This is a genomic window from Paeniglutamicibacter psychrophenolicus (assembly GCF_030812255.1).
In the GTDB taxonomy this organism is placed as follows: domain Bacteria; phylum Actinomycetota; class Actinomycetes; order Actinomycetales; family Micrococcaceae; genus Paeniglutamicibacter; species Paeniglutamicibacter psychrophenolicus_A.
On the sequence record NZ_JAUSSH010000007.1, the window covers coordinates 113,153 to 166,588 of the forward strand.

General features: G+C 67.2%; 60 protein-coding genes, 6 tRNA genes and 1 riboswitch (2 of these 67 only partly in view). Of the genes, 33 read left to right on the forward strand and 33 right to left on the reverse strand.

What is annotated here, in order from left to right; all coding sequences use genetic code 11:
* Both J2T21_RS11545 and J2T21_RS11550 read right to left on the reverse strand, forming a co-directional pair.
* Positions 1–33: the start of a maleylpyruvate isomerase family mycothiol-dependent enzyme gene (locus tag J2T21_RS11545; RefSeq protein ID WP_307581516.1), read on the reverse strand. Its footprint begins 591 nt before the window's first position; 33 of the gene's 624 nt are visible here — the first part of the coding sequence; it begins with the start codon at positions 31–33; its stop codon lies beyond the left edge, outside the window.
* A 129-nt stretch (positions 34–162) separates the two neighbouring features.
* Entirely contained in the window at positions 163–804 is a 642-nt protein-coding gene (locus tag J2T21_RS11550; protein WP_307581517.1) for a maleylpyruvate isomerase family mycothiol-dependent enzyme, read from the reverse strand.
* A 179-nt stretch (positions 805–983) separates the two neighbouring features.
* Between J2T21_RS11550 and J2T21_RS11555 the strand changes: the two genes are divergently transcribed.
* On the forward strand, positions 984–1,748 hold the full coding sequence (locus J2T21_RS11555; protein WP_307581518.1) for a DinB family protein: 765 nt from the start codon (positions 984–986) through the stop codon (positions 1,746–1,748).
* An 83-nt stretch (positions 1,749–1,831) separates the two neighbouring features.
* Here J2T21_RS11555 and argG read toward each other — a convergent pair whose 3' ends face one another.
* Positions 1,832–3,259 (reverse strand): argininosuccinate synthase, encoded by a 1,428-nt coding sequence (argG, locus tag J2T21_RS11560; RefSeq protein WP_307581519.1) that lies wholly within the window; start codon positions 3,257–3,259, stop codon positions 1,832–1,834.
* A gap of 182 nt (positions 3,260–3,441) precedes the next feature.
* Here argG and J2T21_RS11565 point away from each other — a divergent pair, with 182 nt between their 5' ends.
* The 3 genes from J2T21_RS11565 (at position 3,442) to J2T21_RS11575 (ending at position 6,160) form a co-directional block, all read left to right on the forward strand.
* Entirely contained in the window at positions 3,442–4,425 is a 984-nt protein-coding gene (locus J2T21_RS11565; RefSeq protein WP_307581520.1) for an aldo/keto reductase, read from the forward strand.
* Positions 4,426–4,428: 3 nt separating this feature from the next.
* Entirely contained in the window at positions 4,429–5,499 is a 1,071-nt protein-coding gene (locus J2T21_RS11570; protein ID WP_307581521.1) for a nucleoside hydrolase, read from the forward strand.
* A 250-nt stretch (positions 5,500–5,749) separates the two neighbouring features.
* Positions 5,750–6,160: a VOC family protein gene (locus tag J2T21_RS11575; protein ID WP_307581609.1), complete on the forward strand. Its 411-nt coding sequence runs from the start codon at positions 5,750–5,752 to the stop codon at positions 6,158–6,160.
* Positions 6,161–6,200: 40 nt separating this feature from the next.
* Here J2T21_RS11575 and J2T21_RS11580 read toward each other — a convergent pair whose 3' ends face one another.
* Positions 6,201–6,689 (reverse strand): hypothetical protein, encoded by a 489-nt coding sequence (locus J2T21_RS11580; protein WP_307581522.1) that lies wholly within the window; start codon positions 6,687–6,689, stop codon positions 6,201–6,203.
* A 213-nt stretch (positions 6,690–6,902) separates the two neighbouring features.
* On the opposite strand from J2T21_RS11580, the gene J2T21_RS11585 reads away from it, so the two are divergent.
* From J2T21_RS11585 to J2T21_RS11600, 4 genes are read left to right on the forward strand one after another with little or no spacing between them, the layout of a single operon-like run.
* Positions 6,903–7,709: an ECF transporter S component gene (locus tag J2T21_RS11585; RefSeq protein WP_307581523.1), complete on the forward strand. Its 807-nt coding sequence runs from the start codon at positions 6,903–6,905 to the stop codon at positions 7,707–7,709.
* An 8-nt stretch (positions 7,710–7,717) separates the two neighbouring features.
* Entirely contained in the window at positions 7,718–8,476 is a 759-nt protein-coding gene (locus J2T21_RS11590) for an energy-coupling factor transporter transmembrane component T (RefSeq protein ID WP_307581524.1), read from the forward strand.
* Positions 8,473–9,900 (forward strand): ATP-binding cassette domain-containing protein, encoded by a 1,428-nt coding sequence (locus J2T21_RS11595; protein WP_307581525.1) that lies wholly within the window; start codon positions 8,473–8,475, stop codon positions 9,898–9,900. The genes J2T21_RS11590 and J2T21_RS11595 overlap by 4 nt, the downstream gene beginning before the upstream one ends.
* 44 nt (positions 9,901–9,944) lie before the next feature.
* The gene (locus J2T21_RS11600) at positions 9,945–10,607 is read left to right on the forward strand and encodes a hypothetical protein (RefSeq protein ID WP_307581526.1); all 663 of its coding nucleotides are present in this window, start codon (positions 9,945–9,947) and stop codon (positions 10,605–10,607) included.
* 6 nt (positions 10,608–10,613) lie between these two features.
* Here J2T21_RS11600 and J2T21_RS11605 read toward each other — a convergent pair whose 3' ends face one another.
* The 11 genes from J2T21_RS11605 to msrB form a co-directional block, all read right to left on the reverse strand.
* Positions 10,614–11,249, reverse strand: a complete 636-nt coding sequence (locus tag J2T21_RS11605) for a cysteine hydrolase family protein (protein WP_307581527.1) — start codon at positions 11,247–11,249, stop codon at positions 10,614–10,616.
* A 110-nt stretch (positions 11,250–11,359) separates the two neighbouring features.
* Entirely contained in the window at positions 11,360–11,839 is a 480-nt protein-coding gene (locus tag J2T21_RS11610; RefSeq protein WP_307581528.1) for a Rieske (2Fe-2S) protein, read from the reverse strand.
* An 84-nt stretch (positions 11,840–11,923) separates the two neighbouring features.
* Positions 11,924–12,355, reverse strand: coding sequence for a QcrA and Rieske domain-containing protein (locus J2T21_RS11615; RefSeq protein WP_307581529.1), 432 nt, complete (start codon positions 12,353–12,355; stop codon positions 11,924–11,926).
* A gap of 148 nt (positions 12,356–12,503) precedes the next feature.
* Positions 12,504–14,633 carry a 3-hydroxyacyl-CoA dehydrogenase NAD-binding domain-containing protein gene (locus J2T21_RS11620; protein WP_307581530.1) on the reverse strand — a complete coding sequence of 710 codons (2,130 nt, stop codon included), beginning with the start codon at positions 14,631–14,633 and terminating at the stop codon, positions 12,504–12,506.
* A 3-nt stretch (positions 14,634–14,636) separates the two neighbouring features.
* The gene (locus J2T21_RS11625) at positions 14,637–15,875 is read right to left on the reverse strand and encodes a thiolase family protein (RefSeq protein WP_307581531.1); all 1,239 of its coding nucleotides are present in this window, start codon (positions 15,873–15,875) and stop codon (positions 14,637–14,639) included.
* A 145-nt stretch (positions 15,876–16,020) separates the two neighbouring features.
* Positions 16,021–17,337 carry a ribonuclease D gene (locus J2T21_RS11630; RefSeq protein ID WP_307581532.1) on the reverse strand — a complete coding sequence of 439 codons (1,317 nt, stop codon included), beginning with the start codon at positions 17,335–17,337 and terminating at the stop codon, positions 16,021–16,023.
* 65 nt (positions 17,338–17,402) lie between these two features.
* Complete coding sequence (locus J2T21_RS11635; protein WP_307581533.1) at positions 17,403–18,020, reverse strand: DUF3000 domain-containing protein; 618 nt, start codon at positions 18,018–18,020, stop codon at positions 17,403–17,405.
* A gap of 96 nt (positions 18,021–18,116) precedes the next feature.
* Positions 18,117–19,172 carry a threonine aldolase family protein gene (locus J2T21_RS11640; RefSeq protein WP_307581534.1) on the reverse strand — a complete coding sequence of 352 codons (1,056 nt, stop codon included), beginning with the start codon at positions 19,170–19,172 and terminating at the stop codon, positions 18,117–18,119.
* Positions 19,173–19,246: 74 nt separating this feature from the next.
* Complete coding sequence (locus tag J2T21_RS11645) at positions 19,247–19,975, reverse strand: SDR family NAD(P)-dependent oxidoreductase (protein ID WP_307581535.1); 729 nt, start codon at positions 19,973–19,975, stop codon at positions 19,247–19,249.
* A 40-nt stretch (positions 19,976–20,015) separates the two neighbouring features.
* Positions 20,016–21,389, reverse strand: coding sequence for a DUF6421 family protein (locus tag J2T21_RS11650; protein WP_307581536.1), 1,374 nt, complete (start codon positions 21,387–21,389; stop codon positions 20,016–20,018).
* A gap of 225 nt (positions 21,390–21,614) precedes the next feature.
* Complete coding sequence (msrB, locus tag J2T21_RS11655; protein WP_307581610.1) at positions 21,615–22,046, reverse strand: peptide-methionine (R)-S-oxide reductase MsrB; 432 nt, start codon at positions 22,044–22,046, stop codon at positions 21,615–21,617.
* 133 nt (positions 22,047–22,179) lie between these two features.
* Here msrB and J2T21_RS11660 point away from each other — a divergent pair, with 133 nt between their 5' ends.
* Complete coding sequence (locus J2T21_RS11660) at positions 22,180–23,433, forward strand: alpha/beta hydrolase (RefSeq protein ID WP_307581537.1); 1,254 nt, start codon at positions 22,180–22,182, stop codon at positions 23,431–23,433.
* A gap of 27 nt (positions 23,434–23,460) precedes the next feature.
* Here the strand turns inward: J2T21_RS11660 and ybaK are convergent, their stop codons facing one another.
* The 3 genes from ybaK to J2T21_RS11675 form a co-directional block, all read right to left on the reverse strand.
* The gene (gene ybaK, locus J2T21_RS11665; protein WP_307581538.1) at positions 23,461–23,970 is read right to left on the reverse strand and encodes a Cys-tRNA(Pro) deacylase; all 510 of its coding nucleotides are present in this window, start codon (positions 23,968–23,970) and stop codon (positions 23,461–23,463) included.
* A 77-nt stretch (positions 23,971–24,047) separates the two neighbouring features.
* A complete protein-coding gene (locus J2T21_RS11670) occupies positions 24,048–24,488 on the reverse strand; it encodes a SufE family protein (protein WP_307581611.1) in 441 nt (146 codons plus the stop codon).
* A 13-nt stretch (positions 24,489–24,501) separates the two neighbouring features.
* On the reverse strand, positions 24,502–25,410 hold the full coding sequence (locus J2T21_RS11675) for a sulfurtransferase (RefSeq protein WP_307581539.1): 909 nt from the start codon (positions 25,408–25,410) through the stop codon (positions 24,502–24,504).
* A 256-nt stretch (positions 25,411–25,666) separates the two neighbouring features.
* On the opposite strand from J2T21_RS11675, the gene zapE reads away from it, so the two are divergent.
* The gene (gene zapE, locus J2T21_RS11680; RefSeq protein WP_307581540.1) at positions 25,667–26,704 is read left to right on the forward strand and encodes a cell division protein ZapE; all 1,038 of its coding nucleotides are present in this window, start codon (positions 25,667–25,669) and stop codon (positions 26,702–26,704) included.
* Positions 26,705–26,814: 110 nt separating this feature from the next.
* Here zapE and J2T21_RS11685 read toward each other — a convergent pair whose 3' ends face one another.
* The 9 genes from J2T21_RS11685 to J2T21_RS11725 form a co-directional block, all read right to left on the reverse strand.
* Complete coding sequence (locus J2T21_RS11685; RefSeq protein WP_307581541.1) at positions 26,815–28,011, reverse strand: benzoate/H(+) symporter BenE family transporter; 1,197 nt, start codon at positions 28,009–28,011, stop codon at positions 26,815–26,817.
* A 105-nt stretch (positions 28,012–28,116) separates the two neighbouring features.
* A complete protein-coding gene (locus J2T21_RS11690; RefSeq protein ID WP_083410985.1) occupies positions 28,117–28,344 on the reverse strand; it encodes an antitoxin in 228 nt (75 codons plus the stop codon).
* A gap of 49 nt (positions 28,345–28,393) precedes the next feature.
* A complete protein-coding gene (locus tag J2T21_RS11695) occupies positions 28,394–28,870 on the reverse strand; it encodes a nuclear transport factor 2 family protein (protein ID WP_307581542.1) in 477 nt (158 codons plus the stop codon).
* Positions 28,871–29,008: 138 nt separating this feature from the next.
* Positions 29,009–29,084 (reverse strand) — tRNA-Gly (locus tag J2T21_RS11700).
* A 33-nt stretch (positions 29,085–29,117) separates the two neighbouring features.
* A tRNA-Val gene (locus J2T21_RS11705) sits at positions 29,118–29,189 on the reverse strand.
* 159 nt (positions 29,190–29,348) lie between these two features.
* Positions 29,349–29,421: transfer RNA gene (locus J2T21_RS11710), tRNA-Gly, on the reverse strand.
* Between the two features lie 34 nt (positions 29,422–29,455).
* Positions 29,456–29,527, reverse strand: a tRNA-Val gene (locus J2T21_RS11715).
* A 24-nt stretch (positions 29,528–29,551) separates the two neighbouring features.
* Positions 29,552–29,622 (reverse strand) — tRNA-Cys (locus J2T21_RS11720).
* A gap of 61 nt (positions 29,623–29,683) precedes the next feature.
* Positions 29,684–29,756: transfer RNA gene (locus tag J2T21_RS11725), tRNA-Gly, on the reverse strand.
* Between the two features lie 211 nt (positions 29,757–29,967).
* On the opposite strand from J2T21_RS11725, the gene J2T21_RS11730 reads away from it, so the two are divergent.
* The 11 genes from J2T21_RS11730 (at position 29,968) to J2T21_RS11780 (ending at position 40,120) form a co-directional block, all read left to right on the forward strand.
* Entirely contained in the window at positions 29,968–30,819 is an 852-nt protein-coding gene (locus J2T21_RS11730; RefSeq protein ID WP_307581543.1) for a cytochrome, read from the forward strand.
* Positions 30,820–30,938: 119 nt separating this feature from the next.
* Positions 30,939–31,514 carry a peptide deformylase gene (gene def, locus J2T21_RS11735; protein ID WP_307581544.1) on the forward strand — a complete coding sequence of 192 codons (576 nt, stop codon included), beginning with the start codon at positions 30,939–30,941 and terminating at the stop codon, positions 31,512–31,514.
* The gene (gene fmt, locus J2T21_RS11740) at positions 31,511–32,449 is read left to right on the forward strand and encodes a methionyl-tRNA formyltransferase (RefSeq protein WP_307581545.1); all 939 of its coding nucleotides are present in this window, start codon (positions 31,511–31,513) and stop codon (positions 32,447–32,449) included. Before def ends, fmt begins: the two co-directional genes overlap by 4 nt.
* Positions 32,446–33,999, forward strand: a complete 1,554-nt coding sequence (locus J2T21_RS11745) for an RsmB/NOP family class I SAM-dependent RNA methyltransferase (protein WP_307581546.1) — start codon at positions 32,446–32,448, stop codon at positions 33,997–33,999. Before fmt ends, J2T21_RS11745 begins: the two co-directional genes overlap by 4 nt.
* A gap of 48 nt (positions 34,000–34,047) precedes the next feature.
* Complete coding sequence (gene rpe / locus J2T21_RS11750; protein ID WP_307581547.1) at positions 34,048–34,719, forward strand: ribulose-phosphate 3-epimerase; 672 nt, start codon at positions 34,048–34,050, stop codon at positions 34,717–34,719.
* Between the two features lie 21 nt (positions 34,720–34,740).
* Positions 34,741–34,885, forward strand: a riboswitch (FMN riboswitch).
* A gap of 156 nt (positions 34,886–35,041) precedes the next feature.
* Positions 35,042–35,743 (forward strand): nicotinamide riboside transporter PnuC, encoded by a 702-nt coding sequence (gene pnuC, locus J2T21_RS11755; protein ID WP_307581548.1) that lies wholly within the window; start codon positions 35,042–35,044, stop codon positions 35,741–35,743.
* Positions 35,743–36,795: a bifunctional diaminohydroxyphosphoribosylaminopyrimidine deaminase/5-amino-6-(5-phosphoribosylamino)uracil reductase RibD gene (gene ribD, locus J2T21_RS11760; protein ID WP_307581549.1), complete on the forward strand. Its 1,053-nt coding sequence runs from the start codon at positions 35,743–35,745 to the stop codon at positions 36,793–36,795. The genes pnuC and ribD overlap by 1 nt, the downstream gene beginning before the upstream one ends.
* An 11-nt stretch (positions 36,796–36,806) precedes the next feature.
* Positions 36,807–37,439 (forward strand): riboflavin synthase, encoded by a 633-nt coding sequence (locus J2T21_RS11765; protein WP_307581550.1) that lies wholly within the window; start codon positions 36,807–36,809, stop codon positions 37,437–37,439.
* On the forward strand, positions 37,436–38,719 hold the full coding sequence (gene ribB / locus J2T21_RS11770; RefSeq protein WP_307581551.1) for a 3,4-dihydroxy-2-butanone-4-phosphate synthase: 1,284 nt from the start codon (positions 37,436–37,438) through the stop codon (positions 38,717–38,719). The genes J2T21_RS11765 and ribB overlap by 4 nt, the downstream gene beginning before the upstream one ends.
* Positions 38,716–39,198: a 6,7-dimethyl-8-ribityllumazine synthase gene (gene ribH / locus J2T21_RS11775; protein WP_307581552.1), complete on the forward strand. Its 483-nt coding sequence runs from the start codon at positions 38,716–38,718 to the stop codon at positions 39,196–39,198. The genes ribB and ribH overlap by 4 nt, the downstream gene beginning before the upstream one ends.
* Before the next feature lie 442 nt (positions 39,199–39,640).
* Complete coding sequence (locus J2T21_RS11780) at positions 39,641–40,120, forward strand: SRPBCC domain-containing protein (protein WP_307581553.1); 480 nt, start codon at positions 39,641–39,643, stop codon at positions 40,118–40,120.
* A gap of 89 nt (positions 40,121–40,209) precedes the next feature.
* On the opposite strand, the gene J2T21_RS11785 is transcribed toward J2T21_RS11780, so the two are convergent.
* Positions 40,210–41,346 carry an NAD(P)/FAD-dependent oxidoreductase gene (locus J2T21_RS11785; protein ID WP_307581554.1) on the reverse strand — a complete coding sequence of 379 codons (1,137 nt, stop codon included), beginning with the start codon at positions 41,344–41,346 and terminating at the stop codon, positions 40,210–40,212.
* Between the two features lie 177 nt (positions 41,347–41,523).
* Positions 41,524–42,195, reverse strand: coding sequence for a VOC family protein (locus J2T21_RS11790; protein WP_307581555.1), 672 nt, complete (start codon positions 42,193–42,195; stop codon positions 41,524–41,526).
* 359 nt (positions 42,196–42,554) lie between these two features.
* On the opposite strand from J2T21_RS11790, the gene soxR reads away from it, so the two are divergent.
* Both soxR and J2T21_RS11800 read left to right on the forward strand, forming a co-directional pair.
* On the forward strand, positions 42,555–43,040 hold the full coding sequence (soxR, locus tag J2T21_RS11795) for a redox-sensitive transcriptional activator SoxR (protein ID WP_307581556.1): 486 nt from the start codon (positions 42,555–42,557) through the stop codon (positions 43,038–43,040).
* Positions 43,041–43,167: 127 nt separating this feature from the next.
* Positions 43,168–43,794, forward strand: coding sequence for an ATP-binding protein (locus J2T21_RS11800; RefSeq protein ID WP_307581557.1), 627 nt, complete (start codon positions 43,168–43,170; stop codon positions 43,792–43,794).
* Between the two features lie 187 nt (positions 43,795–43,981).
* On the opposite strand, the gene J2T21_RS11805 is transcribed toward J2T21_RS11800, so the two are convergent.
* Positions 43,982–44,593 carry a DNA methyltransferase gene (locus J2T21_RS11805; protein WP_307581558.1) on the reverse strand — a complete coding sequence of 204 codons (612 nt, stop codon included), beginning with the start codon at positions 44,591–44,593 and terminating at the stop codon, positions 43,982–43,984.
* A gap of 194 nt (positions 44,594–44,787) precedes the next feature.
* Between J2T21_RS11805 and J2T21_RS11810 the strand changes: the two genes are divergently transcribed.
* Together J2T21_RS11810 and J2T21_RS11815 are read left to right on the forward strand one after the other, a co-directional pair.
* Entirely contained in the window at positions 44,788–45,036 is a 249-nt protein-coding gene (locus tag J2T21_RS11810; protein ID WP_307581559.1) for a type II toxin-antitoxin system Phd/YefM family antitoxin, read from the forward strand.
* Positions 45,033–45,290 carry a type II toxin-antitoxin system RelE family toxin gene (locus J2T21_RS11815; RefSeq protein WP_307581560.1) on the forward strand — a complete coding sequence of 86 codons (258 nt, stop codon included), beginning with the start codon at positions 45,033–45,035 and terminating at the stop codon, positions 45,288–45,290. Before J2T21_RS11810 ends, J2T21_RS11815 begins: the two co-directional genes overlap by 4 nt.
* 141 nt (positions 45,291–45,431) lie before the next feature.
* Here the strand turns inward: J2T21_RS11815 and J2T21_RS11820 are convergent, their stop codons facing one another.
* Positions 45,432–45,839: a VOC family protein gene (locus J2T21_RS11820; protein ID WP_307581561.1), complete on the reverse strand. Its 408-nt coding sequence runs from the start codon at positions 45,837–45,839 to the stop codon at positions 45,432–45,434.
* 138 nt (positions 45,840–45,977) lie between these two features.
* On the opposite strand from J2T21_RS11820, the gene J2T21_RS11825 reads away from it, so the two are divergent.
* Complete coding sequence (locus J2T21_RS11825) at positions 45,978–46,229, forward strand: hypothetical protein (protein WP_307581562.1); 252 nt, start codon at positions 45,978–45,980, stop codon at positions 46,227–46,229.
* Positions 46,230–46,263: 34 nt separating this feature from the next.
* Here J2T21_RS11825 and J2T21_RS11830 read toward each other — a convergent pair whose 3' ends face one another.
* Positions 46,264–46,683 (reverse strand): HIT family protein, encoded by a 420-nt coding sequence (locus tag J2T21_RS11830; protein WP_307581563.1) that lies wholly within the window; start codon positions 46,681–46,683, stop codon positions 46,264–46,266.
* Between the two features lie 154 nt (positions 46,684–46,837).
* Here J2T21_RS11830 and J2T21_RS11835 point away from each other — a divergent pair, with 154 nt between their 5' ends.
* The 4 genes from J2T21_RS11835 to J2T21_RS11850 all read left to right on the forward strand — a co-directional run bounded on the left by J2T21_RS11835 (position 46,838) and on the right by J2T21_RS11850 (position 49,650).
* Positions 46,838–47,101: a phosphoribosyl-ATP diphosphatase gene (locus tag J2T21_RS11835; RefSeq protein ID WP_071213339.1), complete on the forward strand. Its 264-nt coding sequence runs from the start codon at positions 46,838–46,840 to the stop codon at positions 47,099–47,101.
* A gap of 109 nt (positions 47,102–47,210) precedes the next feature.
* Entirely contained in the window at positions 47,211–48,059 is an 849-nt protein-coding gene (hisG, locus tag J2T21_RS11840) for an ATP phosphoribosyltransferase (protein WP_307581564.1), read from the forward strand.
* Between the two features lie 69 nt (positions 48,060–48,128).
* Positions 48,129–48,899, forward strand: a complete 771-nt coding sequence (gene hisF / locus J2T21_RS11845; RefSeq protein WP_307581565.1) for an imidazole glycerol phosphate synthase subunit HisF — start codon at positions 48,129–48,131, stop codon at positions 48,897–48,899.
* The gene (locus J2T21_RS11850) at positions 48,874–49,650 is read left to right on the forward strand and encodes a GNAT family N-acetyltransferase (protein ID WP_307581566.1); all 777 of its coding nucleotides are present in this window, start codon (positions 48,874–48,876) and stop codon (positions 49,648–49,650) included. Before hisF ends, J2T21_RS11850 begins: the two co-directional genes overlap by 26 nt.
* A 42-nt stretch (positions 49,651–49,692) precedes the next feature.
* Here J2T21_RS11850 and J2T21_RS11855 read toward each other — a convergent pair whose 3' ends face one another.
* Positions 49,693–50,328, reverse strand: a complete 636-nt coding sequence (locus tag J2T21_RS11855; protein ID WP_307581567.1) for a TetR/AcrR family transcriptional regulator — start codon at positions 50,326–50,328, stop codon at positions 49,693–49,695.
* Between the two features lie 204 nt (positions 50,329–50,532).
* Between J2T21_RS11855 and J2T21_RS11860 the strand changes: the two genes are divergently transcribed.
* The 3 genes from J2T21_RS11860 to J2T21_RS11870 form a co-directional block, all read left to right on the forward strand.
* On the forward strand, positions 50,533–51,567 hold the full coding sequence (locus J2T21_RS11860) for an agmatine deiminase family protein (protein ID WP_307581568.1): 1,035 nt from the start codon (positions 50,533–50,535) through the stop codon (positions 51,565–51,567).
* Entirely contained in the window at positions 51,564–53,111 is a 1,548-nt protein-coding gene (locus tag J2T21_RS11865; RefSeq protein WP_307581569.1) for an APC family permease, read from the forward strand. The genes J2T21_RS11860 and J2T21_RS11865 overlap by 4 nt, the downstream gene beginning before the upstream one ends.
* 94 nt (positions 53,112–53,205) lie before the next feature.
* Positions 53,206–53,436 carry the 5' portion of an amidase gene (locus J2T21_RS11870; RefSeq protein WP_307581570.1) on the forward strand. It continues 1,773 nt past the right edge of the window, so only the first 231 of its 2,004 coding nucleotides appear in the window; its start codon is at positions 53,206–53,208; its stop codon lies off the right edge, out of view.

Here is a 53,436-nt window from a genome sequence, read left to right on the forward strand (position 1 = left end):
GGAGGCGCGCTCCGGATCGTTCTCAAGGTCCACGGCCACACCAACCTTTCCTGTTCACTCTTGCCCACGCGATTCCTCCACACGCGTCTCGGGCGTCGTCCATCGGGCCACCAAGTCAAAGACTCCTCCGTGTCCAAGGCTGCCCGTGGCGCTGCCCGGGAGTCAGGAACACCGCTCCCGCAGGGTTTCGACGCCTTCCCCGGTGAGCTGCCCACAGTAGGCGCCGCGTCCGGCCATGGCCATCACCAGCGCCAGGGTTGTGCCCGTGACGAGCGGGCCGGCACCGCTGGCGAACGGGCCGTCGGTGGCCTCAAGCCGCAAACCGGCTATGTTCGTCTTGCTCGGAACGGTGAAATCTCCCTTCGCGAGGAAGCGGGCGACCGCGGTGGCGGCCGCAACGTCGACGTCGTGATCGATCCCCAGTGGATGGCGGATGTCTTGGCCGTGGATGACCACCTCGCCCACCCATGCCTCGATCGGCCCAAACGTCGAGGTGGTGCTGGAAAGGATTGAGCGAAAACGTGCCAGCGTTTCGGCGGGAGTTGCGCCGCGGTGCTCGGCCAGCCGCCGGTCGTTGTGCAGGTCGAAATCGAACCTAGCACCCAGCACGCTGGCGACCCAGCGGACCGGGCCAACGCTTGCCGCCGCGGTAAGGTGCGCCACGACCTCTTCCACGCTCCAGCGCCCGCACAGCGAGCCGGTTGCCCACTGGGCATCCTCGAGGCCGGCAAGATCCCGGGACAGGGCCGCGCGCTCGGCGTGCGCCCACGACCAGAGCCGGTGGCGTGAGGTGTTTGGGGGCATGGTTTCTCCGGACGTAGGCAACGGGGCGTGGTCGAGAAGTCTAGCAAGCCGATGCCGCTGCCGGCATCCGGGAACCGCCACGCCGGTGGTACCGTGGGCTCGCGGCCACACGAGTGGCCGCCGCGCACCATCCCGCCCGGCGGCCCTCGCCGTGGCGAGCTGCCTGGGGGAGGACCAGCATGGCAATCTTCGACTCGAGCGACGACCTGCAGGGATCGCGATTCAGCGACGCAGACCTGCGCGGGTCCCGGTTCAACGGCTGCGACCTCTCGGATGCGAAGATGCGCGGGGGCAACATGCAGGGAGCCGACATCGATGACCCGTGGCTGCTGCGGGACGGGGGAGTCCTGCTGGTCAACGGCGTGGACGTGGTGCCCTTCGTGCGTGGGGAAATGCTGCGCCGCTTCCCGGGCAGGGCAACGATGCGGGCCGCGGACCCCGAGGGCCTGCGCGGTGCCTGGGCGGCCGTCGAACAGGCCTGGGCGTCCACCATGGAGCGGGTCGCGGCGCTGCCGGCGGGGGCCGTCGACGAGTCGGTGGACGGGGAATGGTCTTTTTCCCAGACGCTGCGCCACCTGGTCATGGCCACCGACATCTGGCTGCGCCTCACCATCTTGGGCATCGAGGCCCCGTTCCATTCCCTGGGCCAGCCCAACGACGGCTTTGCGGAATACGGCTACGACGCCTCCGTGTTCACCCCCGGCGTTCCCTCGTTTCCCGAGGTACTCGAGGCCAGGGCCGGGCGCGTGGCGATGGTGCGCGGGTTCCTGGCCACGCTCACCGACGCGGATCTCGAAGAGAAGCACGCCAACCCCGGGAACCCGGATCGCGAGGAGAGTACGCGCTCCTGCCTGCACGTGATCCTGTCCGAGGAGTGGGAACACCTGCGCTTTGCCGTGCGCGACCTCGACGCGATCGGGAAACGGGACTGGGGCCGGGTGTGAAAAAGGGCGGGGCCCCTCACCGAGAAACCGGTGAAATGCCCCGCCCGTCCCGGCGGCCCGAGCGGGCCACCGGCATAGTGCTTCTAGTCGGTGCCCGAGTCGAAGGCCGCACGCTCCAGGGCGCGATCGGAAGCCAACTCATCGGCGTCAACTGCCTCGGCATCGACGATCGCCGAAGCTCCGCCTGCCTCAAGCTTGCCGACGAGCTCGACGGTCTTGTTGCCCAGCAGGCCCTGGTTGGCGTACTGCTCCAGGCGCGATCGGGAATCGGCGATGTCCAGGTTGCGCATGGTCAGCTGGCCGATGCGGTCCAGCGGGCCGAAGGCCGAGTCGCCCACGCGCTCCATGGACAGCTTGTCCGGGTGGTAGCTGAGGTTCGGGCCCACGGTGTCAAGCACCGTGTAGTCGTCGCCGCGGCGCAGGCGCACGGTGACCGTGCCGGTGACGGCCGAGCCGACCCAGCGCTGCAGGGACTCGCGCAGCATCAGGGCCTGCGGGTCCAGCCAGCGGCCTTCGTACATCAGGCGGCCCAGGCGGCGGCCCTCGGCGTGGTAGTTGGCCACGGTGTCTTCGTTGTGGATCGCGTTGAGCAGGCGCTCGTAGGCGATGTGCAGCAGCGCCATGGCCGGGGCCTCGTAGATGCCGCGGGACTTCGCCTCGATGATGCGGTTCTCGATCTGGTCGCTCATGCCCAGGCCGTGGCGGCCACCGATCTTGTTGGCCTCGTCGACCAGTGCGACCGCATCGGCGTATTCCACGCCGTTGATGGCGACCGGGCGGCCGGCCTCGAAGGTCACAGAGACGTCTTCGGCCTTGATGGCAACCGATTCGTCCCAGTAGCGCACGCCCATGATCGGCTCGACCGATTCCAGGGAGGTGTTCAGCAGCTCGAGGGTCTTGGCCTCGTGGGTCGCGCCCCAGATGTTGGCATCGGTGGAGTAGGCCTTCTCGGCCGAGTCGCGGTACGGGAAGTTGCGTTCGATGAGCCATTCGCTCATTTCCGAGCGGCCGCCGAGCTCGTGGACGAATGCCGGGTCAAGCCACGGCTTGTAGATGCGCAGCTTCGGGTTGGAGAGCAGTCCGTAGCGGTAGAACCGCTCGATGTCATTGCCCTTGTAGGTCGAGCCGTCGCCCCACACGTCCACGCCGTCTTCGCGCATGGCACGCACCAGCAGGGTGCCGGTCACGGCGCGGCCCAGCGGGGTGGTGTTGAAGTAGGCCTTGCCGCCGGAGCGGATGTGGAAGGCGCCGCAGGCCAGGGCCACCAGACCCTCTTCGACCAGGGCCGGCTTGCAGTCGACGAGGCGTGCGGCCTCGGCGCCGTATTCCAGGGCGCGGCCCGGGACTGCATCAATATTCGGTTCATCGTACTGGCCAAGGTCGCCGGTGTACGTGTAGGGGATGGCACCCTTTTCACGCATCCAGGCAACGGCGACGGAAGTATCAAGGCCACCGGAGAACGCGATACCTACGCGTTCGCCAACGGGCAGGGAGGTGAGGACTTTAGACATGTCCTCCATCCTATAGCGTGCAAGGGAGTTTCCGGGGAACAATGACAAGGCTGCCGGGAGACATGCAACGGGCCGAAAAGCAGGTCATACTTGGATTTTCCGGGACCGTGGTCGCGGGTCCGCGCCGGGGATGCCTTCGCGGGCGGCACTGAATGCATAATTATTTGAAGGGATGAATCCTTATGAGCACTGTGGAGTATCGCCGTTTGGGCAATTCCGGGCTGGTGGTTTCGGCCGTCGGGCTCGGCTGCAACAACCTGGGCCGTGCCGGGACCGCCACCGAGGACCAGGCCGGAACCAACGCCGTCATCAACGCCGCCCTTGAGTCCGGAATCACATTCTTCGACGTCGCCGACACCTACGGCAGGGAGCCCGGCCTCTCGGAGACCCTGCTCGGGGCGGCGCTGGGCAAGCGCCGCGATGAGGTCGTGATCGGCACCAAGTTCGGCATGGACATGGGCGGGGCCAACGGCAACGACTTCGGTGCCCGCGGCTCGCGCCGCTACATCGTCCGCGCCGTGGAAGCCTCCCTGCGCCGGCTGGGCACCGGGTACATCGACCTGTACCAGTTCCACAGCCCGGACCCGCTGACCCCCATCGAGGAAACGCTGGCCGCCCTGGACGACCTGGTGGCCGCCGGCAAGGTGCGCTACATCGGGCACTCGAACCGCGCCGGCTGGCAGATCGCCGAGGCCGAATTCACCGCCCGCATCTCCGGCGGCACGCGCTTCATCTCCTCGCAGAACCACTACAACCTGCTGGATCGGCGCGCCGAGCTCGAGGTGGCCCCGGCCGCCGAGGCGTACTCGCTGGGCCTGCTGCCGTACTTCCCGCTGGCCAACGGGCTGCTCACCGGCAAGTATTCCGATGGCCGGGCCCCGGAAGGCTCCCGGCTGACCCACGCCCGGCAGCACCTGATGCACACCGTGGACTTCGGGCAGCTGCGCACCTTCTCCGACTTCGCCCGCGAGCGCGGCTTCACCGAACTTGAGATCGCCTTCTCCTGGCTGGCCGCCCAGCGATCGGTCGCCAGTGTCATCGCCGGGGCCACGCTGCCCGAGCAGGTCGCGCAGAACGCCGCGGCGGTCTCCTGGAAGCCGTCGGCAGAGGACCTGGCCGAACTCGACACGATCTTCCCGCGCGTGCCGAAGATCGCACTCTTCTAGGCGATGGACTTTCCGCGGATCAGGATCCTGCTCGACAACGACACCGGGATCGACGACGCCCTGGCCCTGGCCTACCTGGCGGCCTGCGAACACGTCGAAATCGTGGCGGTCACCGCCACGCCCGGCAACGTTGGCGTCGACCAGGTCGCGGCGAACAACCGGGCGCTGCTGGCGCTGTGCGGGGCGCCGGAAGTGCCGGTGCTCATCGGGGCACGCAAACCGCTGGCCGTCCCGCTGCTGACCACTCCGGAAACCCACGGCCCGCAGGGCGTCGGGTACGCCACGCTGCCCGATCCGGCACCGGCGGACCCGAACGCGGGGGAGCAGGACGCGGTTGATCACTGGATCGAGGCGGCCCGCGCCAACCCCGGGGAGCTGACCGCGCTGCTGAGTGCCCCGCTGACCAACTTCGCGCTCGCACTGCGCCGCGAACCGCGGCTGCCCTGGCTGCTGGGCAGGGTCGTGATCATGGGCGGGGCCTTCTACCACCAGGGCAACACCACACCGACCGCCGAGTGGAACACGCACGTGGACCCGCATGCCGCCGCGGAGGTCTACGCCGTATACACGGCCGCCGCCGCGGCCGGGCTGGAGGCGGCCAAGCTGCCGATCGTCTGCTCGCTGGACACCACCGAGCGCTTTGAGATGCGCCCCGAACTGCTCGCCGACCTGGCCGCGGCCGCCGGATGCACCGAACCGGAGATCGTGCGCGGGGACGACCCGGAAGGCACCCGCAGCATGGCCTCGAACCCGCTGGTGCGCTACCTGTCCGATGCGCTGCGCTTCTACTTCGAGTTCCACCGCGACTACGACCAGGGCTACATCGCCCATGTGCACGACTTCTTCGCCGCCGGGATCGCCGCCGGCACCCTGGAATACAAGGCCCGGGAGGCAACCGTGGCCGTGGAAACCCAATCGCCGCTGCTCATCGGCACCACCGTGGCCGATTTCCGCGCGCTCTGGGGCAAGCCGGCCAACGCCCACGTGGTCACCTCGAACGACCCGGAGGCCGGCTTCGCCGAACTCGTGAAGAAGCTCGGCGCCCTGGCCCGGCGGATTGGCCAAGTTGCCTGAGTGGCACGTGCCGGGCAACCGAATTTCCTGGCTTGGACGCCGGAACCCACCCGCCGGCCATGCCTTTGCCAGCGCGGACAGCGGAAGTGGGGTGCCGCAAAAAAGCGCCGATCCCGGGTCGGCTCCTCGGGGAAAGTCCGGACCGCCGGGGGAGCACCTTGCCAGCGGGAACGGCGGTCCGGGGCTCTGGCGTTATGCCTGCGCCCTTGGTAGTTTTCACCACATGGCTATCTAACTTGAGAACGTCGGCATTGCGGTTCGCGACCTTGAAGAGGCGATCGCCTTTTTCACGAACCTTGGTCTTGCTGTCGTCGGCCGAGACACCGTCAGCGGCGAGTGGACCGACACCGCGGTGGGACTCGATGGAAACCACGCCAACATCGCGATGCTCCAGACCCCGGACGGACACGGACAACTGGAGCTCTTCGAATACATCCATCCCGAGGCGATCGAATCGGCCCCCACCCGTCCCAACGACATCGGCATGCACCGTGTGGCCTTCTCGGTGGATGACATTGACGAGGCCCTGGCGCTTGCCGCAAGGCACGGATGCCACCCCCTGCGCGGCGTGGCGACCTACTCCGACATCTACAAGCTCACCTATCTCCGTGGCCCGAGCGGAATCCTGGTGATGCTCGCGCAGGAGCTGAAGAAGGGCTGACTTTCCCCATCCGGCCGGGCCGCAATTGCCGGCGACAGGGCTAGGCGGTTTCCCCGGTGCCGTGCCCCGGACGGGGCGATGGCTTCTTCCGAAGGACTGGCATGGCGAGCGCGGCCAGCATCGTGGCCGTGGCGCCCAGGAACGCGACCCCGCTGGCCATATAGAGGGGTGCCTCCAACGCGAATGCGGCCTCGGCGTTCCAGTTGTAGTAGGTATCGCCCACCGAATTCATGTTGCCGAACGCCGTGAAGAAGAATGCCGGTGCGCCCAGGGCAAGGATTCCTGCCCACATTGACGCTGTTGCCCATATCGGCAAGGTGGCTCGGCGGGATATCGTCGCCACACCCCATGCGAGGGCGAGCACGATACCCAGCGACGCGAAGACGGCCCCTGGAATTGCGCTGTAGGGTTGGTTCGCCGCAGCCATGTCGGTGATCGCCGTCTCGAGCGGCACGCCGCTGGCGGCAACCACGGCCCAGTCGTTCATCAGCATTGCCCCGAGCACCGCATAAGCGATGATCGCAACCATTCCGAGGATGGTGAAGATTGTGCGCATCTCGAAAGACTAGCAGTCTGCTGTTTCTGGCCTGAGCCGCACCACCCAGGAACCTCATTCCGGCCGGGGACGGAGCCGCGGTGCGCTAGAATCTTTCCCGGGCCAAGGTGACATAGGCCCCGCTCACGCTCCGTGGCGCATCCGGTCTTTCCGGGATGTGCCCCCGCAATCGAGGAATTCCATCCCATGTCACCGAACCTGATCCTGCCCGAGACCGCCACCGGGCACCCGATGCGCCGCCGGATGCTGGCAGCCGCCGGCGCCCTGTTGCTCGCCGGAACCTACACCGCACTGGTCCTCACCCAGCCCACCGGCCTGGTCGACGGGCTGGGCCAGACCGTCGCCCTGGCCACCTTCGCCGCCTACCTGGTGGCCGCATTGCTGCTGTTGGCCGCGGTGCTGCCCGAGCTTCCGGTTTCCACCCTCACCCTGATCCCCGTCGCACTGGCGCTGAACATCGTGCTGGGCCAGTTCGTCGGCTCCGTGATGGTCCCGCTCTACCTGGACTCGCTGGGCACCGTGCTGGTCGGATTCCTGGCCGGACGCCGGGCCGGGGCCGCCACCGGCGTGCTCGGCACGCTGATCTGGTCGCTGTTCAACCCCACGGTGCTGCCCTTTGCCGCCGGCGCCGCACTGGTTGGCTTCCTGGCCGGCACCGCCGCCCGCTTCGGCGCGCTGCGCCGCCCCTACCTGGCCCCGGTGGCCGGGCTGGCCGCCGGCGTGCTGGTCGGCGTGCTCTCCGCACCGGTGGCCGCCTTCGTCTTCGGCGGCACCTCCGGGGTCGGGACCGGCGCACTGGTCGCCGCGTTCCGCTCCATGGGCGACTCGCTGCTCTCGGCGGTGACCAAGCAGGCACTGATCTCCGACCCCGGGGACAAGGCCATCGTCTTCCTGGTCGCCGCGCTGCTCATCTACGCGCTGCCCCGGCGGCTCAGTGCAGGCTTCGCGTTCGTGCGCCGCCACAACGTGCTCGGCTCCCGCGGCTCCAGGTAGCCGGTCCCATGCCCCGCACCTCGCCGCTGCACCCCTTCACCGTGCTCGCCCTCGCCGCGGCCGCCACCGCCACCACGGTGGCCATCGGCCGCTGGTGGCTCAGCGTCGCGGTGCTGCTGGCGTGCCTGCTGCTGGCTGCCTGGGCACGGCGCGCGCGCAGGCTGGCCGGGCTGGCCGTGGCCATCCTGGCACCGGCCTTCGGCTCCCAGCTGCTGATCCATTCGATGGCGGACGCCGCCGGCGGCCACGTGCTGGCCGCCGCGGGCCCGCTGCGGATCACCGCCGAGGGACTGGCGACCGCCGGGGCGCTGGGCCTGCGCACCGGGGTCCTGGTGGTGGCGGGGTTGCTGTGCACGTTGCTGATCGACCGGCATGACCTGATTGCCGCGGTCGACCTCTCACCCGCCCCGCCGCAGCTGGGCTACCTTCTCGCGGCCACGCTGTTGCTGCTTCCGGCCCTGGAACAGCGGCAGCGGGCCATCGGCCAGGCGCAATTGCTGCGCGGGGCGACCCTGGGAGGCGGGCCGCGCGGCTGGTTCCGGCGCGTGCGGCTGCGCTCGGTCCCGCTGGTGCTCGGTGCCCTGCAGGACGCCGCGGACCGCTCCGCCCACCTGGCCGCCCGCGGGTTCCCGGCCGCGGGTCCGCACACCCGCCTGCGCACGGTGCCGGACTCGGCCGCCCAGCGCCGGGTGCGCCGGATCGCCCTGGCCTGCATCGTGCTGGGACCGGTCGCGGTGCTGGCGCCCACCTGGGCCGGTGCCGCGTGAGCACGGGGCCGAACCGGGTGCTCGGGCTGGAACTGGCGCGCTTCCGCTATTCCGGGGCCTCCCGCGACACGCTGTCCGGGATCAACCTTTCCCTGGCGCCGGGCTCGCTGACGGTGGTCCTGGGGGACTCGGGATCGGGCAAGTCCACGCTCGGGGCCGTGCTGGCCGGGATGCTGCCGCGCCACGACGGCGACGCACTGGACGCGACGCTGCACCTGGCCGGCCAGCGGATCCGCCACCGGCCCGGCGCTGCGGTGCGCATCGACCCGGTGGGCTGGGCCCGGCAGGTCGGGTTGTTGCCGCAGGATGCGCGCCACTACCTCTCCGGGGTGCGCGCGACCGTGGCAGAGGAACTGGCCCTGGGCCTGGAGAACGCCGGGGTGCCGCGCGCGCAGATGCACCGGCGGATCGCCGCCCTCGCGGACCGACTGGAGCTGCACGCGTTGCTGGATCGCGATCCGGCCCAGCTCTCCGGCGGGCAGGAACGCCTGGTGGCGCTGGCCGCCCTCGCGCTCGATACGCCGACGGTGCTGGTCCTGGACGAACCGCTGGCCGGCCTGGACGCCGCGGCCGCGGCCCGGATCTGCGAGATGCTGGACCGGCTGCGCAGCGGGGGCACCGCACTGGTGCTGCTCGCCCGCGCCGTCGACCGGCTGACGGCCGGTGCCGACACCGTGCTGGCCCTGCGGGCCGGCAGCTGCCACGAGTTGGACACCGCGGTGCCGGCGGACCCGGCACCCCTGGCACCGGCGGTGCGCGGGGCACCGGGGACACCAGACGAGGTGCTGCTGGGCTTCTCCGGGGTCGGGATCGGCTACCCGGGATCCGCACACCCCGTCGTGGAGTGCCTGGAGCTGACGGTGCGGGCCAGTGAATGCGTGGGGCTGGCCGGGCCCAACGGAAGCGGCAAGACCACGGTGCTCAAGGCCGCCGCCGGCCTGCTGCGCCCGAGCGCCGGGCAGGTGCACGGCAAATCCCTGGCCGCCGGCACAGTGGGGCTGCTGCTGCAAAATCCCTCCGACCAGCTCTTCGAGCGGACCGTTGCCCGCGAGGTCGCCTTCGGCCTGCCCAGGCGCGGCCCGGCGGCGGCGCGGATCCCCGCGGTGCTGGACTCGCTGGGACTGGGAGAGCATGCCCAGGCCCACCCCTACGAGCTGCCGGCCTCGGCCCGCCGGCTCGTCGCCCTGGCCACGGTGCTGGTGCGCGAGCCGGAGGTGTTGCTGCTTGACGAGCCGACCGAGGCACTGGACGCCCACGGGTTGGCCCTGCTGCACGCGGCGCTCGCGGTGGTGCTGGACCGCGGAGGGGCGGTGCTGCTGGCGACCCACGACGAGGCGTTCATGGCCGCCACCGCGCACCGGGTGCACCGCATGGGCCCGGCCGTTGCAGCCCGCGTCCGGGACAGGACCGGCGGCCCCGGGTAGAGTGGGGGAACTTTAGGCAGGGGCAGATGGGCGACGGGAGTGGCATGCCGCAGGATTTTGAGCGCTGGGAAGTGCTGGTGCGCGATGAGGCGCGCGTCGGGGTGCTCTACCGGTTGCTGGAATCCAATGTCTTGCTCACCCGCGTCCTGGTCGAGGACGACGGCGAGCCCTACCGTGCCGAATCGCGCCTCCGCCTGGAGCCCGGGAACGGAAGCTGGGAACTGAGTTGGTACCGGGACCGGAACCTGGGCGCGGCCAAGCTGATGCGCCGGGAACCGCAGGGCCTGCCCAGTATTTCCATGCCGAGCTACGGAGATATCCTGATGCTATTCAAGGCCATCGAGGATCCGGGGAACCGGTTGCGCTACTGGCGGCTGAACGAGGCCGCCTGGGACGCGCAGGATGCCAACGGACACCTGGGTGCCGAGCCCAATGCGCGCATCCTGCGGGTCGGTGCGCTCGAGCAGCTGCCCATCCCGTTGGGTGCCACGGTGTCGACCCACCGCTACGAGGCATGGGCCGACGGCGTCCTGGTCGCCACCCACTGGGTCGATGAAGGCAACGAGCTCCTCTGCACCCGGTGGGGCGCGGACCTGCACAGCTACCGGGTGCCGGGGACGGCCAGCGAGGCCGGATGGATGTCACTGTCCGGGCTCGACGACGGAACCGTCGAGTTCATGACCAGGGGCTTTGACGCAGGTGGCTGACGGATCCTAGTAGCCGCGCGAGGTGTCGGCCAGGTCCCGGGAGGATTCCAACGTGGAAATGAATTCGTCGGTGGTCGCCGGGGTAGAGAACATCGGGTAGTTGAACCGCACCGCGGACTCGCCTTCCTCCACGGAGGTTGCCGCGACGGCATCGGTCAGCGTCACGACCTCGAAGCCGCGCTCGTAGGCGGTGCGCATGGTCGATTCCACGCAGCAATTGGTCAGGAATCCGGCCAGCACCACCTTGGTGATTCCCTTGGAACGCAGGATGAAATCCAGGTTCGTGCTGCCGAAGGCATCCAGTCCGCGCTTGCCCTCGATCACGATGTCGGCCGGCTGTGGGGTGAAACGCGCATCGATTTCCGCGCCCCACTGCCCCTTGACGAAGGCGGTGGCATCCACTACGCCCTTGAGGATCCCGTAGGGGTGGGCTGAGATCTCGTTGTAGCCCGGCGCGAAGCCGATGGGCGAGTGGATGACCGTGGCACCGTGCTCGCGCGCCGCGGCCAGCGCCTTGGCGGCATTCTCGAGGGTCGAGTTGGCCTCCATGGAATCCTTGACCGCGTCGTGCAGGACGCCGCCGGGGGAAGTGAAGTCGTTTTGGAATTCGATGAACACCACTGCGGTGGACTCATTGGACATGGCTGGTCGGCTCCTTCGGGACAAGAAAACGGGTAGGCGCCCACAGGGCACCCACCCACCAACCTATGACGCCTTGCCCTCCAAGGGAAGGGAGGCTGCCACCAGCGGGCTTAGACGTAGATGAGGACCTCGTCGCCCTTGATCCCGGCGGCGAAGCGTTCCAGCGCGGCACGGGCCGGTCCGGCAACGGCCTTGCCGTCCTCGGGCTGGAAGTAGGAGCCGTGGCAGGGGCAGTAGAAGGCCTCGCCGTTGGGGTCCTTGGTGGTCACCGCGCAGCCCTGGTGGGTGCAGATCGCGGTGTAGGCCAGCACCGTCTTCTCGTTTGGACGGAAGAGCAGGAACCCTGCCTGCTTGCCCGCTTCCTCGCCCCGGGTGCGCACCGCGGCGACCGACAGCCGCGTTCCCACGGGCAGCTCGGCCACGGTGGCCACGACGGTTCCCTCGCCTTCGGCTGCCGGGGGAGCGGAGGGCTCGTTGTTCGGTGCGGCCGAGGAACCGTCGCCGCAGGCGGCCAGTGCCAGGGTGGCGCCGGCGGCCACGGTGGTGCCGACAAAGGCGCGGCGTGTGCAATCAGGGATGGGCAAACTCATGGGACCCATCATTCCATGCGGGCGCACCACCCAGGCGCAGCCAGGGCTGCGATGTCACTTACAACCGTGCCGGGATGCCGCCCGCTAGAGGAGGATCTTGACCTCGGGTCCATCGACCTCGGTGGCAAAGCGGGCCAGGGACTTCGGGGCCGGACCCTGGATGACCGAACCGTCCAGCTTCGAGTACTCCGAGCCGTGGCAGGGGCACTTGAAGGCCTCGCCGCTGCCGGTGCCGACCTTGCACCCCTGGTGGGTGCACACCGAGGTGTAGGCCAGGACCGTGGCCTCGTCCGGGCGGTAGAGCAGGTAGCCGGCACCGTTGACGGTGACCGAGGCGGTGCCCTTGACCGGAAGCTTCGCCAGCGCGATCGCGTCGACGGGCTTGCCGGTGGCTTGCGGGAGGTCCTGGGCCTTCCCGCCGGACCCGCACGAAACCAATGTCACCGCGGCGCCGGCAACCAGGGAAGCCTCGATGACGCTTCTGCGGGTGGGCATGAGAGTGATGTGCTGTTTCATAACCAAAGTGTCGCGCACAATCGGGCCAAGGTCGATGGATGGGAGCCGGGATTATTTTTTTGGCCCGGACCATCGGGAAACGGTGAAGGCGGGACGCCGGCCGTTGCCGGCATCCCGCCTTCACCCGCCCCGGTGCGCGGGGACCCGGCTAGTGCTGGTGGAACTTCTTGCCGTTGACCCGCTCGGAGGCGCCGACCTGGTCAAGGTACGGGGTGATGCCGCCCAGGTGCATGGGCCAGCCGGCACCCAGGATCATGCACAGGTCGATGTCCTCGGGACCCGCCACGACGCCCGCCGCGAGCATCAACCCGATCTCCTCGGCCAGCGCGTCCTGGGTGCGCAGCAGCAGTTCCCCGGAAGTGCTCGGGGTGTTCCCGAACTCCAACAGCCCCAGCGTGGAGGCCGGGATCTCCATCCCGCCGTCGCCGGTGGGCGCCCACAGGGACTTGATGCCGTTGGAGATGAGCACCTGCTGGTTGCCCGAGACGTGGAAGCGCTCGCCGAAGGCGGCGTGCAGCGACTCCGAGACGTGGTGCGCCACCGGGATCCCGACCATGGCCAGCAGCGTGAACGGGCTCATGGGCAGGCCCATGGGGCGCAGCGCGCCGTCGGCCACCGAGGCCTCGGTGCCGTCGTCGAAGGCATTGGCGATCTCGCCCATCAACCGCAGCAGGATCCGGTTCACCACGAAGGCCGCCTCGTCCGCCACCAGCACGCTGGTCTTGCGCAATGCCTTGCCCAGGGCGAAGGCGGTGGCCAGAGCGGTGTCGCCGGTCTTTTCGGTCCGCGCGATCTCCAGCAGCGGCATCTGGGCGACCGGGTTGAAGAAGTGGAAGCCAACCAGCCGTTCGGGGTTTTTCAGGTCCCTGCCCATCTCGGTCACCGACAGCGAGGAGGTGTTGGTGGCCAGGATGCACTCGGGGGACACCACGGCCTCGACCTCGGCAAATACCTGTTTCTTGACGGCAAGTTCCTCGAAGACCGCCTCGATCACGAAGTCGGCATCCGCGAAGGCCTCCTTGGACACCGAACCGGTGACCAGGGCCTTGGTGCGGTTTGCCGCGTCGGGGGAGATGCGGCCCTTGGCCAGCTGCTTGTCGACCTCGGAATGGATGTGGGCCAGGCCCTTGTCCACGCGTGCCTGGTCGATGTCGGTGATGACCACCGGCACCTTGAGGTTCCTGGCGAAGAGCAGCGCGAGCTGTCCGGCCATGAGCCCGGCCCCGACCACGCCGACCTTGGTGACGGGGCGGGCGAGCTTCGGATCCGGGGCGCCGGCGGGTCGCTTGGAGCGCTTCTGCACCAGGTCCAGGAATGCGTACACGGTGTTGTGGAAGGCGTTGGTCTGCATCATGTCGGTCAGCGCCGCGATTTCCAGGGCCGCCGATTCCTTCTGGGTGATCGACGCTCCGGCCTCGAAGACCTCCAGCACCTTGGCCGGGGCCGGGGCGGCGTTGGAGGTCTTGGCCTCCACGAAGGCCCGGGCCTTGGCCGCGGCGGCCGCCCAGCGGGCCGCCACCTCGGGGCTGGAGTTCGGCTCCACGGCGTTCGGGCGGGCCACCTCGGCGCCGCCGATCACGTTCCCGGCCCAGAGCAGGGATTGCTCCAGGAAGTCCGCGGGCTCGAACAACGCGTCGGCGATGCCGAGCTTGAAGGCCGCGGCCCCGTTCAGCGAGCGGTTGTTGTTCAGCGGGTTTTCGATCATCACCGTCATGGCCGCCTCCGGGCCGGTCAGCCGCGGGAGCCGGTAGACCCCGCCCCAGCCGGGGATCAGGCCGATGAAGGCCTCTGGAAGCCCGATGCCGTTGGCCCCGGTGGAGACGGTGCGGTAGGAGCAGGCCAGGGCGATCTCCAGCCCGCCGCCCAGGGCGACGCCGTTGATGAATGCGAAGGTCGGCACCCCGAGGTCCGCCAGCAGGTCGTAGCAGGCATGGCCCAAGGTGGCCATGGCCGCCCCGTGCTCGGGGGAGGCGAGGTTCTTCACGCCGTTGAGGTCCGCACCGGCGACCAGGAAGTAGGGCTTCCCGGTCACCGCCAGCGCGGCGATCTCCCCGGCGGCGGCCCGTTCCTTCTGCGCGGTGAGCGCCGCGTGCAGTTCCAGCAGGGTGTTGGGGCCCAGCGTGGTGGGCTTGCTGTGGTCGAACCCGTTGTCCAGGGTCAGCAGCGCAAGCGTGGCGCCGCCGGGCAGCACCACGTCCTCAAGAAGGGAGTGGGTGATGATCTCGTCGGGGACCAGGGAGGCGAGGGAAGCGAAGTTTTCAATGGTGCTCGAGCTCATGGCCTAGGCATCCTTTCCGAAGTCTGCGTGGTGCGGGTTTTCCCAGATGACGGTGCCGCCCATGCCCAGCCCGATGCACATGGTGGTCAACCCGTAGCGGACCGAGGGGTCCTGTTCGAACTGTCGGGCCAGCTGGTTCATCAGGCGCACGCCCGAGGAAGCCAGCGGGTGGCCCACGGCGATGGCGCCGCCATAGCGGTTCACCCGCGGGTCGGTGTCCTCGATCCCGTAGTGGTCAAGGAAGGAGAGCACCTGCACGGCGAAGGCCTCGTTGATCTCGAACAAGCCGATGTCCTCGATGCCCAGCCCGGCCTGGGCCAGCGCCTTTTCGGTGGCCGGGACCGGGCCGATGCCCATCACCGAGGGGTCGACCCCGGCGAAGGCGTAGGAGACCAGGCGCATCTTCACGCCGAGCCCCAGTTCCTCGGCGGCCTGCGCGCTGGCCAGCACCGCGGCGGTGGCCCCGTCGTTCAGGCCCGCGGCGTTGCCGGCGGTCACCCGGCCGTGGGCGCGGAAGGGGGTGCGCAGCCCGGCCAGGGACTCGAGGGTCGTGCCCGGGCGCGGTGGTTCGTCGGTGGTGCGCAGCGTGAAGCCCTCGGACGGGCGGCGCGCGGCGACCGGGACCAGGTCCGGCTGGATGTCCCCGGCCGCATAGGCCGCCGCCAGCTTGGCCTGGGATTCCACGGCGTAGGCGTCGGCGCGTTCCTTGGTGATGGCCGGGAACCTGTCGTGCAGGTTCTCGGCGGTGTTGCCCATGTTCAGGGCCGCCGGGTCCACCAGGCGTTCTGCGGCGAAGCGCGGGTTCGGGTCGGCCCCGGCGCCCATGGGGTGGTTGCCCATGTGCTCGACGCCGCCGGCGATGACCACGTCGTAGGCGCCGAAGGCGATGGAGCCGGCGGTGCTGGTCACCGCGGTCATGGCCCCGGCGCACATGCGATCGATGGCAAATCCCGGGACCGATTGCGGCAGGCCGGCCAGCAGCGCTGCGGTGCGCCCGATGGTCAGCCCCTGGTCGCCGGTCTGCGTGGTGGCCGCGATGGCGACCTCGTCGATGCGTTCGGGCGGCAGCGAGGGATTGCGGCGGATGAGCTCGCGGATGCACTTGACCACGAGGTCGTCGGCGCGGGTGCCGTGGTACATGCCCTTTTCACCTGCCTTGCCGAAGGGGGTGCGGACGCCGTCGACGAAGACGACGTCGCGGACGCTGCGCGCATGGCGCGTGTTCACTGGCTGGGGGCTCACCGGTACTCCTTGTGATCGGGATGTGGATGTGATCCACCCCATACGCTACTGGTGAGTAACTTAGAGTGCAAGCCGGGCGCTCCCGGGCAAGAAAAAGCCGGGCAGGTGCTTCCCGGTATTTCGGAAAAACCTGCCCGGCAATTCATCAGCGCTTGGCCAACTCGTCCGGGTCCAGCAGCGCCACGGTCAGCACCGGGCCGACCAGGTCGATCTGCCAGGCCCGGGCACCCAGGGCCCGCAGGGCATCGGCCACGGTGTCCGGGTCGATTGCCGCCGGCGGGTTCCAGCACAACCGGCGCAGCGTGTCCGGGGTCAGCAGGTTCTCCATGGGGATGTTCAGCGACTCGGCCGTGCGCGCCACCCGGGCCCGGGCGGTCTGCAGCCGCGCGGCGGCCACCGGATCCTTGTCGGCCCAGACCTTGGGCGGGGGCGGGGAGTTCGAGGGTACCTGGTTCGGCGGCAGCTCGGAGGTGGTGGAGGCATCCTGCAGGGCGCGCAGCCACTTCGGGGCGTCCTTGGAGGCCGAACGGCCGTGGAAGCCGGGGGTCTTCAGCAGCGCGGGGACGCTCTTGGGCATGGCCTTGGCCGCGGCGACCAGCGCCGAGTCCGGGATCAGCCGGCCCGGGGCGGTGTCGCGGGTGCGGGCCAGGGACTCGCGGGTTTCCCACAGGGCGCGGACCGCGGCCAGGGTCCGGCGGTCGCGGATCTGGTGCAGGCCCGAGGTGCGGCGCCACGGGTCCACGCGCGGCGGGGCAGGCGGTGCGGTGCGCACGGCCTCGAATTCCTGTTCCGCGTACTCGAGCTTGCCGTCGGCCTGAAGGATCTTGATCAGTTCGATGCGCAGCTGGTCGAGCACCTCGACGTCCAGCGCGGCGTAGCGCAGCCACGGCTCGGGCAACGGGCGGGTGGACCAGTCTGCGGCCGAGTGTTCCTTGGCCAGGCGCAGCCCCAGCAGGGATTCGACGGCGGGGCCCAGTCCCACGCGCGGCAGCCCCGCGATGCGGGCGGCCAGCTCGGTGTCGAAGAGGCGGGCCGGTTCCAGGCCCAGTTCGCGCAGGCAGGGCAGGTCCTGGGAGGCGGCATGCAGGATCCAGGTCTCGTCCCCGATGGCTTCCTGGATGGGATCGAGGTTCTCGAAGGGAACCGGGTCGATCAGCCAGCTGCCCGATCCCTCGCGGCGCAGCTGGACCAGGAAAGCGCGCTGTCCGTAGCGGAAGCCCGAGGCCCGCTCGGCATCCACGGACACCGGGCCGGTGCCCGCGGCGATGGCGCGCGCGGCGCGCGCCAGTCCCGGTGCGGTGGTGACCACCTCGGGAACCCCGTCGCGCGGCATGTCCAGCAGGACCGGTTCCCGGGGTTCGGCCTGCGGTGCTTCTTCGATTCCCTCGGGCTGCGGCGGAGCGGTTGATGCGTCGGCTGCGGTGCCCGGGGCTGGTTTGGTGGCGTGGTGGGTACGGGTCATGATGTAACCGATTCTAGTACCGATTGCCCGGCACCCGGATTCCGGCGGTCCGGAATGGCCCGGTTCTAGGAGAGCCGGCGGTGCGGCAGCGCGGTGACCCCGCTGGGCAGCGGCGGCAATCCGGCGAAGGTGCAGACCATGTCGGCCCAGGCCTCCAGGTGGGTGGAGATGTCGTGGTCGCCGGGGGTCCAGGAGGCGCGCAGCTCGATGTCGATGGTCTCGGGCCGGTCAGCCAGGGTCCCGTAGCTCTCGGAGAGCACGCGGGTGGTGGTGCCGCCGGCCTGGCGGTAGTCGGCGCCGGACTCGTTCAGCGAGTCCAGCAGCCAGGTCCAGGCCACGGAGCCGAGCATGGTGTCGTTGCCCATCTCCGATTCCATGCGGGCCCGGATGTAGGTCACGATGCGGAAGGTGCCGTCCCAGAGGGCGGAGCCCGCCGGGTCGTGGAGCAGCACGAAGCGTCCGGTGGCCAGTTCCTCGGCGTGCACCGGGGCCGCGGTTTCCGTCTTGGATCGCGCCACTCGTTCGTGGACGTCCGCGGACAGCGCCAGGGCGTAGGGTGCCAGGCGGGCCGGGGCCGGGATCTCCTGAAGGCGGATTTCGCGCCGGCAGCTGGCGCGGCGAACGGCGGCCAGGGCTTCGAGGAAGGCCGGCGGCACTGCTTGGACTGGTCCGGTTGATGTCACATGGCGAGTCTAAAGTGTGGCCGTGGCTTGGATGCTTGCGGCACGCCGGGGAGCGGGTGCAGGTTGCGCGCCCGCCCCGGCGGCCCGCGGTGGAACCTACCGCGCGGCAAGTTCCTCGCCAAGTGCGGCCACGAAGGAATCCACGTCCGCCTCGGTGGTGTCGAAGGAGCACATCCAGCGCACCTGGCCCGCGGCCCGGTCCCAGTCGTAGAAGCGGAAGCGCTCGCGCAAGCGGTCCGCCACGGCGTTGGGCAGGGCGGCGAACACGCCGTTGGATTCGGTGGGGTAGACCAATTCCACGCCGTCGGTCGCCTGGACCGCGGCCGAGAGCCTGGCCGCCATGGCGTTGGCGTGCGCGGCCGAGGTCCGCCACAAGTCGGTGCCGTAGAGGGCCAGCAACTGTGCGGAGATGAAGCGCATCTTGGAGGCCAGCTGCATGTTCATCTTGCGCAGGTACTTCATCGACTCGGCCGGGCCCTCGGTCAGGGCCACGATGCCCTCGCCGAACATGATGCCGTTCTTGGTGCCGCCCAGGGAAAGGATGTCGATCCCGGTCCCCGTGGTCATCTCGCCCAGCCCCACCCCGAGCGCGGCGGCGGCGTTCGACAGCCGGGCCCCGTCCATGTGCACGCGCATGCCTTTGCCGTGGGCGTGCGCGGTGATGGCGCGCAGTTCCTCGAGCGTGTACAGGGTGCCGAGCTCGGTGGACTGGGTCAGCGACACGGCCAGCGGCTGGGCACGGTGCTCGTCTCCCCAGCCCCAGGCCTCCAAATCGATCAGCTCGGGGGTGAGCTTGCCGTCGGGGGTGGGCACCGAGAGCAGTTTCATGGACCCCACGCGTTCCGGGGCGCCGTTCTCGTCCACGTTGATGTGGGCGCTGTTGGCGCAGATGACCGCACCCCAGCGCGGCAGCAGCGACTGCAGCGCGGTGACGTTGGCGCCGGTGCCGTTGAACACCGGGAAGATCGTGGCGATGTCACCGAAGTGCGAGGCGATGACGCGTCCGAGTTCCTCGGTGTATTGGTCCTCTCCGTAGGAGACCTGGTGCCCGCCGTTGGCCGCGGCCAGTGCCGCAAGGACCTCGGGGTGGACGCCGGAGTAGTTGTCCGAGGCGAAGCCGCGTATCGAGGAATCATGGATCGAGGAAGTCACGGGAGAAGAGTCCTATCGAGGGGAAGGCAGGGGAAAAATTCAGCGGTGCGCGGCGGCTGCCGCGCACCGGTTGTTCAGAGGCTTGGCAGGTTGATCCGCGCGCCGTTGATCGCGGAGGCATCCGCCGTGAACAGTTCCACGGCGGCTTGCCCCAAGGCGGTGACGTCGGTGAAGCCGGCGGTATTGCGCTCGGGGTGCGCCTCGCGGCCGGCGGCGTCGGTGAACGCCTTGATGACCCAGGTGAGGGCCGCGGCCCGCTGCGGGACCGGTGCGGTCTTGCTGCCGGACTGGGCGGTGCGCAGCTCCGCTGCCACCGAGCGCATCCAGGCCTCCGCCCCGGCCTTGGCGGTGGTGTAGTTGGCGTTGGAGCCGGATGGGGAATCCACGGCGGCGGCCGAGACGATGGCAACGCGTCCGCACCGCGAGGCCACCAGGTCGTCGCGGAACACCCGGGTGGTGTTGCGCAGCGTGGTGACGACCTGGGTGTGCAGGAACTCGGCGTCGTCGTCGGACTGCCCGGCCAGGCCCTTGCCGCCGCGCCAGCCGCCGACCAGGTGCAGCAGCCCGTCGATGGGCCCGCGCTCGGTGTCGATCAGCGCGTGCAGCTCGGTCACCGCGGCGTGGTTGGCCAAATCGACCTCGTAGCGCCCGTGCACGAAGGGCAGCCTTTGTGCCAGCCGCTCCGCATTGGATCCGGCGGCCAGCACCGTGGCGCCGGCCTCGCACAGGGCGTGTGCCGCCGCGACGCCGGAGGCGGAGCTCGCCCCGGCAATCAGTATTGTCAGATCCTTGAGGTCAGCCATGGAAAAGATTCTAGCCTCCGTTGGGTGTGCGGTCGGTGCGTTAGATGTCCGAGGTGCCGGTGATGCCCACGGTCGATTCGATGACCGGGCGCAGTTTCTTGGCCAGGGCCTCGTAGAACATCGACAGCGGGAACTCGTCGTCCATGACCTGGTCGGTCATCTCGCGCAGCGGAGCGGTCAGCGGCAGCGCGTCGGGGCCCTTGGCCCAGACCGAGGCCGGGTGCGGGGTCAGCGTGGCGGAGACCAGCTCGTAGGCCGCAAGCCAGTGGGCGATCTTCGGGCGGTCGATCGAGCGCCAGTACAGCTCGTCGATGGCATGGCCCAGGTTCGAGACGACCTCGGGGACCTGGTCCCAGTCGATCGACAGCTTGGTGTCGGTCCAGTGCAGCACGTGGTGCTGGTGCATCCAGGCGAAGAGCAGCTGCCCGCCGAGCCCGTCGTAGTTGCGGGTGCGGGACCCGGTGATGGCGAAGCGGAAGATCCGATCGAAGATCACCGCGTACTGCACCAGCTTGGCGTGGTGCCGGGTGGCCGTGTCGGCGGTCGCGTCCTGGGCGATCTTGACGCATTCGCGGAAGGCCGTCAGGTCGCAGCGCAGCTCCTCGAGCGAGTAGAGGAAGAACGGCATGCGCTGCTTGATCATGAACGGGTCGAAGGGCAAATCCCCGCGCATGTGGGTGCGGTCGTGGATCAGGTCCCACATCACGAAGGTTTCTTCGGTCAGTGCCTGGTCCCCGAGCATGGCAGCGGCGTCGGCGGGCAGTTCGAGGTTGGTGATCTGGGCGGCGGACTTCAGCACCCGGCGGAAGCGCGCGGCCTCGCGGTCCTGGAAGATGGCACCCCAGGTGAAGGACGGGGTTTCGCGGATGGCCACGGACTCGGGGAAGAGCACCGCGGAGTTGGTGTCGTAGCCCGGGGTGAAGTCCAGGAAGCGCAGCGGGACGAAGAGCTTGTTGGAGTAGTCCCCGGCCTCCAGGGCGGAAATGAACTCGGGCCAGATGACCTCCACCAGCACGGCCTCGAGCAACCGGTCGGTGGAGCCGTTCTGCGTGTACATCGGGAAGAGCACCAGATGGCGCAACCCGTCCTGGCGGGCCAGCTGCGGCTGGAACGCCAGCAGCGCATCAAGGAAGTCGGGAATGCCGAACCCGGCTTGTTCCCAGGCGGCCAGGTCGTGGTGCAGCGCCCGGAAGTAGTCTGCGTCGTGCGGGAACTGCGGGGCCAGCACCTGAAGGGAGTCGGTGATGGTTCCCAGCAGCGCGGCGGCGCGGGGCTTGTCGGAGTCCTCGGGCACCGAGCCGTCGTGGACCTGGAGCCCCTGGAATTCGGTGGCTGCCGTCTTCAGTGCCAGCCATGCGGGCGAGGAGACGAGCTCGTGGTTGGACAATGGCTTGGGAAGAGTTGCCTGTGACATATTGGATACCCCTTTCGGTACGGCCGAACGTGCCGCGGATGCTGTTGTTGTTTCCTGGTTCCAGCGTACCGAGAGGTCATTATTGCTGATTGAAAATTGGTCTGAGCGTAAGCAGTGCTGTGGCATGAGGCGCCACTGCAGGCACCAAGGCATGCGTGCGGGGAATGCTCGGGTTCGGCACCTCCCGAATCCACCCCCGGCGCCGGGGTGCAGGGCCCGCTGCGGCTAGCTCGTCTTCAAGCGCAGCGAGACCGAGTTCATGCAGTAGCGCTGGTCGGTGGGGGTGTTGAAGCCCTCGCCCTCGAACACGTGGCCCAGGTGCGAATCGCAGGCCGCGCAACGCACCTCGACCCGGACCATGCCCAGGGTGGAATCGCGGATGTAGCGGACGCGGTCCTCGGCCAGCGGCGCGAAGAACGAGGGCCACCCGCAGCCGGCATCGAACTTGGCATTGGAGGTAAAGAGTTCCTGGCCGCAGGCCCGGCATTCATAGACGCCCTCGGTGGTGGTGTCCCAGTATTCACCGGTGAAGGGACGTTCGGTGCCGGCCTTGCGCAGGACCTGGAACTCGTCCGGGGTCAACTCCGTGCGCCATTGCTCATCGGTCTTGGCGACGCTGGGCGAGACGGGGGTGCTGGATTCTTTGGGGCTCTGGATATCACTCACATCACACACAACACCGGGGGCGGCGCGCTCATTCCCGCGCCTGCCCGGCGACATGGATCGGCTGCGGAAATTCATCGGGCCCAAAACCACAAGGTGGCAGCCGTTGTTTGCAATGATGGTAGGCATGAAGGCAAATCTTTCCCCCACGCCCCCCCACGCGCCCTCGGCAGGGAAGGGCCTGAGCTGGGCACTGCTGGGCGTGGGCGTCGGCGCTGCGGCCGGATCGCTCTTTGCCGGAAGCGTCTCCGCGCTGGCCGCCTACTTTGCCCGCCGCGTGGTGACCCCCGATGCGGAGCCGGACCAAAGCCTGGAGATCCTCGCACTGGTGCCCACCCCCGAAGGGCAGGACGTGATCCTGTCGGCGGACAAGGATTCCACGGCACCGGGCCGCTACTCGCTGTTCTTCACCGCAGACACCGGCCATGCGCGGCTGGGCGAACCCAAGGGCTATCGGCTCGGGGACGGCACCGTGACCCGGGCCGTGGAAAAAATCTACTTCGGGGACTTGTCGGCCGCGGTGCGCGGACGGCTTTCGGGGATCGTTTACGACTCGCCCGAGGACCTCGGGGCCACCTACGAAGACGTCGAGATCCCGATCCTCGGCGGCCTGGCCCCGGCCTGGTATGTCCCGGGAGACACCCAGGCAGACACCTGGGCCATCTGCGTCCATGGCCGCGGGGCAAACCGCAAGGAGGGGTTGCGCGCACTGCCGGTGTTCGCGGCACTGGGGATCAGCGCGCTGTTGGTTTCCTACCGCAACGACGGGGTGGCCCCCGCGGCGGTCGACGGACGCTACGGACTCGGGGCCACGGAATGGCCCGACATCGAAGCTGCCATCGACCACGCCGTGGCCAATGGCGCCAGGGAGATCCTGCTCTTTGGCTGGTCCATGGGCGGGGCCATCGCCCTGCAGGTGGCCGACAGGTCCCGGCAGGCACGGAAGATCGGCGCCCTGGTGCTTGACGGGCCGGTGATCAACTGGATCGATGTGCTCTCGCACCAGGCCAAGCGCAACCGCATCCCCGAGGCAGTGGGCGACTTCGGCCAATGGCTGCTGGGCAACAAGGCCGGACGGTGGATTACGGGGCTGGCGGCCCCGCTGGATTTGAAGATCCTGAACTGGGTCGAACGGCACGACCAGTTGCGGGTCCCCACCCTGATCCTGCACAGCGAGGACGACGACTTCGTGCCGATCGGCCCCTCCGAGCAGCTCGCCGCACTGAACCCGCAAATGGTGGGGCTGCGGCGATTCAGCCGGGCCGGGCACACCCGGGAGTGGAACGTGGATCCGCAGCGCTGGGAAGCGGAGGTCACCGCCTTCGTCCGGGGCGTGTTGGAGGCCCCGCGTCCCGGGGACAACGCGGCGGGCCTGGAATAGGCCCCCATGCCTGCCCCGCGGCGGATCTCAGTGGCCGGCGATGTGCGCGACCTCTGCCTCGGTCAACCGCTGCAGGTCCGCCGGGGACAGCTCCAGGTCCAGGCCGCGGTGCCCGCCCGAGACGTAGACGGTCTCCAGCGCCATGGCACTGGCGTCAATGATCGTGCGCGAGCGGTTGCGTTGCGCCAGCGGGGAGATGCCGCCCACCACGTACCCGGTGCGCCGCTCGGCCACGGCCGGGTCGGCCATCTCCACCTTCTTTAGCCCCAGGGTCGTGGCCATGGCCTTGAGGTCCAGTGATCGGTTCACGGGAATGATGCCAACCGCCAACGCCGCGGACCCCGGTTCCCCGGTGGACACCAGCAGCGTCTTGAACACCCGGGCCGGGGGCACCCCGATGGCCTCGGCGGCTTCCATTCCGTAGTTGGCCGCGGCCGGATCATGGGTGTAGGAGTGCACGGTGTAGGACACCGCCTCGCGGTCCAGCAGCGTGGTCGCGGGAGTCCCGGTGGAATGCGTATTCTTCTTCTTGGACATGGGCTTTCGGGATCCTCCTTTAACGGGGCTTGGGCGCCGGCATGTGCCGGCGCCCAAGCATCGTAATTGCTTGCGGCTTAGGAGCCGGCAGCGGCAACCCGCTCGCTGACCTGTCGCTTGATACGGGCAAGCATGGCAGTCATGCCACGCAAACGCAATGGCGTCAGGGCCCGGGTCAAGCCCAGCAGGTTGGGCATGTCGTCGGGGACGGCCAGCACCGCCGCGGCGGGCAGCCCGTCGAGTCCCTGGTGCAGCACCGAGGCGAACCCGCGGGTGGTGGGCGCCTGCGGGGGAGCGGAGAAGAACAACGACACCTTGTGCTCCCCGGCCGGCTCGACCTCGATGTTCAGGAACAACGGGGTCTGGCACTCCACGACCTGCTCCAGCAGGTCCGGGTGCTCGGCCAGGCGCGCCGGAAGCTCGGGCAGTTCCTCGGAAAAGTCCAGCAGCATCTCCAGACGCTCCTGCTCCGTGACGGACTGGAAGTCCTCGACGATCTCGGCCAGGGCCCGGGGCATCTCACCCATGCGGCTAGGCCCCGATTCCTGCGGGAACGGCGCCGGGCTCGATGCCCTTCACGATGGGAACGCGCACGGCGTTGCCCCACTCGGTCCAGGACCCGTCGTAGTTGCGCACGTTCTCGAAGCCGAGCAGGAACTGCAGGGCAAACCAGGTGTGGCTCGAGCGCTCGCCGATGCGGCAGTAGGTGATGATGTCATCGCCCGCGGCCAGCCCGGCCTCGTTCAGGTAGATCGCCTCGAGCTCGGCACGGGACTTGAAGGTCCCGTCCTCGGCTGCGGCACGGCCCCACGGAACCGAAGCCGCCGAGGGGATGTGGCCGCCGCGCAGCGTGCCTTCCTCCGGGTATGCGGGCATGTGGGTGCGTTCGCCGGTGTACTCCTCGGTGGAGCGCACGTCGATCATCGGCTTGCCGAAGTGGCCCAGCACCTCGGGCATGAAGGCGCGGATGACCGAATCGTCGCGTTCGATGACCGGGTAGCTGGTGGTGGCAACGACCGGCTTCTCGCGGGTCAATTCACGGCCCTCGGCGATCCACTTGTCGCGGCCGCCGTCGAGCAGGCGGACGTCCTCGTGGCCGAAGAGGGTGAAGACCCACAACGCATAGGAGGCCCACCAGTTGGACTTGTCGCCGTAGATGACCACGGTGGAATCGCGGCCGATTCCCTTGGCTGCCATCAGCGCGGCGAAGCGCTCGCCGTCGACGTAGTCGCGGGTGTCCTCGTCGTTCAGCTCGGTGTGCCAGTCGACCTTGACCGCTCCGGGAATGTGGCCCGTGTCGTACAGCAGGATGTCCTCGTTGGATTCGAGGACCACCAGGCCATCGGTGGACAGGTTGGCCGCCAGCCAATCGGTGGACACCAGCCGTTCCGGGTGGGCATAGTCGGCAAATGAAGGATTGGAGTCGATGGGCAGGCTCATTTTTATAGACCTCGCAACAAGAAAAATGGGGGATGGTGCTGTTTCCAGCCTAGCCACCGTGCGCGCCTCGGGCAGTGCGAAGGAGTCATTCAACGCCATATTTCGCTTCAAGCGTCCGCAATTGCGCTATAAGCGACCGGCGCCACTGCTCCCATTTAGGGGATGCCCGAGGTCTGGGCATAAAATGGCTGGGGCGTGTCTCCGCGCCAAAAACGCCCGTCACAGCCTTCCGAAGACCTAAGGACCGTCCAGCCGTATGGCCACGATTACTAATCTTTCCCAACGGACCCCCACGGTCTCCATCGACGATCTTCTCGCCGGCTTCCACCCGTCGTACCGTTTCGGCGAGGTTTCCTTCGAGACCTACCGTCCGGACCCGGCCTGGCCCACCCAGGCCGAGGCGGTCACCAAGCTCAGGGGCTTCGCCTCGACGATTGGCAAGTCCAAGGGTGGTTTCCTCTCCAACCTCTTCGGCAAGAAGAAGGTCGAGAAATCGGGGATGTACCTGGACGGAGGGTTCGGGGTGGGCAAGACCCACCTGCTGGCCTCGCTGTGGCACCTGGCCCCGGGCCGCAAGGCCTTCGGGACCTTCGTCGAATACACCAACCTCGTCGGTGCGCTCTCCTTCCGCCAGGCGGTCGACGTGCTGAGCAGCTACTCGCTGGTGTGCATCGACGAATTCGAACTCGATGACCCGGGGGACACCGTGCTGATGTCGCGCCTGATGCGCGAGCTCTCGGATGCCGGAGTGAAACTGGCTGCCACCTCCAACACGCTGCCCGGCGCCCTGGGCGATGGACGTTTTGCCGCGGTGGACTTCCAGCGCGAGATCAAGGTGCTCGCCGAGCAGTTCGATGTGCACCGCGTTGACGGGGTGGACTTCCGCCACCGCGGCCTGCCCGACGCTCCGACGCCGCTGGACGATGCCGCCATCGAGGAATTCGCCACCGAACGATACGGCGACAAGACCTATGCGATTGACGAGTTCGCGGACCTGGTCGCACACATGTCCAAGGTCCATCCCAGCCGCTACCGCGCCCTGCTGGGCGATGTCGACGTGCTGGTGCTGCACAACGTGGAGACCATCACCGAGCAGGCCGTTGCACTGCGCTTTGTGGTGTTGGCCGACCGGCTCTATGACAAGGACGTGCCCATCGTTGCCTCCGGCAAGCCCTTCTCCGAGCTGTTCACCCCGGAGATGATGGCCGGCGGCTACCAGAAGAAGTACTTCCGTGCCGTGTCCCGACTCACCGCGCTGGCCCGCGAGGGCCAGACCGGCGAGCCCGCGCTTTAGGCAGCAGCAACGCAGAAAGGCCGTGGCCGTCCCGGCTCCCGCAAGCCTCTTGGCTTGGCGGGGGAGCGGGAGCGGGGCACTGCCTTTTTCACGCCCGGGGACCGGGGGTGTCAGTGGCGTTTGCGCTCGATCAGCAGGCGCAGGGCCAACCCGGCAAGCAGTGCCCAGAAGGCCCCGCCGATCCCGGCGAAGCTCAGGCCCGAACCGGCAATCAGGAAGGCCACCAGGGAACTCATCCGGCTCGTCGGATCCGACAGCGCCGAGGATGCGGAGGCTCCCAGGGTGCCCAGCAGCGCCAGGCCTGCTGCGGCTTCCAGCAGCCCCTCCGGGCTCGCGGTGGCCAGCGCGGTGATCGCGGCCGAGGCCAGGCCCAGCACGATGTAGAACCCGCCGGATGACACCGCGGCGATCCAGCGCCTGGCTCGGTCCTCCCCGGCCTCATCCCCGGCGGCCAGGGCCGCGGAAATCGCGGCGAGGTTGATGGCGTGCCCGCCAAAGACTGCAGCGGCTGCGCTGCCGATGCCGGTGGAGAGCATCGAGGCCCGCCACGGGGTTTGAAAATCGAAGCTGGCCAGCACTGCCACGCCGGGCACATTCTGCGAAGCCATGGTGACCACGAACAGTGGCAACGTGATGGCCGTGAATGCCTCGAGGCTGAATGCCGGTGCCGTGAACTGGAGCGTGGGCAGCAACTCGCCCATGACACCGGTGGCCCCGGCTTGCGCCATGGAGAACCCGGCGATGCCCAGGGCCGCGGCCATGGCCGCGGGCACGGCCCAGCGGGGGCTCAGGCGCAGGAACACGAGCCAGACCACGATGACCGGCGCGACATACAGCGGGATGGTGGACAGCGCCACGAAGGGAGCCAGGCAGAGCTTGAGCAGCACACCGGCCAGCATGGCCTGGGCAAGGGAAACCGGGATGGCTGCCAGCAACCTGCCCAGCCAGGGGATGGCGCCGGTTGCGGCAATCAGCACCCCCGTCATGAGGAAGGCCCCGACGGCTTGGTCCCACCCGAAGTTCACGGTGGCAGCCCCGGCGAGCAATGCTGCTCCGGGGGTAGACCACGCGGTGGTGATCGGTCGTTTGGTGAACCAGGCCAAGCCCACGGCACATATGGCCAGGGCTATGGTCAGGGCGAAGAGCCCCGACGCCGCTTGGGCGTCGGTGGCGCCGACGGCCTTGAGCCCGGTGAGCACGACGGCAAACGAAGAGGTGTAACCGACCAAGGCCGTCACCAGTCCCGCCATGATCGGTTGCGCAGGCGAGGTCTTGGTCGAAAGGCGGGGTGGTGCTGTGGGTCTCAATGTGTATCTTTCCGTGCAAACGACAGGTGCCGGTCCCGCCTCACGGCGGTACCGGCACCCGTTTGTCGTGCCTAGGGCAAATGACCTAGTGAACCAGGCTGGAACCTAGACGGTAGGTGTACCGCCGTCGCCTTCATCCTTGTTGAGGAGGCCCTTTGCGCCGTCCTGAACCTTGTCGACGTGCTCGGCGAACTTGCCGCCGGTCTTTTCGTCGATGAAGTCGCCGGCGTTATCGATGGCCTCACCGATTTTGCCCGAGTTTTCGTGAATCAACCCGGCCGCCTTGTCCTTCAGTCCTTCGGCCTTGCCCTTCAGCTCGTCAAAAATAGACAAAAGGCACCTCCTCTCAATCGTGGGGGCCAGGAAAGCCCCCGTCTGTGAGTCATCCTATGCCGAGTCGATGGCGTTTCAAGGGCATTTGTGTGACTTTTTGAAGATATTCGTGCTGACCACGTCCGATCAGTGCGCGAACGCTTGGATCGGGCGCATGGTGCCCCTCTAGGGCATCCGAATAGTCGCGTGCGACTTTCACCAATCCAAACTCATCGAATGCCAGGACCGTGCATCCCGACACCGTTGTGGGTTGGTCCCTGATGTATATGACGACCCAGTACTCAACAGACGCGGTGCCTCCCTCAACCACCGGATCGGCGAACCAGGTTTTCGCGGGTTTGGTCTCTTCAGCGAAGCATTCAACCAAGTAGCTGCGCAGGCCGCTGCGTCCATGAAATGGCTGGAACATCGACGCCCAGTGTTCACCTTCGTCAGCCTGAAGGTTGACGATCGCTTCCACGTCTTTGCGCGGCCAGGCGCTGGCCCATGTATTCGCCCAACGTTGGGCAGCCTCGAAAGCCTGCATTTGGGTTTCCTTCTGGCATCGACAACCGGTCGCGCGAAAATTTCGGCCCGGAACGGCAGGGCAACTCAAAGTATGGCAGGTGAAATCGTGGTTAAACACGTAGGTCGCGTGGTTTGGAAAACCACGCGACCTACGAATTGGAGTGGACAACGAGGTTCGAACTCGCGACCTCAACCTTGGCAAGGTTGCGCTCTACCAGCTGAGCTATGTCCACATTGGCAATCAATACTAACAGTATAGATCGTCGTGGGCGATACTGGGATCGAACCAGTGACCTCTTCCGTGTCAGGGAAGCGCGCTACCGCTGCGCCAATCGCCCGTGATGGGTACTGCACCTGAACTATAGCGTGGATCTTCGTTCCGAAGAACAAGTGCCAGATCCGCCGTCATTTTCATTCCGGTACTGCGGTGCCTTCCTTTCGGAAGACTCAAAGAAATATGGACCCCTCTTCCATGGAATTGAGGTCCATTTCTTCAGAGTGGACAACGAGGTTCGAACTCGCGACCTCGACCTTGGCAAGGTCGCGCTCTACCAGCTGAGCTATGTCCACGTGAAAAACCGACGCACTAGGTGCGGGTTCTTCGTGGGCGATACTGGGATCGAACCAGTGACCTCTTCCGTGTCAGGGAAGCGCGCTACCGCTGCGCCAATCGCCCATACTGCTGCATCATGTTACTACGAGGTGGGGACGGGATTCGAACCCGCGTAAACGGCTTTGCAGGCCGGTGCCTCGCCTCTCGGCCACCCCACCATAACCAATCGGAAATAACCGTTTGGTTTGATCGGCAAGCCGATCCGGTGAATCTAATGCGAGTGGACAACGAGGTTCGAACTCGCGACCTCGACCTTGGCAAGGTCGCGCTCTACCAGCTGAGCTATGTCCACATGAAAGAAGCGCAATCCGCCTGGAATGTTTCCGTTCCGTTTGGCTGCGTTCCAACGAGTAAAAACTCTATACGACGTTTCCCTAAAGTTCCAAATCGGCGCATTCCAGGCCCGACTTTCAGCGAAGATCCTTGTGATCCCGGGGTTTCGGACTGGCCCGGAAAAGTCGGCAACCGACGAAACGTCGCCGGAGCGTGGAAAAATCTTCCCTATGACTTCCCCAGCGCTGGCCCAGCAAACGGATTTTGGGCGCATGTATGCCAGAAAAATCGGCGACCTTCCGGAGGTTCCCTCCATCACGACCGTCATCGGACAGGAAAAAATGAGCCTGGATGGTTGGATAGGTCACATGGCCGCCACCGCCGTGGTGCAGGACCCCCGGCTGGGGGAGGCCGTCGGCAACTCCGCCAAGCTCAAGGCCCTGGCGCGTCAGGCTTCCAATGCCGCCGCCGACTACCGGGATGGTGCCGCGGCCCGTGGCGACCGCGTGCACCAGTACTGCGAACAGATAGCCCTGCGGGCCATGGGCAAGCCGCACCAGGCGGCCGAAGCGCGCGAAGCCTTGTCGACCAACGGCGAGGAGGGCTTCGCCGGCCGCTTCGACGACTGGTGGGACACCTACCAGGTGCAGCCCCTGGCCGCGGAAGTCACCGTGTGGAACTCCAGCGTCGGCTACGCCGGCACACTGGACCTGGTCGCCACCATCGGCCGGCGGCTGTGCCTGATCGACTACAAGACCCGGGGTACCGGCCGGGACGGGCGGGTCAAGCCGCTGGATCCGAAGGTCGTCATGCAGCTGGCGGCCGGCGCCAAGGCCGAGGAAATGGTCGTTGATCCCGCCGCCGGGACCTGGGAACCGTGGAAATACTCACAGGACCCCATGCTCTTGGGCGTGGCCATTGGCCAGACAGAGGTGCAGACGGTGATGGCCAATCCGGACGTCCTGCCCGCGTACTGGTCGAAGTTCTGGTCCTTGCGACAGGTCTGGGGAGCCACCCAAAAAGTCAGCAATGCCGGGATCGCGCTGCACGAAGTGGGCCCGCCCCCGCCGCCTGCGAAGTAGCCCTGTCGGTAGACTGTTCAGCGGGGGACCGGCGCGCACCTTGTGGATTCGGTCGCGCACGCCCCAACCATCCACAGCACATTGCCGGAACCCCGCCGGCCGAAGGGAGATGCGACCGCATGGCCGTCTTAGGCATTCGCATTGTTGGCGACCCGATCCTCAGGACCCGCGCAGACGAGGTCACTGAATTCGGGCCGGAGTTGCGCAAGCTCGTGGCAGACATGGACGAAACCATGGAAAACGTCGAAGGTGCAGGCCTCGCCGCACCCCAGGTCGGCGTCTCGCTGCGGGTCTTCACCTACCAGATCGCCGGAAAGCGCGGGCACATGGTCAACCCGGTGCTTGAGCTCGGCGAGGACTTCCAGGACGACGTGGTCGAGGGCTGCCTGTCGATCCCGGGCCTGGGCTACCCGGTGCGCCGCCGCCAATGGACCCGCGCCACCGGGGTCGACGTGGACGGAAACCCCGTGGTGGTGGAGGGCGAGGGATTCCTGGCCCGCTGCCTGCAGCACGAGACCGACCACCTGGACGGAATCCTGTACATCGACCGGCTTGAGGGCGAGCTGAAGAAGGACGCCTTCCGCAGGCTTCGCGACTCCAGCTACAACCAGGTTGCGGCAAGCACCGTGACCAAGCGAAGCTCGGCCCTGGGCTCCAGCTTCGGCGCCGGTGCAAGCTTCGGGAACCCGTCATGAGGGTCCTGTTCGCCGGCACCCCGCAGGTCGCCGTGGCCTCCCTTGACCAGCTGGTGAACGACGGCTTCGACGTCGTGGCCGTGCTCACCCGCGAGGACGCCCCGGTGGGGCGCAAGCGCGTGATGACCCCGTCCCCGGTCGCCGCCCGGGCCGCCGAGCTGGGCATCGAGATCATCCACGCCAACCGCATTGACGAGACAACCCAGCAGCGCATCGCCGCGCTGGAGGCCGACATCGCCGCGATCGTGGCCTATGGCGGGCTGGTCCCCGAAAAGGCGCTGGGCATTCCCCGCCTGGGCTGGGTCAACCTGCACTTCTCGCTGCTCCCGGCCTGGCGCGGAGCCGCCCCGGTGCAGCACTCGATCATGGCCGGGGACGACATCACCGGAGCCGTGACCTTCCAGCTGGAAAAGGGCCTGGACACCGGCCCGGTCTTCGGCACGTTGACCGAGGCAATCGACCCTGCCGACACCGCCGGGGACCTGCTTGGCAGGCTCGCGGTCTCCGGATCGGTGCTGCTGTCCCAGACGCTCTCGGGCCTGGACAGCGGAGCCGTGGTGGGCGTGCCGCAGCGGGGCGAATCCAGCTACGCGCACAAGCTCACCCTGGTTGACGGCAAGATCGACTGGAGCGCCCCGGCGTTGGCGATCCGCCGGCGGATCAACGGCACCACCCCCGATCCCGGCGCCTGGACCGAGCTGGACGGGCAGCGGTTCAAGATCGGCCCGGTCTCCCCGGCCGCCGACGTTGACTCCCTGTCGCCCGGCCAGGTGCAGATCACCGGCGGCAAGCAGCCGCGTGTCGTGGTGGGCACCGGCTCGCACGGCGTGGAACTGGCCCTGGTGCAACCACCGGGCAAGAAAATGATGAATGCAGCAGATTGGGCGCGAGGGATTCTCGCGTCCGGAACCGTGGATGAGGTGAAATTCGCATGAGCGAATTCGGGCAGGGACGTTCCGACCGTCCGCGACGCAACGAAACCAACCGCGGCGGTGGCCAGGAACGCCGCGACGATGCCGGCCGCACCCGCAACCGCGGGGGAACCGGGCCACGCAAGTTCAGCGCCTCCGCGCCCTCGGCCCGCAACCGCCGTGCCGACCAGGCCCGGCTGACCGCCTTCGAGGTCCTGCGCGCCGTGGCAGAACACGACGCCTACGCCAACCTGGTGCTCCCTGCCCGGATCCGCGAGCACCACCTGGACCGCCGCGACGCCGGATTCGCCACCGAACTGACCTACGGCGCGCTGCGCGGACAGGGCCTGTACGACGCGATCCTGGCCCGCTGCGTCGACCGCCCGCTGGACGAGCTGGACCCCGCCGTGCTCGACGCGCTGCGCCTGGGAGCCCACCAGCTGCTGGCCATGCGCGTGCCCAACCACGCAGCGCTGGACGAAACCGTCTCCCTGGCCCGCATGGTCATTGGCGCCGGCGCCTCCGGGCTGATCAACGCGGTGCTGCGCAAGGTCTCGCTCAAGGACCTGGACACCTGGAGCGAGGAGCTGGTCGCCGGGATCGCCGACGAAAACGCCGCCGCCGCGCTGGTCCACTCGCACCCCGAATGGATCGTGCGGGCGCTGCGCCAGGCACTGGTCGCCCACGGGCGCGACGCCTCCGAGATCACCGAGCTGCTCATCGCCGACAACCTGGCGCCCGTGGTGAACCTGGTGGCCCTGCCCGGCATCGGCTCGCTGGACGAGGCGCTGGACGCCGGCGCGGAACCCGGAACCCTGGTGGCCGATTCGGCCTACTACCAGGGCGGGGACATCGCCCGCCTGGGCTCCGTGCGCGAAGGCAGCACCCGCGTGCAGGACGCCGGCTCCCAGTTGGTCGCCCGCGCCCTGGCGCAGGTTTCGCTGCCCGAGGGCGGGGAGGACACCTACTGGCTGGATTTGTGCGCCGGCCCCGGCGGCAAGGCCGCGCTGCTGGCCGCACTGGCCGCCGGGCACGGAGCGAAGCTCACCGCCAACGAACCGGCCCAGCACCGTGCCGAGCTGGTTTCCAAGGCCCTGGTGGCCATCGACCCCGACACCTGGATGATCTCGGTCCGTGACGGACGGGAATACGGCGAGGCCGAATACTCCGGTGGATACGACCGGGTCATGGTCGATGCACCATGCTCGGGCCTGGGCGCGCTGCGCCGCCGCCCCGAATCGCGTTGGCGCAAGACCCCGAAGGACGTTGCCGAACTCACCGTGCTGCAGGGCGAGCTGCTCGATGCGGCGCTTTCCGCCGTGCGCGTGGGCGGGGTGGTCGCCTACGTGACCTGCTCGCCGCACCCGGCCGAGACCGTGGCCGTGGTCGATGACCTGCTGTCCCGGAACAAGAACGCGAAGCTGCTGGACACCGGGGCCGCGCTCGAATCCGCCGCGCTGCCGGGATTGGCCTCCGCGGCGCGTCCCGTGGGCGAGGGCAGCACCATCCAGCTGTGGCCGCACATCCACCGCACCGATGCCATGTTCATGGCGCTGTTCACCCGCACCGCCTAGCCACCCGGCGCACCGCCGCCGCGCCCCCGACAGGAGCCAGAAAAGCACATGCGTACCTGCCAGATCAACCCGTCGATCCTTTCCGCGGACTTCACCAACCTGGAGCGCGAACTCACCCGGATCCACACCGCCGACGCGGTGCACGTCGATGTCATGGACAACCACTTCGTGCCCAACCTGACCATCGGCCTGCCGGTGGTCGCGCGGCTGGCCGAGGTCAGCGAGCTGCCGCTGGATGTGCACCTGATGATCAGCGACGTGGACCGCTGGGGGCCGGGCTACGCCGAGGCCGGTGCGGCCTCGGTGACCTTCCACGCCGAGGCCTCCGCCGCACCGGTCAAGCTGGCCCGGGACCTGCGGGCCGCCGGTTCGCGCTCCGCCATGGCGCTGCGCCCGGCAACTCCCATCGAGCCGTACCTGGACATGCTCCCGGAGCTGGACATGGTGCTGCTGATGACGGTGGAGCCGGGGTTCGGCGGCCAGGCGTTCCTGGACCTGGTCCTGCCCAAGATCCGCCGGGCGCGCAAGGCCATCGACGGCACCGGGCTGCCGATCGCCCTGCAGGTCGACGGCGGGGTCACCCGCGAAACGATCCTGCGTGCGGCCGAGGCCGGCGCCGATGTCTTCGTGGCCGGATCCTCGGTGTACGGGACGGCGGATCCCGCCGAAGCGGTGGTCACATTACGAAACCTCGCAGCCGCCACACCGGTTTCCGTGTAATACTAAGAGCTACAACTACACAACGTGCTCCGGGGTCGGTGTAAGTCCGAACCGGCGGTTATAGTCCGCGACCCAAGCCACAAGATCCCTGCGGGGATCCCACGGCCTGGTTGAACTGGTGAAATTCCGGTACCGACAGTTAAAGTCTGGATGGGAGAAGCACGTACACGCAAAACCTGCGCCCTCGCCGGTGCGCAAGGGCAGGACCAGGGAAACCCCAAACGGTTTCCCAGGAACCCGCGGCCCTTGCCCAACGGCTCGGCCATGAAGGTGGAACCGTCGTATAGAACCCCCGGAGCCATCGCGGCTTGACAGGAGGACGATGGATTTTCTGCGGTGGCTCATTGAAGCTTTCAATTCCTACATCACGGTGGGCAGCAGCGCGCTGCTTGTCCGCGAAGTGGTGGGCAACGTCTTCGGACTTGCCTCCGCCCTGGGCGGCATCCGCCGCAAGGTCTGGGCCTGGCCGGTGGGCATCATCGGCAACCTGCTGCTGCTGACGGTATTCCTCGGCAGCATCTTCGGCCACGACCAGACGGCAAACCTGCTGGGCCAGGCCGGACGCCAAATCATGTTCATCGCCGTGTCCTTCTATGGCTGGCAGCGCTGGAAGTCGAGCCGGGAATCCGGCGGCAGCGCCGTGACCCCGCGCTGGGCCACCGGCACCGAACGCATTTCCCTGGCCGTGGTCATGGTCGTGGGCACCGTGGCGCTGACCCCCATTTTCGGGGCCCTGGGATCCTATGAACCGGTGTGGGCGGATGCCTGGACCTTCGTCGGATCGCTCCTGGCCACCTACGGCATGGCCAAGGGCCTGGTCGAGTTCTGGCTGATCTGGGTCATCGTCGACGTGGTCGGGGTGCCGCTGCTCTTCAGCGCCGGTTACTACGCCAGCGCCTTCATGTACCTGTTCTACGGCTGCTTCACGCTGGTCGGGTTCTTCATCTGGTGGAAGGCCAAGAACGACTCCAAACCCAGCATCGAGACCGAAATGCCCGATCCCACGGTGAAGGTGAGTCTCTGATGGAATCCTCACGCGCAACCGCAGCCATGCGGCTTTCCCTGGAACTGGCCCGCCGCGGCACCCGGGGTGCGAACCCGCTGGTCGGCGCCGTCATCGTCGATGCCGAAGGCACGATCCTGGCCACCGGCTACCACCGTGGCGCAGGCACCCCGCACGCCGAGGCCGACGCCCTGAACCGCCTGGGTCCCCTCGACCCGGCCGCGGCTCACGCCGCCACCATGGTGGTGACCCTCGAACCGTGCAACCACACCGGCCGCACCGGGCCCTGCTCGCGGGCCATCGTCGATGCCGGCATCGGCAACGTCGTATTCGCCGTCACCGACGGCGGCAAGGACTCCGGCGGGGGAGCGGCAACGCTGCGGGCGGCCGGGGTCGAGGTCAGCCAGGGGCTGCTGGAAACCGAAGCCACCGAGCTGAACCACCGCTGGTTCGCCGCCCGGGCCGCGCAACGGCCCTTCACCACCTTGCACCTGGCCCAGACGTTGGACGGCCGGATCGCTGCGGCGGACGGCACCAGCCAATGGATCACCTCCCCGCGCTCGCTGCTGCACGCCCACGAGGTGCGCGCCCGCGTCGGCGCCATCGTGGTGGGCACCGGCACCGTGCTGGCCGACAATCCGCGCCTCAACGCCCGCAACGAACACGGCGAACCCTTCGAGCACCAGCCCCGGCGCATCGTCATGGGCCTGCGCGACATCCCCGCCGACGCGGCACTGAGGGCCGACGGGAACTGGGAACAGGTCCGCACCCGCGACCCCCACCAGGTCCTGGCGCTGATTGCCTCCCGCAGCATCGACCACGTGCTGCTCGAGGGCGGGGCCTCGATCGCCACCGCATTCCTGGCCGCCGACCTGGTCGATGAGATCTTCCTCTACCAGGCACCCATCTTCCTGGGCGCGGGCCGCGGCTCCGTCGGGGAGCTGGGCATCGAGACCCTCTCGGCGGCCCGGGCCTTCCGCCTCGATCCCGTCGACGGCGAGGCCGTGCGCATCCTGGGCCCCGACACCCTTACCCACCTTGAACCCATGCCAACGGGCACCGGCACACTCTAAGGAACCAACACATGTTCACCGGAATCATCAGCGGCATGGGCCGCATCGAAGCCATTGAATCCTCCCCGGAAACCGACTCGGTCATCCTGCGCATCAGTGCGCCGAACCACACCGAGAACCTGGAACTGGGCGGGTCCCTCGCCGTCAACGGCGTCTGCCTGACCGCAACCTCCATCGCCGGGGACACCCTGTCCCTGGATGTCATGGGCGAGACCCTGCGCCACACCACCATCGGCGCCCTGGCCCAGGGCGAGGGCATCAACCTGGAACGCTGCGTGCAGGCCGGCGGGCGGCTGGACGGCCACGTCGTCCAGGGCCACGTCGACGGCGTCGGGCACCTGCTCGAGCACGAGTCCCTCGGGGCCTGGGACCGCTTCCGCTTCTCCATCCCCTTCGAATTGGCCCGGTACGTGGCCAAGAAGGGTTCCATCGCCATCGACGGCATCTCGCTGACCGTCACCGAGGTCTCGGCGGCCAGCGCGAACCAGCAGTGGTTCGAGGTCGGGATCATCCCCACGACCCTGCGCGAAACCACCCTGGGCCAACGCGTGCCCGGCTCCGCGGTCAACCTCGAGGTCGACGTCATGGCCAAGTACGCAGAGCGCCTGGCCTCCTTCAACACCACCGAAAGCAGCGCATCATGAGCACCGATCCCATCCGCCTGGATTCCATCGACGCGGCCATCAGCGCCATGGCCGCCGGCCAGGCCGTCGTGGTGGTCGACGACGCCGACCGCGAGAACGAGGGCGACATCATCTTCGCCGCCGAGTTCGCCACCCCCGAACTGATGGGCTGGACCATCCGCCACAGCTCCGGTGTGGTCTGCACCCCGATGGATTCGGACCGCGCCGACGCCATGGGCCTGCCGCCCATGGTGGAAGACAACCAGGACGCCAAGGGCACCGCCTACACGGTCTCCTGCGACGCGGCACACGGGGTCAGCACCGGCATCAGCGCCGCCGACCGCGCCCTGACCTCCCGCATCCTGGCCGATCCGGCCTCCGGACCGGAACTGATCACCCGCCCGGGCCACATCTTCCCGCTGCGTGCCGTCGCCGGCGGGGTGCTGGTGCGCCGCGGGCACACCGAGGCCAGCGTCGACTTGTGCAAGGCCGCCGGCCTGGAACCGGTCGGGGTCATCGCCGAGCTGGTGCACGACGACGGATCGATGATGCGCCTTCCTGCGTTGCGCGAGTTCGCCGATTTGTGGAACCTCCCGCTGGTCAGCATCGAGGACCTGGCCGCCTGGCGCGCCACCTCCGACGCAGAGCCGGCCGTGGGCACCAGCGCGGCGGCCGTGCAGGGCGGGCCCGAAGTCAGGGTCCCCACCCCGCACGGGGAGTTCATGGTCCGCGCCTGGCGCGAACGAAGCAGCGGCAATGAGCATCTTTCGCTCAGCGCCACCGGCCCGGACGGCACCATGCCGCTCGAACCGCTGGTGCGCGTGCACTCCGAATGCCTCACCGGGGACGTCTTCGGATCCTACCGCTGCGATTGCGGCGAACAGCTGGCCGCCGGACTCGAGGCCATCAACGAATTTGGCGGGGTGCTGGTCTACCTTCGCGGCCACGAGGGCCGCGGCATCGGGCTGGCCAACAAGATCCGCGCCTACGCGCTGCAGGACGGCGGTGCCAACACCGTGGCCGCCAACGAGCAGCTGGGCCTGCCGGTCGACGCCCGGAACTACGATGCGGCAGCGGCCATCCTGCACGCGCTGTCAATTCGCCGCGTCCGGCTGATCACCAACAACCCGTTGAAGGAAGAATGGCTGGAGAGCGCCGGTATTGCCGTCACCGAGCGCGTCCCCACCCGGGTGGCGGCACGGCCCGAAAACCTTGAGTACCTGCGCACCAAGCAAAACCTGATGAACCATTCACTGCAATTGCCAACCACCGAAAACACCAACCCAGGAGTGAAATCATGAGCGGACACGGAGCACCCCTCGTCGGAGCAAACGAACTGGCAGCGGCGGGCGAGGCCGGCATGCGCGCGGTCATCGTCGCGGCCAGCTGGCACACCCAGATCATGGACGGACTGGTGGACGGTGCCCTGCGCGCCGCCGCCGACGCCGGGATCCAGACCCCCGAGGTCATCCGCGTGCCGGGCACCTTCGAGCTTCCGGTGGCCGCTTCGCGCCTGGCCCACTCCTACGACACCGTCATCGCGCTGGGTGTCGTCATCCGTGGCGGCACCCCGCACTTCGACTTCGTCTGCCAGGGCGCCACCATGGGCCTGACCGATGTGTCCGTGCGCACCGGCGTGCCGGTCGGCTTCGGCGTGCTGACCTGCGACACCGAGGAGCAGGCCATCGCCCGTGCGGGCCTGGAAGGCTCCGTCGAGGACAAGGGCTACGAAGCCATGAGCGCCGGTCTGCAGACAGCCCTGGCGCTGACCCGCCGCTAAGGCCGCTGGCCTGGCACCGCAGCCCGCTTCTCCGGCACCCGCATGGCGGGAGCAGCCCCGCCGGGGGAGCGGGCATCGCCGTGCCCGGGGCACGGGAGCATCCCGACTCTCGTTCGAGACCACATAAATGGCAGCCTTGCCAGGCAAAGTTTTCCGTCGAGTCTTCCCTGACATGTGGCTTATCCATGAGTCGCGCGGTCGCCCAAGAAGCACGCCGGCGCCTGTTGCATCGGTTCGACGGCACTGTGGCGAAGTTGTCCCATGCGCAGGCAACCGAACACCCCTGAATGGACCTCAACATCGACTGCGCTTGGGGAGGAACCAACGGCTCGTGGGCCGTTCGGGCACCAGGGAATCGATGCGTTCCGTGACGGTTGCATCTGTCCTTGATAGCGTGGCGAGTAGGAATCGATTGTTCTTGCGTCCACGGGGGTACTGAATCATGAAGAGTGCCGTCCCTGCTCAAACCGATGACAGCACCCGCCCGGTTCACGCGACCCTCACGTTCTCCGCGACAATGCCGACTTCACCCTTCGAGCTCTGGGATGCCTTTGCCGATGCGTCGTTGCGTGCTGCGTGGAGTGTGCCGGAGGGCGACCAAATGGTCTATGACCAGTCACAATTCTTCGTCGGCGGTCGTGACGGATATCGGTGCGGGCCAAAGGGCAATATGAACTTCGACGGCCGCGTCGAATACCTCAAGATCGTTCCAGGTCAACTCCTCGTCCATACCGATATGGTCCATTCCGGGGGGACCCCGCTTTCCGCGGCCCTATTGACATGGAGTTTCGTTCCAGCAGGGCATGAAACGCGGCTAGATCTCACGGTCCAGGTGACGTCATTCGTGGGGGCGGCGATGATCGAGGGCAACCGCAACGGCCACGGAATTGCCCTCGCTCAACTGGCCGTTTTCCGACACTGACTTCGTGGCTGTAAGCAGCCTTCCGGTCCGTCTGCCCGGGTTCCCGGAACGGAACACAAATTTTTTCGTTCGAGGGGTGGTTGAAAAACTCATTCCCCACCGAACCAGCGGCGCAGGCGGGATATCCCGTAGTCCTTCTTCTCTTGCGCGATAGTCTCGCTTGCCGCATCGTAGCTGCCGTGGGGCCGGGCACCTGCGGCAAAGGTGATGTTCAGGCGGGCCGCACGATGCGGGCCGAAGGCGACATAGCAGACGCCGTTGCCGTCGTAGCCAAGCGTTCCGGCGGACCGGTTGATGCGTGCGGCAATGGCGTCAACCACCACGACACCCTGCCCCTCGGCGAAGATCCCGGCCTTGGGGGTCCCGACGCTGGTGACATCCCCGATGGCGAACACGTCCGGATAGGAAGTTTGAAGGGTCAGCGGATCCACGGGGATCCAGCCCTCGACAGCCATTCCAGATTCGGCAACCACCTGCGGGACCACGTGCCTGGGCACCCCGAGGAACAGGTCGAAGGGCATGGTGGTGCCGTCGTCCATCACCAGCTCCCTGCTCGCCGGTTCCAGCCGTTCGATCACCTTCTGGGGATGCCAAGCGATGCCACGCTCGGCAAAGGCCGCAATCAGTGCCTCGGAAGCCGCCGGCACCGGCGGCACGGGAGTGCGCAGCGGCATCACCAGGGCGATTTCCGAGCGCTCCCGCAGCCCACGGGAGACCAGCAGGTCATGCACCAGGAATGCCGTCTCGCTGGGTGCCGGCGGGCACTTGAACGGTGTTGAGGTGACGCCGATGACCACCCGGCCGCCGTCGAAGTCGTTCAGCGCCTGGCGCGCGGCCAGCGCGCCGGCAACGCTGTAATACTCATGGCCACACTCCAGGAGTCCGGGTGTCGCCGACGGGTCGAGGTCCGCGCCCAGGGCCACCACCAGGTAATCCGCCTCGAAGGAACCGGAGTCCGTCTCCACGCGCTTGGCCACCGGATCGATGGACACGATGGCGGCTCGCACATGCTTCACGCCGGGCTTGTCGAGCTGGCTGTAGGGGTGGCTGGCTTCCGCCTCGGTGAGCCTGCCGAACATGACATCGAGCTTGGAAAAGCCGAACATGAAGTGCTCGCTGCGGTCGATGAGGGTGACCTCGATGTCGGCACCGAAGCGTTCCGAAAGCCCCGCCGCCACCTCGAGCCCGCCGAAACCGGCACCCAGAACCAAGACCTGCGTAGACATGCGACCAACTCCATTTGTGAGGTGACGAGCTGTCTCCGACGGTATGGCCGACCGGTGCCGTGGTCAAGGCGCCGGCAGGCTGAATCAAAGGAACCTGCTCGGCCCGGGAACGGATCGTTCGTTCACGTCCCTTCGGCACGGCCCCGCTCTGGTAGACACGAAGCAGGGGCCGAAGTGCTATCGGCTGACTATGGAGATGTTCGGGCCGAAATCGACCCGGGCGTTCCCCGCCGGTGATTCGATCTGGATCGTGAGGGGCCCGCGGGCCGGCCGAGACAACTTGTTGGGGAACCAGAGCCGGTCGCGTTGCACAACGATCAGCAGACCGTCATGGCTGCCCATCGAGGCGAAGGTGCTGGAACAGTCGAAGTATTGGGGGATGGCCAACTTCTCGGACAAGGTCGCCACGGTGGCCGGCACGTCCTCGACGCCTATCCCGACTTCACTGATGGACAACAGCTGCGGCATTTCGCCCTTGCCGGTCGTGGTGGAGGCATCGGCGTCGCGGGCGATGAACTCCAGGATGATGCCTTCGGGACCCAGGCAATACCGGGAACGGGATTTCCATTCATCCGAGCCGAGGATGACCTCAGAGCCACCGGCCGGCAGCAGCGGAACGCGTCGGGCCAGCGATGCGTGGGCCACATCAAACTCCGATGGCAGGATTCCAAAGGCGAGGTGGTGGACACCGTCAAAGGCATCCCCGGCACTCAGCATGAGACGGCTTGAACCGATGGCGACCTCCGCGCCGGCGGGAGTCGTTTCGACCGGTAACAGCAGGATGTCGCGGTAGAACTCCACTGCTTGAGGGACGTTGCGGACGGTGAGGGAGACGCTGGGGATTTTCATTTCTGGGATGCCTTCGCTGGGAGGGGGCGCTACGGGATGCCTTCGGGTCAAAAGATTCTCGAGCCAAAACTTCCGGCCAAAAGGATCCGGGGTGATTCGTGTGGCCGCGGGATGCTCGCGCTTCGGTGTGGTGCTGCTCCCTCGCGGAGCTGTTTCCCCAGCAGCCTCAATTTTCGGCGTTGTTCACGGGCGGAGATGGCCAAAGGCTCCGATGCTTGTTCCCGGTGCCCGGCGGCGGCTTGGCCTTCGGTGTGGATCACAGTGGCAGTCATGGGTTTCCTTGGGTTCGTGGGCGTAGGCACCATGGAACTAGGTAAAGCTAGCTTGAGGTCAAGCCGGTGGCGTGCGAGCATGGGCAGATGACCCCCGCCATACCCAGAAGCCTGCTGCCGATCGGCGAAATCGCGAGCCGGGCAGGTTTGTCGGTACCCGCCGTGCGGTACTACGAGTCCCGCAACCTGATCACCTCTGAACGTACCGCCGGCAACAAGCGTGTCTTTCGCCGCTACACCCTGCGGCGGCTTGCCGTCATTGCCGCCGGACAACGCGTGGGCCTTACCTTGGCCGAGATTGCAGAAGCGCTGGCCGAACTCCCCTCGGACAAGGCCCCGACCCAGGACGATTGGCATCAGCTCAGCACGCATTGGGCGCTGTTGGTGGCACGACGTACCCGCCAGCTGGAAAAGCTCCAAGGGTCACTCGACGACTGCATCGGCTGCGGTTGCCTCTCCCTCAAGAAATGCAGTCTCTTCAATCCCCAAGACGAAGCGGCAGCAGAGGGCCCGGGTTCGCGGTGGGTTCGCAGGAGCCTGGAAGGCAACGACGGGGAGGAAGCGCGCGGCTGAACACCGTTCGTTGCTGCCATGGCAATGACGAATCCCGGGGGCGGCTCGTAGGAGGCTCGTCATGCAGTCGGCTCGAATCGATCCATTGATCGTGGCAAAGAGGCCAACTGTGTGTGAGAATCTTCCCATGTCCAGGGAACCAGGGATATGGCGGAACACCACCCATGACTGGGCCATGGAGGTCGACGTTGACCATCTGGAAGGAATCCGGCGCGACCCGACTTTCGAATCACGCAACCGAGACTTGCATTTGGTCCTTGAGGTGCTTGCCTATCCAGCGGACGAGGCCTCGGACCAAGGTGGCGGCTCGGCACTGATCACGCTGCATCCGGACGGTTCGATTTCCGTGGCTGACAACGGGCGGGGAACCGACACCCGGCAGGATACTCATGGTCGCGCCATCAGGAAGCCGGTCATGGCCACGAAGGATCTCAGGTTCTTCGATTCCGCCGACGCACCGTTGCTGCCCGACGGGCAACCTCGCCGAGGCATGTCCGTGGTTGCAGCTTTGAGCACTTGGCTGGTCCACACCAATCGGCGCACACGCGGTTCATGGACCCAGCGGTACGAACGGGGAATTCCCGTGACCGAGCTGATCTCGTTGACGGACAACGGGACGACCGGAACCACGGTGCACTTCCTGCCCGTCCCATCCTTCGCGCCCAACGTCAAGATTTCGGTATCCGAGCTCGAAACCTTGAGCGAGGCTTTCGCTCCGGTTCTCTCCGTTGAGGTTCGAGATTGTCGGTCTTGAAGGCACGATCGGCAACGGCCGACCCGACGTCGCCGCAGGCCGAAGCGCATTTCCCGCAGGGTGGCTCGTTGTCGACATCGAACTGAACGGGTACCAGCCAGTACCGATCCGCGACGCCGGCGTCCAGCCATGATTGAGACATGAATGCAAGGCGGTCCGGGGCGGAGCGGGAGAAGGCCTGGTGTGACTACATGTGCCGTGCAACGGCAGGCCGCTGGAAAACGAGCAAGGCGTCGGCGACCAAATCGTGTGGGTAGCGATCCCAGAGAATCTCCGTGGTGCCCACAAGGGTGAGGTGCTGTCCAAGCGCGCGTTTGCAGTCGCGGATCAAGTGGGTGGTGAGGTCCATGTGGTGGATGTCTGCCAGGTTCCACACCACGAAGCCACCGGGCACTATGACCCGCGCGCATTGGGCCGCGACGAGGCCGAGCTCGGCCAGGTAGCGGTCGTAGTCTCCGTCATTTTTCTCGTAGGCGCTCAGCGGGTCGGGTTCGTGGTTTTCCGCCGTCATATATGGGGGAGACGCGACGATGAGGTTGATGTCTGCGTCGGGCAGGGGCGATTCGGCGCCGCGGACGAGGCGCAGCAGTTCCCTGGCGTCTCCCTCGATGATGTGGGCGCCGGACACCCTTTCGTGCAGGTAGTCCACGCGCTCGGGCAGCAGTTCGATGCCGAGGGCTTCCCGCCCCAGTGCGATGGCCCGGAAGAGGGTGGTGCCGAAACCCGCGAACGGGTCAAAAACCAGGTCGCCGGGCTCGCTGCACCGTTCAATGATGTGGTCCACAATTGCCGAGACCATGTGCACATCTTCGTCGGCGCCCGGCGGTCGCTCGGCCACGAACGTGTCATGCGTTGCGGCCAGTTGCGCATCCAACGGGGATGTGTGGGGCGTACTCTCGATCAAATCTTTTTCAAGTCCTTCATCATGCGAAGTGTACCCGCCGGGGGACGACGTTCATGTACATCTCCATATGTGAGTTGTACACTGGGTTTATGACAAATGTCAGTGTTGCAGATGCCCGGAACAACTTTTCAGACGTGATCGCTCGCTCCCAGAAAGAGGCAGTGTTCATTGAACGCCGCGGAAAGCGTGCCGCTGTTGTTATTAGCCCCTCGTTCTATGAGCGGTTACTCGAAGCACTCGAAGATGCTGAAGATGTCGCCGCCTTCGATGAGGCGATGGCCGAGGAAGGCCCCAATGTTCCTTGGGCTCAGGTGAAGATCGATCTGGGCTGGGCGTGACCTACCGGGTTGAGCTGCGTCCTGCCGCAATTCGTGCGTTGAAGCGAGTTGACCAGCGGGATCGCGACCGCATTCGGGGTGCGATCGTCCTCTTGGGTGAGGAGCCGCGGCCGCCGGGCGCTAGGGCGCTCCAGGGGCGGCCCGGCCTTCGTGTTCGTGTGGGGGACTACCGCATCATTTACACGGTCGATGACAACATCCTTGTTGTCGCGGTGATCACACTCGGTCATCGCCGCAATGTCTACGAACGTTGAGTGCCCACAGGCTGATCCGCGTTCCAGCTACTTCTGGTGGACCGGTGCGGGGTTCCCACTGAGGACAACCGCTCGCAATACAGGCGCCTTGGACGAAATCGACAACACTGCCTGCCGCCGTGTCGGTCCCCCTCGGCACGTTCAGGAGATCCGGCGCGGCCGCGTCCACCAGAACTCGAGCTGGATGTTGTCCGGATCGCGGAACACCAAGGCCGCGCCGTTGGAGGTGTCCTGGGCGGGGGAGTGCACGACACCAAGCGCGGTGAGCTGTTCTTCCCAGGCGTCCAGGTCCGCCCGTTCGGCGACGCTGAACCCGATGTGGTCCAGCCCGACGTTGCGGTCATCGAACCGGGCCACGGGCACCGAGGCGTGCTGGTTGAGTCCGATGACCAGCCCGGTGGCAAGATGCACCAGCACGATCATGATGCGGTTCTCGAAGTCGGCACGGCGCACGCGCCGCAGGCCGAGCACGTCGCAATACCACCGGGCGCTGGACTCGGCATCTGAAACCGACAGGTCGATGTGCGATGGCGTGCCGAAATCGGGCATGGCTTCCTCCTCTTTCCCACTCGAGCATAGCCCCGCAAGGTTGCCCAAGGGAGGGCCGCGCGAGCCTCGGTCGGACAGCAAGACGTCGCGCGCTTCGCGTCCGTTGCACGTGGCCCTCGACAGGTTCATGCTGGAGTCATGGGATTCCTCAAGGCGTCGCGGAACCTGCCAAAACCATTGGCCTACGCCCTTCTGGGCGCCATGTGGTGTGGTCTGCTGGGCGGAGTGGTTGGCTTGCTCGTCGGACTGAGCGTCTATCCACCCACAGCTTGGTTCGCCGTGCTTGAAATCGGCATTCCAGCGGCACTGCTGGGCTTTGTTGCCGGGTTGCTCGTTGGGGCGGCGATGTTGGTCGTGGACAGGGGACATGGCGCCAAGCCAAGCCACTGAACCGGATCGCCGCTGGAACGTCTCACCGCGATTCTTACCGGCCGGGGCGCAGCAACCGTGCCGTGGCGGCCAACTCGTCCGCGGTGGGCCTGGTTGCTGGTGCCTCGACGAATCCGAACCCGTCGTTCTCCACGCGCGGAATGACATGCAGGTGTGCATGGAACACCGATTGCTCGGCAACTTCACCGTTGGACATCAACAGGTTGATGCCCTCGCATGGCAGCGGGGAATCACGCAGGGAATCGGCAACGCGGCGGGCGAGATCGAACATCGCCGCGGACGTCGCCACATCCAGGCCGTGGATGTCGCGCACATGCTTCCGGGGAACCACCAGGGTGTGCCCGGCATTGATGGGTGCCGCGTCAAGGAAGGCAACGCAATGCGCATTCGATGCCACCACGTGCCCCTCGACGTTGCCGGAGGCGATCTCGCAAAAAACGCACTTCTCATCCATGAAGGTGAGCATAGTCCGTGGCCAGGTGCCGGATCGAGGCGCAAGCGCGTGTCCCGGGTCGTGGCCGCGTCATGTTGGCCCGTCGCGGGGAGTCCTTCGTCACAATGGGGGCGCGGTTGTGAATGCTTTCAACGGGCCAAGATATCCTGACCATGTGAAAACTTTTGACACCCTCTTCGCCGAACTCTCCGAGAAGGCCAAGACCCGCCCCGAAGGTTCGCGTACCATCGCCGAACTGGATTCTGGCGTGCATGGCATCGGAAAGAAGGTCGTGGAGGAAGCCGCCGAAGTGTGGATGGCTGCCGAATACGAATCCGACGAGGCCGCCGCCGAAGAAATCTCCCAGCTGCTCTATCACCTGCAGGTGATGATGATCGCCAAGGGCCTGACTCTGCAGGACGTTTACAAGCATCTCTAGCCGCCGCATTCGGGAGACGTCCTTTTCCCGTGCCGCGGCGGCCAACAAACACCCATTTGTTGTCCTCATGCCGTAACACCCCCCCAGAGCCTGAAACGAGAAACGCACCATGCTGCGAGTAGCACTTCCCAACAAGGGAGCCCTGTCCGAAATCGCCTCGACCATGTTGTTGGAGGCCGGATACGTCCAGCGCCGCGACAACCGCGAACTGGTCATGGTCGACCCCGACAACGACGTGGAGTTCTTCTACCTCCGCCCCCGTGACATCGCCGTGTACGTCGGCGGCGGCATCCTCGATGTCGGCATCACCGGACGCGACCTGTACCTCGACGCCGAGGTCAACGACCACGTCGACGAGGTCCTGCCGCTGGGCATCGGCAACGCCGCCTTCCGCTTCGCCGGCCCCGCCGGTTCCTTCACGCACCAGAACGAGCTCAACGGCAAGCGCATCGCCACCAGCTACGACGCCCTGCTGCGCAGCTACCTGATCGAGAACAACATCGACGCCTCGGTGGTCCGCCTCGACGGCGCCGTCGAGTCCTCGGTCCGCCTGGGCGTGGCCGACGCCATCGCCGACGTGGTGGAAACCGGAAACACGCTCAAGGCCGCGGGCATGGAGGTCTTCGGGGACCCCATCCTGAAGTCCGAAGCCGTGCTCATCGGCCGCACCGGCCGCACCCCGGCCGGCCTGGAGGTCCTCAAGCGCCGGCTCACCGGCGTGCTGGTGGCCCGCCGCTACGTCATGCTCGACTACGACGTGCGCCGGGACCTTGTCGACGAGGCCACCCGGCTGACCCCGGGCCTGGAATCCCCGACGGTGTCCCCGCTGCAGGACTCGGACTGGGTCGCCGTGCGCGCGATGGTCAAGAAGAGCCACACCAACAACATCATGGATGAGCTGTACAACATCGGCGCCCGCGCCATCCTTGTCACCAACATCCACGCCTGCCGCATCTAGCAAGGCACCCCAGCGCAGTACCCCTCGAAGAACACCGCTCTTCACTACTTTTCCAGGAGTTGATCCTTCATGACTGTTGCGATCCGTGTGATCCCATGCCTCGACGTGGACAACGGCCGAGTCGTCAAGGGAGTGAACTTCGAGGGGCTGCGTGATGCCGGCGACCCGGTGGAACTGGCCAAGCGCTACAACGCCGCGGGCGCCGACGAGATCACCTTCCTCGACGTCACGGCTTCCTCGGGCAACCGCGAGACCACCTATGACGTGGTCGCCAAGACCGCCGAGGAAATTTTCATCCCGCTGACCGTCGGCGGCGGCGTGCGCGCCGTCGAGGACGTGGACCGCCTGCTGCGCGCCGGGGCCGACAAGGCCTCGATCAACACCGCGGCCGTCGACCGCCCCGAGGTCATCAACGAAATCACCCAGCGCTTTGGTTCCCAGGTCCTGGTGCTCTCCCTTGATGCCCGCCGCACCGACAACCCGGACGTGGCCTCGGGCTTCGAGGTGACCACCCACGGTGGGCGCACCGGCACCGGCCGTTGCGCCGTGGCCTGGGCCAAGGAAGCGGCCGAGCGCGGCGTGGGCGAGATCCTGTTGAACTCGATCGACGCCGACGGCACCAAGGACGGATTCGACCTGGAAATGATCCGTGCCGTGCGCGCGGCTGTCACCGTGCCGCTGATCGCCTCGGGCGGCGCCGGTGGACCCGAACACTTTCCTCCGGCCATTGCCGCCGGGGCGGATGCGGTGCTTGCCGCCTCCATCTTCCACTTTGGCCCGGACGACATGATCAAGCAGGTCAAGGACGCCATCCGTGAAGCCGGTTTCCCGGTCCGCTGACCCCGTGCCCCTGGACGAAACCATGTCCAGGGGCTGGCAGGCACTGACAGAAGAACCCGTTGACGGCTGGAGGTGCCGGTTTTCCGGTGGCGTGACCAAGCGCGCGAACTCGGTGCTGCCGCTGTCGGAGCCGTGCGACGTAGCCGCGGCGATCTCAGCGGCCGAGGACCGCTATGCCGGCAAGGCCCTGCCCGCCGTTTTCCAGGTCAGCCCGGACTCCCTGCCGACGGATCTCGATGCACTCTTGGCCGAACGCGGCTACCTGCTGGATTCGCCCACCCTGGTCCAGTACCTGCCCCTGGAGGACTCCGGCAACCAGCCGCCTGTTCCCGTCGATGCGCGCATCGAGCTGTCCGGACTACCCAGCGAGGGGTGGCTCAATGCCTTCTGGGAGGTCGAAGGGCCGCACGGTGCACCGCAGCAAGGCATCAGCCGCGACATCCTGGCCAACACCGATTCCATCTATGCCTCGTTGGCCGTCGACGGCGCCATCGAGGCCGTGGCCCGGCTGGCACTGGTCGGGAACCTGGGCGGTATCTATTCCGTGGCCACCCGCGAAGCGTTCCGCTCCCGCGGCCACGGACGCGCGGTGGTGCGGGCCCTGCTCGTCGAGGCATCTAGGCTGCAACTGGCGGGAGTGTGGCTGCAGGTCGTCGAATCAAACCTCGTGGCCCGTGCGCTCTACGAATCCATGGGCTTTGAAAGTGTTTCCCGCTACCACTACCGGGTGGGGCCCGCCGCCCGTCGGTGACGATCCGGTGTCATGGCACGGAGCGGATCCGGACCCGATTTCTCACGCTGTCCTGGAAGGCTCTTCCTGCTGCGTGGAATTCCCCTGGAGCTGGAACCCGGCCAACAGTAGCTCAAGGCCGTACTCGAAGGTCATCCACGCCCTGTCCTGTACTGCCAGCCCCGCCTCCAGCGCGGCATTCAGGGCCGCAGAGTTCTCCTCGGCGGATTCCCAGACCTGGGACGGGGCAGCGGCATCCAGCGCCGAGCCCAGCACAAAGGAGTCCAGCACGGTGATCGCAGCCAGCGAGTCCGCCGCGCTGAAGCCGCCGGCCGCGAAGGCCCTGGCCAGCAGGTCGTAGACCCGCAAGGTCCCCTCGTCCCGCACGGTGTGCGCCGTGAACAGGGGAATCAGTTTAGGGTGCTTGGCATAGGAGCGCATGTACCCCTTGGCGATCTGACGCAAGGTGTCCACCCAGTCGCCGCCGGGCTCCGGCAGCTCGATCTCGCCCATGGCCGCCCCGCGCATCATTTCCACGATGTCGTCCTTGGACGCGACGTGGTTGTAGAGCGAGGAGGGGCTGACTCCCATGGCCTTGGCCAGCTGCGGGATGGTGAACTCGCCGTGATTGTCCACCAGGGAGAGCGCCGCATCGGCAATGGCGGGAGCGGATAGCTTGGGGCTGCGTGGGCGGGCCATGTGGTGTTGCTCCTGGGATCGCGGGGGAATGCTGGCACAACAAGTCTAACGAATCAAATTCGTTTTACCCCTTGCGCCGCGTGATCCAAGCCACCATAATTAAACGAATTAGATTCGTTTACTGTGACGGTGATGTCCGCAGGCGCCACTTCCGGCCCGGTGATAAGCATCGGTCACACACCAAGCACTTGCAGGAGAACCACCATGAGCTGGACCATGCCCGCCGAGACCTCGGCCCAGAAACGCGTGTGGATGGCCTTCCCTCACGAGGGGTACACCCTCGGGGAGACCGAATCCGAGGCCCACGCGGCCCGCAGCACCTGGGCCAACGTCGCCCACTCCGTGGCGGAGTTCGCCCCGGTGGTCATGGTGGTGGACCCGGAAGACACCCACATCGCCGCACGGTACCTCGACGAGCGCATCGAGATCCGCACCGCGGAACTCAATGATGCCTGGATGCGTGACATCGGCCCCACCTTCGTCACCAATGCCGCGGGCGAACTGGCGGCCGTCGACTGGGTCTTCAACGGCTGGGGTGCCCAGGGATGGGCGGCCTGGGACAAGGACGAAAAGATCGGTGCGGCGGTGGCCGCCTGGGCCGGGGCGCCGCGCATCGCCTCGAACCTTGTCAACGAGGGCGGGGCCATCCACGTGGACGGCGAGGGCACCGTGCTGGCCACCGAATCGGTCCAGCTGGACCCGGGGCGCAACCCCGGGACCACCAAGGAAGAGGTCGAGGCCGAGTTCGCCCGCACGCTGGGTGCCACCAAGGTGCACTGGCTGCCGCGCGGCCTGGCCCGCGACACCGAGGAGTTCGGCACCCGCGGCCACGTGGATATCGTTGCCACGATCCCCTCCCCGGGCACCGTGCTCATCCACTCCCAGCAAAACCCGGAACACCCGGATTATGCGATCTGCCAGGAACTGATCTCCACCTTCCACGGAGCCTCCGACGCCAAGGGCCGCGAATTCAACGTCATCGAGGTCCCGGCCCCCACCGTGCTGCGCGACGCGGAGGGCTTCGTGGACTACAGCTACATCAACCACCTGGTCATCAACGACGGCGTGGTGGCCTGCACCTTCGACGACCCGAACGACGAAGCGGCCCTTGCCGTGCTGGCCGCGGCCTACCCGGGGCGGAAGGTCGTGGGCGTGGATGCCCGGGAGCTCTACGCCCGCGGCGGCGGCATCCACTGCATCACCCAGCAGGAACCAGTGGCATTGGTGCGCAAGCCATGAGCCTGTCCACCGCGCGGCGTACCCAGGCGCCCCTCCCGTCCTCCGACACCGGCCTGGTCCGCTCCAAGGGCCTGGCCTCCGGCCAGCTCGGGCTCTTCGCCGCGGTCATGATCGGGATCTCCACCATCGCCCCGGCCTACGTGCTGACCTCCTCGCTGGGTCCCACGGTCCAGGCGATCGGCACCCAGCTGCCGGCGATCTTCATCATCGGGTTCATCCCGATGTTCCTGGTCGCCCTGGCCTACCGCGAACTGAACGCCGACACCCCCGACTCGGGGACCACCTTCACCTGGGTCTCCCAGGCCTTCGGCCCGGTGCTGGGCTGGCTGGGAGGATGGGGGCTGCTGGCCGCCAACATCATCGTGCTTTCCAACCTTGCCGGGGTGGCCGTTGACTTCTTCTACCTCTTCCTGGCCCAGGTAACCGGAAACCCCGCGCTGGCCGAGCTGGCGAACAACAAGCTGCTCAACGTTGCCACCTGCCTGGTGTTCGTGGGTGCCGCGGTGTGGATCGCCTGCCGCGGGCTGACCACCACCCGCATCGTGCAGTACGTGCTGGTCGGTTTCCAGCTGGCCGTGCTGGCCTGGTTCACCATCGGGGCCGTCACCAAGGCCGCCGCGCAGCCCGGACACCTGGCCTTTGACGCCTCCTGGTTCAACCCGATGCACATCGATTCCTTCTCCGCCTTCGCCGTGGGGTTGAGCCTGTCGATCTTTGCGTTCTGGGGTTGGGACGTGTGCCTGACCATGAACGAGGAAACCAAAAACGGTGAGAAGACCTCCGGCCGCGCCGCCGCGCTCACGGCCATCGGCGTGCTGGCGATCTACCTGCTCGGCTCGATCGCCATGCTGATGTTCGCCGGCATCGGGGAGAGCGGGCTGGGCCTGCGCAATCCGGAGAATGCGGAGAACGTGTTCACCTCCATCGCCACCCCTGTCATGGGGCCGTTCGCGGTCCTGCTCTCGCTGGCAGTGCTCTCTTCCTGCGCAGCGTCACTGCAGTCCACCATGATCTCCCCGGCCCGCTCGCTGCTGGCCATCTCCCACCACGGGGCGCTGCCCAAGCAATTCGCGTCGATCAACAGGTTCAAGTCCCCGGCCTTCGCCACCGTGGTCGCCGGAGGCGTCTCGGCAGGCTTCTACGCGCTGATGCGCGTGCTGAGCAACAATGTCTTGAACGACACCATCCTGGCGTTGGGCATGATGATCTGCTTCTACTACGGGCTCACCGCCCTGGCCTGTGTCTGGTACTTCAGGCACACGGCCCTGGACTCGGTGCGCAACTTCGCGCTGCGCCTGCTGGCCCCGCTGCTCGGCGGCATCGCGCTGGTGGCGGTGTTCATCCAGACAGCCGTCGATTCCTGGGACCCGGCGTACGGTTCGGGCTCGGAGATCTTCGGGGTCGGACTGGTCTTCGTGATCGGCGTGGGCATCATTGCCCTCGGTGCGTTGTTCTTGGTGGGGGCGGCGGCACGCCGTCCGGAGTTCTTCTCGGGGCGCAGCCTGCCCCGCAAGGCACCTGGCTCGGCCAAGGACCGGGTCTAACCACCACCCGGGTCGATCCGGCACCGCATACATTCCCGTCTGTTCGCCCCCAATGGGGGCGAACAGACAAATCCAGAAAGCATTAGTTACCCTCATGAAACGACAGTTCACCATCCACGAAGCGTCCATCGAGGAGACCTTGCACGCCCTCGAAGCCGGCCAGGTGAGCGCCGTCGAGCTGGTCGCCGCCCACCTGGCCCGCATCGGGCGCTTTGACAGGTCCACGGTGAGGCTCAATGCGGTGCCGGTGCTGAACCCCAACGTCTTTGCCCAGGCCGCGGCCTCGGATGCGCGGCGGCGCGCAGGGAAGGCCGGGTCCCTGGAA

What these genes read in the sequence shown, in the direction of transcription:
- J2T21_RS11550 (WP_307581517.1), bottom strand. Translation starts at nt 804, where the DNA reads ATGCCCCCAAACACCTCACGCCACCGGCTCTGGTCGTGGGCGCACGCC.
- J2T21_RS11555 (WP_307581518.1), top strand. Translation starts at nt 984, where the DNA reads ATGGCAATCTTCGACTCGAGCGACGACCTGCAGGGATCGCGATTCAGC.
- argG (WP_307581519.1), bottom strand. Translation starts at nt 3,259, where the DNA reads ATGTCTAAAGTCCTCACCTCCCTGCCCGTTGGCGAACGCGTAGGTATC.
- J2T21_RS11565 (WP_307581520.1), top strand. Translation starts at nt 3,442, where the DNA reads ATGAGCACTGTGGAGTATCGCCGTTTGGGCAATTCCGGGCTGGTGGTT.
- J2T21_RS11570 (WP_307581521.1), top strand. Translation starts at nt 4,429, where the DNA reads ATGGACTTTCCGCGGATCAGGATCCTGCTCGACAACGACACCGGGATC.
- J2T21_RS11580 (WP_307581522.1), bottom strand. Translation starts at nt 6,689, where the DNA reads ATGGTTGCGATCATCGCTTATGCGGTGCTCGGGGCAATGCTGATGAAC.
- J2T21_RS11585 (WP_307581523.1), top strand. Translation starts at nt 6,903, where the DNA reads ATGTCACCGAACCTGATCCTGCCCGAGACCGCCACCGGGCACCCGATG.
- J2T21_RS11590 (WP_307581524.1), top strand. Translation starts at nt 7,718, where the DNA reads ATGCCCCGCACCTCGCCGCTGCACCCCTTCACCGTGCTCGCCCTCGCC.
- J2T21_RS11600 (WP_307581526.1), top strand. Translation starts at nt 9,945, where the DNA reads ATGCCGCAGGATTTTGAGCGCTGGGAAGTGCTGGTGCGCGATGAGGCG.
- J2T21_RS11605 (WP_307581527.1), bottom strand. Translation starts at nt 11,249, where the DNA reads ATGTCCAATGAGTCCACCGCAGTGGTGTTCATCGAATTCCAAAACGAC.
- J2T21_RS11610 (WP_307581528.1), bottom strand. Translation starts at nt 11,839, where the DNA reads ATGAGTTTGCCCATCCCTGATTGCACACGCCGCGCCTTTGTCGGCACC.
- J2T21_RS11615 (WP_307581529.1), bottom strand. Translation starts at nt 12,355, where the DNA reads ATGAAACAGCACATCACTCTCATGCCCACCCGCAGAAGCGTCATCGAG.
- J2T21_RS11620 (WP_307581530.1), bottom strand. Translation starts at nt 14,633, where the DNA reads ATGAGCTCGAGCACCATTGAAAACTTCGCTTCCCTCGCCTCCCTGGTC.
- J2T21_RS11630 (WP_307581532.1), bottom strand. Translation starts at nt 17,337, where the DNA reads ATGACCCGTACCCACCACGCCACCAAACCAGCCCCGGGCACCGCAGCC.
- J2T21_RS11645 (WP_307581535.1), bottom strand. Translation starts at nt 19,975, where the DNA reads ATGGCTGACCTCAAGGATCTGACAATACTGATTGCCGGGGCGAGCTCC.
- J2T21_RS11650 (WP_307581536.1), bottom strand. Translation starts at nt 21,389, where the DNA reads ATGTCACAGGCAACTCTTCCCAAGCCATTGTCCAACCACGAGCTCGTC.
- J2T21_RS11660 (WP_307581537.1), top strand. Translation starts at nt 22,180, where the DNA reads ATGAAGGCAAATCTTTCCCCCACGCCCCCCCACGCGCCCTCGGCAGGG.
- ybaK (WP_307581538.1), bottom strand. Translation starts at nt 23,970, where the DNA reads ATGTCCAAGAAGAAGAATACGCATTCCACCGGGACTCCCGCGACCACG.
- J2T21_RS11670 (WP_307581611.1), bottom strand. Translation starts at nt 24,488, where the DNA reads ATGCCCCGGGCCCTGGCCGAGATCGTCGAGGACTTCCAGTCCGTCACG.
- J2T21_RS11675 (WP_307581539.1), bottom strand. Translation starts at nt 25,410, where the DNA reads ATGAGCCTGCCCATCGACTCCAATCCTTCATTTGCCGACTATGCCCAC.
- zapE (WP_307581540.1), top strand. Translation starts at nt 25,667, where the DNA reads ATGGCCACGATTACTAATCTTTCCCAACGGACCCCCACGGTCTCCATC.
- J2T21_RS11695 (WP_307581542.1), bottom strand. Translation starts at nt 28,870, where the DNA reads ATGCAGGCTTTCGAGGCTGCCCAACGTTGGGCGAATACATGGGCCAGC.
- J2T21_RS11730 (WP_307581543.1), top strand. Translation starts at nt 29,968, where the DNA reads ATGACTTCCCCAGCGCTGGCCCAGCAAACGGATTTTGGGCGCATGTAT.
- def (WP_307581544.1), top strand. Translation starts at nt 30,939, where the DNA reads ATGGCCGTCTTAGGCATTCGCATTGTTGGCGACCCGATCCTCAGGACC.
- fmt (WP_307581545.1), top strand. Translation starts at nt 31,511, where the DNA reads ATGAGGGTCCTGTTCGCCGGCACCCCGCAGGTCGCCGTGGCCTCCCTT.
- J2T21_RS11745 (WP_307581546.1), top strand. Translation starts at nt 32,446, where the DNA reads ATGAGCGAATTCGGGCAGGGACGTTCCGACCGTCCGCGACGCAACGAA.
- rpe (WP_307581547.1), top strand. Translation starts at nt 34,048, where the DNA reads ATGCGTACCTGCCAGATCAACCCGTCGATCCTTTCCGCGGACTTCACC.
- pnuC (WP_307581548.1), top strand. Translation starts at nt 35,042, where the DNA reads ATGGATTTTCTGCGGTGGCTCATTGAAGCTTTCAATTCCTACATCACG.
- ribD (WP_307581549.1), top strand. Translation starts at nt 35,743, where the DNA reads ATGGAATCCTCACGCGCAACCGCAGCCATGCGGCTTTCCCTGGAACTG.
- J2T21_RS11765 (WP_307581550.1), top strand. Translation starts at nt 36,807, where the DNA reads ATGTTCACCGGAATCATCAGCGGCATGGGCCGCATCGAAGCCATTGAA.
- ribB (WP_307581551.1), top strand. Translation starts at nt 37,436, where the DNA reads ATGAGCACCGATCCCATCCGCCTGGATTCCATCGACGCGGCCATCAGC.
- ribH (WP_307581552.1), top strand. Translation starts at nt 38,716, where the DNA reads ATGAGCGGACACGGAGCACCCCTCGTCGGAGCAAACGAACTGGCAGCG.
- J2T21_RS11780 (WP_307581553.1), top strand. Translation starts at nt 39,641, where the DNA reads ATGAAGAGTGCCGTCCCTGCTCAAACCGATGACAGCACCCGCCCGGTT.
- J2T21_RS11785 (WP_307581554.1), bottom strand. Translation starts at nt 41,346, where the DNA reads ATGTCTACGCAGGTCTTGGTTCTGGGTGCCGGTTTCGGCGGGCTCGAG.
- J2T21_RS11790 (WP_307581555.1), bottom strand. Translation starts at nt 42,195, where the DNA reads ATGAAAATCCCCAGCGTCTCCCTCACCGTCCGCAACGTCCCTCAAGCA.
- soxR (WP_307581556.1), top strand. Translation starts at nt 42,555, where the DNA reads ATGACCCCCGCCATACCCAGAAGCCTGCTGCCGATCGGCGAAATCGCG.
- J2T21_RS11800 (WP_307581557.1), top strand. Translation starts at nt 43,168, where the DNA reads ATGTCCAGGGAACCAGGGATATGGCGGAACACCACCCATGACTGGGCC.
- J2T21_RS11805 (WP_307581558.1), bottom strand. Translation starts at nt 44,593, where the DNA reads ATGGTCTCGGCAATTGTGGACCACATCATTGAACGGTGCAGCGAGCCC.
- J2T21_RS11810 (WP_307581559.1), top strand. Translation starts at nt 44,788, where the DNA reads ATGACAAATGTCAGTGTTGCAGATGCCCGGAACAACTTTTCAGACGTG.
- J2T21_RS11820 (WP_307581561.1), bottom strand. Translation starts at nt 45,839, where the DNA reads ATGCCCGATTTCGGCACGCCATCGCACATCGACCTGTCGGTTTCAGAT.
- J2T21_RS11825 (WP_307581562.1), top strand. Translation starts at nt 45,978, where the DNA reads ATGGGATTCCTCAAGGCGTCGCGGAACCTGCCAAAACCATTGGCCTAC.
- J2T21_RS11830 (WP_307581563.1), bottom strand. Translation starts at nt 46,683, where the DNA reads ATGGATGAGAAGTGCGTTTTTTGCGAGATCGCCTCCGGCAACGTCGAG.
- hisG (WP_307581564.1), top strand. Translation starts at nt 47,211, where the DNA reads ATGCTGCGAGTAGCACTTCCCAACAAGGGAGCCCTGTCCGAAATCGCC.
- hisF (WP_307581565.1), top strand. Translation starts at nt 48,129, where the DNA reads ATGACTGTTGCGATCCGTGTGATCCCATGCCTCGACGTGGACAACGGC.
- J2T21_RS11855 (WP_307581567.1), bottom strand. Translation starts at nt 50,328, where the DNA reads ATGGCCCGCCCACGCAGCCCCAAGCTATCCGCTCCCGCCATTGCCGAT.
- J2T21_RS11860 (WP_307581568.1), top strand. Translation starts at nt 50,533, where the DNA reads ATGAGCTGGACCATGCCCGCCGAGACCTCGGCCCAGAAACGCGTGTGG.
- J2T21_RS11865 (WP_307581569.1), top strand. Translation starts at nt 51,564, where the DNA reads ATGAGCCTGTCCACCGCGCGGCGTACCCAGGCGCCCCTCCCGTCCTCC.